This window comes from Streptomyces sp. NPDC006516 (assembly GCF_040611875.1).
GTDB lineage: Bacteria > Actinomycetota > Actinomycetes > Streptomycetales > Streptomycetaceae > Streptomyces.
In genome coordinates, this window is record NZ_JBEXPD010000014.1 from 112834 (window position 1) to 158840 (window position 46007).

General features: G+C 69.9%; 42 protein-coding genes, 2 tRNA genes and 4 pseudogenes (1 of these 48 running past the window's edge). 33 read left to right on the forward strand and 15 right to left on the reverse strand.

The features are described 5' to 3' along the window. Together aceB and ABZY45_RS29505 are read right to left on the reverse strand one after the other, a co-directional pair. A protein-coding gene (gene aceB / locus ABZY45_RS29500) for a malate synthase A (RefSeq protein WP_356744767.1) crosses the window boundary here: on the reverse strand, positions 1 to 1178 show its 5' portion. The gene continues 442 nt to the left of window position 1, outside the view; the window shows 1178 of its 1620 coding nt (coding positions 1-1178); it begins with the start codon at positions 1176 to 1178; the stop codon falls past the left edge of the window. Between the two features lie 253 nt (positions 1179 to 1431). Further along, positions 1432 to 2037: a nucleotidyltransferase family protein gene (locus tag ABZY45_RS29505; RefSeq protein WP_356744769.1), complete on the reverse strand. Its 606-nt coding sequence runs from the start codon at positions 2035 to 2037 to the stop codon at positions 1432 to 1434. Between the two features lie 201 nt (positions 2038 to 2238). Here ABZY45_RS29505 and ABZY45_RS29510 point away from each other — a divergent pair, with 201 nt between their 5' ends. Next, a complete protein-coding gene (locus tag ABZY45_RS29510; RefSeq protein WP_356744901.1) occupies positions 2239 to 2541 on the forward strand; it encodes a DUF5955 family protein in 303 nt (100 codons plus the stop codon). A 120-nt stretch (positions 2542 to 2661) separates the two neighbouring features. Here the strand turns inward: ABZY45_RS29510 and ABZY45_RS29515 are convergent, their stop codons facing one another. Then, positions 2662 to 3465 carry an IclR family transcriptional regulator gene (locus tag ABZY45_RS29515; protein WP_356744771.1) on the reverse strand — a complete coding sequence of 268 codons (804 nt, stop codon included), beginning with the start codon at positions 3463 to 3465 and terminating at the stop codon, positions 2662 to 2664. A 335-nt stretch (positions 3466 to 3800) separates the two neighbouring features. On the opposite strand from ABZY45_RS29515, the gene allB reads away from it, so the two are divergent. The 3 genes from allB to ABZY45_RS29530 all read left to right on the forward strand — a co-directional run bounded on the left by allB (position 3801) and on the right by ABZY45_RS29530 (position 6693). Beyond that, positions 3801 to 5144: an allantoinase AllB gene (gene allB, locus ABZY45_RS29520; protein ID WP_356744773.1), complete on the forward strand. Its 1344-nt coding sequence runs from the start codon at positions 3801 to 3803 to the stop codon at positions 5142 to 5144. Positions 5145 to 5146: 2 nt separating this feature from the next. Then, entirely contained in the window at positions 5147 to 6262 is a 1116-nt protein-coding gene (alc, locus tag ABZY45_RS29525) for an allantoicase (RefSeq protein ID WP_356744775.1), read from the forward strand. Between the two features lie 101 nt (positions 6263 to 6363). Further along, positions 6364 to 6693, forward strand: coding sequence for a putative quinol monooxygenase (locus tag ABZY45_RS29530; protein ID WP_356744777.1), 330 nt, complete (start codon positions 6364 to 6366; stop codon positions 6691 to 6693). Positions 6694 to 6811: 118 nt separating this feature from the next. Here the strand turns inward: ABZY45_RS29530 and ABZY45_RS29535 are convergent, their stop codons facing one another. Then, entirely contained in the window at positions 6812 to 7648 is an 837-nt protein-coding gene (locus tag ABZY45_RS29535; protein WP_356744779.1) for an aldo/keto reductase, read from the reverse strand. Between the two features lie 327 nt (positions 7649 to 7975). Further along, positions 7976 to 8620: a TetR/AcrR family transcriptional regulator gene (locus tag ABZY45_RS29540; RefSeq protein ID WP_356744781.1), complete on the reverse strand. Its 645-nt coding sequence runs from the start codon at positions 8618 to 8620 to the stop codon at positions 7976 to 7978. A gap of 222 nt (positions 8621 to 8842) precedes the next feature. Here ABZY45_RS29540 and ABZY45_RS29545 point away from each other — a divergent pair, with 222 nt between their 5' ends. From ABZY45_RS29545 to ABZY45_RS29565, 5 genes and pseudogenes are all read left to right on the forward strand, one after another. Continuing rightward, positions 8843 to 9763 carry a DMT family transporter gene (locus ABZY45_RS29545; protein ID WP_356744783.1) on the forward strand — a complete coding sequence of 307 codons (921 nt, stop codon included), beginning with the start codon at positions 8843 to 8845 and terminating at the stop codon, positions 9761 to 9763. Between the two features lie 121 nt (positions 9764 to 9884). Continuing rightward, positions 9885 to 10025, forward strand: a pseudogene (locus ABZY45_RS29550) (DNA-binding response regulator); the annotation flags it as partial. A 36-nt stretch (positions 10026 to 10061) separates the two neighbouring features. Next, positions 10062 to 11234 (forward strand): cytochrome P450, encoded by a 1173-nt coding sequence (locus ABZY45_RS29555; protein WP_356744785.1) that lies wholly within the window; start codon positions 10062 to 10064, stop codon positions 11232 to 11234. A gap of 15 nt (positions 11235 to 11249) precedes the next feature. Next, positions 11250 to 11669, forward strand: coding sequence for a PaaI family thioesterase (locus ABZY45_RS29560; RefSeq protein ID WP_356744787.1), 420 nt, complete (start codon positions 11250 to 11252; stop codon positions 11667 to 11669). An 11-nt stretch (positions 11670 to 11680) separates the two neighbouring features. Continuing rightward, entirely contained in the window at positions 11681 to 12877 is a 1197-nt protein-coding gene (locus tag ABZY45_RS29565) for a cytochrome P450 (protein WP_356744789.1), read from the forward strand. A 6-nt stretch (positions 12878 to 12883) separates the two neighbouring features. Here the strand turns inward: ABZY45_RS29565 and ABZY45_RS29570 are convergent, their stop codons facing one another. Beyond that, positions 12884 to 13888: a Gfo/Idh/MocA family oxidoreductase gene (locus ABZY45_RS29570; protein ID WP_356744791.1), complete on the reverse strand. Its 1005-nt coding sequence runs from the start codon at positions 13886 to 13888 to the stop codon at positions 12884 to 12886. A 93-nt stretch (positions 13889 to 13981) separates the two neighbouring features. Here ABZY45_RS29570 and ABZY45_RS29575 point away from each other — a divergent pair, with 93 nt between their 5' ends. The 8 genes and pseudogenes from ABZY45_RS29575 to ABZY45_RS29610 form a co-directional block, all read left to right on the forward strand. Then, on the forward strand, positions 13982 to 14743 hold the full coding sequence (locus tag ABZY45_RS29575; RefSeq protein WP_356744793.1) for a GntR family transcriptional regulator: 762 nt from the start codon (positions 13982 to 13984) through the stop codon (positions 14741 to 14743). Positions 14744 to 15015: 272 nt separating this feature from the next. Then, the gene (locus tag ABZY45_RS29580) at positions 15016 to 15996 is read left to right on the forward strand and encodes a substrate-binding domain-containing protein (protein WP_356744903.1); all 981 of its coding nucleotides are present in this window, start codon (positions 15016 to 15018) and stop codon (positions 15994 to 15996) included. After that, complete coding sequence (locus ABZY45_RS29585) at positions 15993 to 17042, forward strand: ABC transporter permease (protein ID WP_356744795.1); 1050 nt, start codon at positions 15993 to 15995, stop codon at positions 17040 to 17042. The genes ABZY45_RS29580 and ABZY45_RS29585 overlap by 4 nt, the downstream gene beginning before the upstream one ends. Further along, positions 17039 to 17899 (forward strand): ATP-binding cassette domain-containing protein, encoded by an 861-nt coding sequence (locus tag ABZY45_RS29590; RefSeq protein WP_356744797.1) that lies wholly within the window; start codon positions 17039 to 17041, stop codon positions 17897 to 17899. The genes ABZY45_RS29585 and ABZY45_RS29590 overlap by 4 nt, the downstream gene beginning before the upstream one ends. 132 nt (positions 17900 to 18031) lie before the next feature. Next, positions 18032 to 19198 carry an ROK family glucokinase gene (locus ABZY45_RS29595; RefSeq protein WP_356744799.1) on the forward strand — a complete coding sequence of 389 codons (1167 nt, stop codon included), beginning with the start codon at positions 18032 to 18034 and terminating at the stop codon, positions 19196 to 19198. A gap of 66 nt (positions 19199 to 19264) precedes the next feature. Then, positions 19265 to 19909, forward strand: coding sequence for a hypothetical protein (locus ABZY45_RS29600; RefSeq protein WP_356744801.1), 645 nt, complete (start codon positions 19265 to 19267; stop codon positions 19907 to 19909). 862 nt (positions 19910 to 20771) lie between these two features. Next, positions 20772 to 21110 carry a hypothetical protein gene (locus ABZY45_RS29605; RefSeq protein WP_356744803.1) on the forward strand — a complete coding sequence of 113 codons (339 nt, stop codon included), beginning with the start codon at positions 20772 to 20774 and terminating at the stop codon, positions 21108 to 21110. 346 nt (positions 21111 to 21456) lie between these two features. Further along, positions 21457 to 21822: pseudogene (locus tag ABZY45_RS29610) on the forward strand (transposase); the annotation flags it as partial. A gap of 51 nt (positions 21823 to 21873) precedes the next feature. Here the strand turns inward: ABZY45_RS29610 and ABZY45_RS29615 are convergent. Continuing rightward, positions 21874 to 22509 (reverse strand): ScbR family autoregulator-binding transcription factor, encoded by a 636-nt coding sequence (locus ABZY45_RS29615; RefSeq protein ID WP_356744805.1) that lies wholly within the window; start codon positions 22507 to 22509, stop codon positions 21874 to 21876. 567 nt (positions 22510 to 23076) lie between these two features. On the opposite strand from ABZY45_RS29615, the gene ABZY45_RS29620 reads away from it, so the two are divergent. Next, on the forward strand, positions 23077 to 23757 hold the full coding sequence (locus ABZY45_RS29620) for an HAD family phosphatase (RefSeq protein ID WP_356744807.1): 681 nt from the start codon (positions 23077 to 23079) through the stop codon (positions 23755 to 23757). A gap of 31 nt (positions 23758 to 23788) precedes the next feature. Here ABZY45_RS29620 and dhaL read toward each other — a convergent pair whose 3' ends face one another. Both dhaL and ABZY45_RS29630 read right to left on the reverse strand, forming a co-directional pair. Continuing rightward, entirely contained in the window at positions 23789 to 24457 is a 669-nt protein-coding gene (gene dhaL / locus ABZY45_RS29625; RefSeq protein ID WP_356744809.1) for a dihydroxyacetone kinase subunit DhaL, read from the reverse strand. A gap of 54 nt (positions 24458 to 24511) precedes the next feature. Continuing rightward, positions 24512 to 25510 carry a dihydroxyacetone kinase subunit DhaK gene (locus ABZY45_RS29630; protein ID WP_356744811.1) on the reverse strand — a complete coding sequence of 333 codons (999 nt, stop codon included), beginning with the start codon at positions 25508 to 25510 and terminating at the stop codon, positions 24512 to 24514. A gap of 2079 nt (positions 25511 to 27589) precedes the next feature. On the opposite strand from ABZY45_RS29630, the pseudogene ABZY45_RS29635 reads away from it, so the two are divergent. From ABZY45_RS29635 to ABZY45_RS29645, 3 genes and pseudogenes are all read left to right on the forward strand, one after another. Continuing rightward, positions 27590 to 27832, forward strand: a pseudogene (locus ABZY45_RS29635) (IS110 family transposase); the annotation flags it as partial. Positions 27833 to 28206: 374 nt separating this feature from the next. Beyond that, on the forward strand, positions 28207 to 29226 hold the full coding sequence (locus ABZY45_RS29640) for a hypothetical protein (protein WP_356744813.1): 1020 nt from the start codon (positions 28207 to 28209) through the stop codon (positions 29224 to 29226). Positions 29227 to 29239: 13 nt separating this feature from the next. Further along, a complete protein-coding gene (locus ABZY45_RS29645; RefSeq protein WP_356744815.1) occupies positions 29240 to 30325 on the forward strand; it encodes a hypothetical protein in 1086 nt (361 codons plus the stop codon). A 382-nt stretch (positions 30326 to 30707) separates the two neighbouring features. Here ABZY45_RS29645 and ABZY45_RS29650 read toward each other — a convergent pair. Beyond that, positions 30708 to 30815 (reverse strand): annotated as a pseudogene (locus tag ABZY45_RS29650) (IS5/IS1182 family transposase); the annotation flags it as partial. A gap of 366 nt (positions 30816 to 31181) precedes the next feature. On the opposite strand from ABZY45_RS29650, the gene ABZY45_RS29655 reads away from it, so the two are divergent. The 5 genes from ABZY45_RS29655 (at position 31182) to ABZY45_RS29675 (ending at position 34867) form a co-directional block, all read left to right on the forward strand. Beyond that, positions 31182 to 32468, forward strand: coding sequence for an alpha/beta fold hydrolase (locus ABZY45_RS29655; protein ID WP_356744817.1), 1287 nt, complete (start codon positions 31182 to 31184; stop codon positions 32466 to 32468). A 12-nt stretch (positions 32469 to 32480) separates the two neighbouring features. Further along, entirely contained in the window at positions 32481 to 33128 is a 648-nt protein-coding gene (locus ABZY45_RS29660; protein WP_356744819.1) for an MBL fold metallo-hydrolase, read from the forward strand. A gap of 34 nt (positions 33129 to 33162) precedes the next feature. Then, positions 33163 to 33942, forward strand: coding sequence for an exodeoxyribonuclease III (locus ABZY45_RS29665; protein ID WP_356744821.1), 780 nt, complete (start codon positions 33163 to 33165; stop codon positions 33940 to 33942). Between the two features lie 90 nt (positions 33943 to 34032). Beyond that, a complete protein-coding gene (locus tag ABZY45_RS29670; RefSeq protein WP_356744823.1) occupies positions 34033 to 34782 on the forward strand; it encodes a Clp protease N-terminal domain-containing protein in 750 nt (249 codons plus the stop codon). Continuing rightward, positions 34766 to 34867 (forward strand) — tRNA-Ser (locus tag ABZY45_RS29675). The genes ABZY45_RS29670 and ABZY45_RS29675 overlap by 17 nt, the downstream gene beginning before the upstream one ends. Positions 34868 to 34979: 112 nt before the next feature. Here the strand turns inward: ABZY45_RS29675 and ABZY45_RS29680 are convergent. Next, entirely contained in the window at positions 34980 to 35759 is a 780-nt protein-coding gene (locus ABZY45_RS29680; protein WP_356744825.1) for an SDR family oxidoreductase, read from the reverse strand. A gap of 103 nt (positions 35760 to 35862) precedes the next feature. Here ABZY45_RS29680 and ABZY45_RS29685 point away from each other — a divergent pair, with 103 nt between their 5' ends. The 5 genes from ABZY45_RS29685 to ABZY45_RS29705 all read left to right on the forward strand — a co-directional run bounded on the left by ABZY45_RS29685 (position 35863) and on the right by ABZY45_RS29705 (position 39628). Continuing rightward, positions 35863 to 36324, forward strand: a complete 462-nt coding sequence (locus ABZY45_RS29685; protein ID WP_356744827.1) for a DUF6278 family protein — start codon at positions 35863 to 35865, stop codon at positions 36322 to 36324. Between the two features lie 102 nt (positions 36325 to 36426). Further along, positions 36427 to 37170: an amino acid ABC transporter ATP-binding protein gene (locus ABZY45_RS29690; RefSeq protein WP_356744829.1), complete on the forward strand. Its 744-nt coding sequence runs from the start codon at positions 36427 to 36429 to the stop codon at positions 37168 to 37170. 10 nt (positions 37171 to 37180) lie between these two features. Next, on the forward strand, positions 37181 to 38095 hold the full coding sequence (locus tag ABZY45_RS29695; protein WP_356744831.1) for a glutamate ABC transporter substrate-binding protein: 915 nt from the start codon (positions 37181 to 37183) through the stop codon (positions 38093 to 38095). A 16-nt stretch (positions 38096 to 38111) separates the two neighbouring features. Then, entirely contained in the window at positions 38112 to 38756 is a 645-nt protein-coding gene (locus ABZY45_RS29700; protein ID WP_356744833.1) for an amino acid ABC transporter permease, read from the forward strand. Then, positions 38753 to 39628 carry an amino acid ABC transporter permease gene (locus tag ABZY45_RS29705; protein ID WP_356744835.1) on the forward strand — a complete coding sequence of 292 codons (876 nt, stop codon included), beginning with the start codon at positions 38753 to 38755 and terminating at the stop codon, positions 39626 to 39628. Before ABZY45_RS29700 ends, ABZY45_RS29705 begins: the two co-directional genes overlap by 4 nt. Before the next feature lie 226 nt (positions 39629 to 39854). Here the strand turns inward: ABZY45_RS29705 and ABZY45_RS29710 are convergent, their stop codons facing one another. The 4 genes from ABZY45_RS29710 to ABZY45_RS29725 all read right to left on the reverse strand — a co-directional run bounded on the left by ABZY45_RS29710 (position 39855) and on the right by ABZY45_RS29725 (position 44371). Continuing rightward, on the reverse strand, positions 39855 to 40490 hold the full coding sequence (locus tag ABZY45_RS29710; protein ID WP_356744837.1) for a response regulator transcription factor: 636 nt from the start codon (positions 40488 to 40490) through the stop codon (positions 39855 to 39857). Between the two features lie 30 nt (positions 40491 to 40520). Continuing rightward, positions 40521 to 41768, reverse strand: coding sequence for a histidine kinase (locus ABZY45_RS29715; protein ID WP_356744839.1), 1248 nt, complete (start codon positions 41766 to 41768; stop codon positions 40521 to 40523). Positions 41769 to 41882: 114 nt separating this feature from the next. Continuing rightward, positions 41883 to 44102, reverse strand: coding sequence for a TOMM precursor leader peptide-binding protein (locus ABZY45_RS29720; protein WP_356744905.1), 2220 nt, complete (start codon positions 44100 to 44102; stop codon positions 41883 to 41885). 80 nt (positions 44103 to 44182) lie between these two features. Next, positions 44183 to 44371, reverse strand: coding sequence for a hypothetical protein (locus tag ABZY45_RS29725; RefSeq protein WP_356744841.1), 189 nt, complete (start codon positions 44369 to 44371; stop codon positions 44183 to 44185). 503 nt (positions 44372 to 44874) lie between these two features. Between ABZY45_RS29725 and ABZY45_RS29730 the strand changes: the two genes are divergently transcribed. Further along, positions 44875 to 45690 carry an AfsR/SARP family transcriptional regulator gene (locus ABZY45_RS29730; protein ID WP_356744843.1) on the forward strand — a complete coding sequence of 272 codons (816 nt, stop codon included), beginning with the start codon at positions 44875 to 44877 and terminating at the stop codon, positions 45688 to 45690. Positions 45691 to 45914: 224 nt separating this feature from the next. Further along, positions 45915 to 46005 (forward strand) — tRNA-Gln (locus ABZY45_RS29735). Positions 46006 to 46007: the final 2 nt, after the last annotated feature.

Genomic DNA, 46007 nt, shown 5'->3' on the forward strand with positions numbered 1-46007 from the left:
TTCGGCTTGTCGCCGAGGACCGCGTCGAAGGAGGCCATCGCGATCGGGACCAGGTCCGGGTGGGCCACCCAGGAGCCGTCGAAGCCGTCGCCGGCCTCGCGGTCCTTGTCGGCCTTGACCTTCTCGAAGGCGACCTTGTTGACCTCGGCGTCGCGCCGCGAGGGGATGAAGGCCGCCATGCCGCCGATCGCGTGGGCGCCGCGCTTGTGGCAGGTGCGGACCAGGAGTTCGGTGTACGCCCGCATGAACGGGGCGGTCATGGTGACCAGGTTGCGGTCGGGCAGGACGAACTTCGAGCCGCCGTCACGGAAGTTCTTGACGATGGAGAAGAGGTAGTCCCAGCGCCCCGCGTTCAGCCCGGAGGCGTGGTCGCGGAGTTCGTAGAGGATCTCTTCCATCTCGTACGCGGCGGTGATCGTCTCGATCAGGACGGTGGCGCGGACCGTTCCCTGCGGGATGCCTACGTAGTCCTGGGCGAAGACGAAGATCTCGTTCCAGAGGCGGGCCTCCAGGTGCGACTCCGTCTTCGGCAGGTAGAAGTACGGGCCCTTGCCGAGGTCGATCAGGCGCTGCGCGTTGTGGAAGAAGTAGAGGCCGAAGTCGACCAGCGCGCCGGGCACCGGGGTGCCGTCGAGCTGGAGGTGGCGCTCGTCCAGGTGCCAGCCGCGCGGGCGCGTGACGACGGTCGCGAGCTCCTCGGCGGGCTTGAGGGCGTACGACTTGCCCGACTTCGGGTCGGTGAAGTCGATGTTCCGGGTGTAGGCGTCGATCAGGTTGAGCTGGCCGGTGATCACGTTCTCCCACGTGGGGGCGGACGCGTCCTCGAAGTCGGCGAGCCAGACCTTCGCGCCCGAGTTCAGGGCGTTGATGGTCATCTTGCGGTCGGTCGGGCCGGTGATCTCCACCCGGCGGTCGTCCAGCGCGGCCGGGGCCGGGGCGACCTTCCAGGTGTCGTCCACGCGGACCGCCTCCGTCTCCGGCAGGAAGTCCAGCGTGGAGGTACGGGCGATCTCGGCGCGGCGCTCACCGCGGCGGGCGAGCAGCTCGTCACGCCGGGGCGTGAACCGCCGGTGCAGCTCGGCCACGAACGCGAGGGCCGCATCGGTCAGGACCTCGTCCTGCCTCGGCAGGGGCTCGGCATCGACGATGGCCAGCGGGGACGGCGCTGGTGCGGACATGAGCTGTCACTCCTTCAGCGGGTGGTGCGGCGGTATCCACGGCCGCCGGGTCGCCCGCGACGGCACGGGGTGCCAGGGCTCCGAGATACGGCCATGGATGCTGCCGAGGACCGGAAGCGGAACCATGAGCTTCTGATCAGTGGATATTAGTTTCCTCATGGTGGAAGTTCAATGGTTTGTTGATATCGAGATTCTCCGGGTCGACAGACGTCCCGCCGTGGTGGCGCGGCGTGCCAGGTCCGGCACCGTCCGTTCACTCCAGGTGCGCCAGATCCTCCGTCGTGTCGATGTCGTACGCCTGGGCCACGTCGGAACACTCGACGAGGGTGATCGCGTCGCGATGTGTCCTCAGATATGCCCGGGCCCCCTGGTCGCCCACCGCGCCCGCGGCGATGTCCTCCCATCGGTCGGCTCCGAACAGCACGGGGTGACCACGCTCCCCTCCGTAGGAGGCCGCCGCCAGGGCCGTGCGCGAGTGGTCCGCCGAAGCGACCCGCGCCACCGCCTCCGCCCCGATGCCCGGCTGGTCGACCAGGAGGACGAGCGCCGCGTCCGCATCCGTCCCTGCGAGAGCCTCCAGCCCGGCCCGGAGGGAGGAACCCATCCCGTCCTCCCAGAGCGGGTTCACGGTCACCAGGCACCCGGCGAGGTCCGCCCGCGCCCGCACCTCGTCGGCCGAGGCGCCGAGGACGACGTGGACGGGGCCGCACTCGCCGTCGCGCAGGGTCCGCACCGCGTGTTCGACCAGGGGGCGGCCGCGATGCTCCAGCAGGGCCTTCGGCCGCCCGCCGAGGCGACGGCCGCCGCCGGCGGCCAGCAGCACCCCTGCGATCACGGGGGCCGGTCGTGTGTGAGTCATAGGCCCTGGATACCACTGAGCCGTGCGTAACGGCGGACGTGATGTCACCCCTCGGGGGTACTCTCGTCCTGTGTCCGCACAGTGGCGCACGCCACCTTTCATGGCGTCGACTGACGGACGGCTGGGGGCATTTGACCACCGCCCGAGGTCGTTTCACACACCGGGCGAAGGCGTGCGAGGGGGAGTGCTTTGTTGCGAAGCGTGGGGCAGGAGCGGTTGACCGGCAGCGGTGAGGACCCGAGGGTGGCGGAGCTGCGTACGGCGGTCTCCCGGCTCCGCCGCGAACTGGCAGGTCACCCGGCCGAGTTCCCGGACCGGGGCATCGCCGAGGAGGAGCTGGCGGCGCTGGACGCCATGGCGGCCGGGGGCAGACCCGAGATTCCACGGCTCCGCCGCTCGCTGCTGCTGGTCGCGGGGGCGATCGGCTCGGTCAGCGCGCTGGCTCCGGGCCTCCGCGAGGTCCGGATCGCGATCGAGCTCTTCGGGGAGCCCCCACGCGGCTGAGGTCCGCCGCGCGGAGGGGGAGGGGCGCGCGAGGGCGGTAGCGCGTCGGCGGGCCGTGCCCGAGCGCGTTGGTGACGCGCTCGGCCGGGAGCGGACGCGCGCGGAAGCGTACCGCTGGTGTCAGCCCGTCGAACCGCCGCTGCTCGCGAGCGCCTCGGAGAGTTCCTTCGCGATCTGCTGCAGGATCGGCACGATCCGCTCCGTCGCCGTCTCCGTCACCCGGCCCGCGGGCCCGGAGATGGAGATGGCGGCCGAGGTGGGGGAGTCCGGCACCGATACCGCGAGGCAGCGGACCCCGATCTCCTGCTCGTTGTCGTCCACCGCGTAACCCGCCCTGCGCACCTGCTCCAGCGCGTCCAGGAAGCCGTCCGGGGTGGTGATCGTCTTCTCGGTGGCCGCCGGCATGCCCGTGCGGGCCAGCAGGGCCCGCACCTCGTCGGCGGGGGTGTGGGCGAGGAGGGCCTTGCCGACTCCGGTGGAGTGGGGGAGCACCCGCCGGCCCACCTCGGTGAACATCCGCATCGAGTGCTTCGACGGCACCTGGGCGACGTACACGATCTCGTCCCCGTCGAGCAGGGCCATGTTCGCCGTCTCGCCGGTCTCCTCGACCAGCCGCTGGAGATAGGGCCGTGCCCACGTGCCCAGGAGACGGGACGCGGACTCGCCGAGGCGGATCAGGCGCGGGCCCAGCGCGTAACGCCGGTTGGGCTGCTGGCGCACATAGCCGCACACGACCAGCGTGCGCATCAGCCGGTGGATGGTCGGCAGCGGGAGGCCGCTGCTCGCGGAGAGTTCGCTGAGACCGACCTCGCCCCCGGCATCGGCCATGCGCTCCAGCAGATCGAAGGCACGCTCCAGGGACTGGACGCCGCCGCTGGGACCGGCGGGCTTGGAGTCGGAAGTGCTGGCGTGGGACGGCGGCACGTCAACGGTCCTTTCGAAGCGGAGGCAAGGCAGCAGCCTACCGGGCTCTTCCCGATCGGCCCACTGCTCCCGGTGCGGCGTCCTTGCCGGTCAGCACCTGTTTTGTCCTGGTGTCGACGGTCCGGCCCCTCTTCGGTCCTCGCTCCGGCGATGCCGCTCCTGGCCCATTCTACGTTCCGTCCTGCGAAAAGGAACTTTTACTTCGTGGAAACGTCCAACCGTTGTCATTCATGATCCTCCGGGCGTTCCATGGGGAGGGTGAGGTCTTGACGGAGCCGCTTCCCCGAGTGAAGACTCCTTCAACAGTTCGTTGAAATCAGCCCTGAGGAGCAGAGGTGCCCGGTGTGGACGTGAAGCTGGTACTGCGCTCGACGCGCGTCGTCACCCCCGAGGGGACCCGCCCTGCCGCGGTCCTCGTCGCAGGCGGAGCGATCGAGGCGGTCCTGCCCTACGACGCCGAGGTGCCCGCCGGTGCCCGGCTGGAGGATGTCGGCGACCTCGCGGTCCTGCCGGGCCTCGTCGACACCCATGTCCATGTGAACGACCCCGGCCGCACCGAGTGGGAGGGCTTCTGGACCGCGACCCGGGCGGCCGCGGCCGGCGGGGTCACGACCCTGCTCGACATGCCGCTGAACTCGTTGCCGCCGACCACCACGGTCGAGCACCTGCGGATCAAGCAGGAGGTCGCCCGGGCCAAGGCGCACATCGACGTGGGCTTCTGGGGCGGCGCGCTGCCGGACAACGTCAAGGACCTGCGCCCGCTGCACGACGCCGGGGTCTTCGGCTTCAAGTGCTTCCTCTCGCCCTCCGGCGTGGACGAGTTCCCCGAGCTGGACCAGGAGCAACTGGCCCGCTCCCTGGCGGAGATCACAGGCTTCGGCGGCCTGATGATCGTGCACGCCGAGGACCCGCACGAGCTGGCCTCCGCGCCGCAGCGCAGCGGTGGGAAGTACGCCGACTTCCTCGCGTCCCGGCCGCGCGACGCCGAGAACCACGCGATCGAGAACCTGATCGCGCAGGCCAAGCGGCTGAACGCCCGTGTCCACGTGCTGCACCTGTCCTCCAGTGACGCGCTCGGGCTGATCGCCGCGGCCAGGCGTGAGGGCGTACGGATCACCGTGGAGTCCTGCCCCCACTTCCTCACCCTGACCGCCGAGGAAGTCCCGGACGGGGCAACGGAGTTCAAGTGCTGCCCGCCGATCCGGGAGGCCGCCAACCAGGACGCGCTGTGGGCCGGTCTCGCCGACGGGACGATCGACTGCATCGTCTCCGACCACTCGCCCTCCACCGCCGACCTCAAGACCCCCGACTTCGCCTCCGCGTGGGGCGGCATCTCCTCGCTCCAGCTCGGCCTGCCGGCCATCTGGACCGAGGCGCGCCGGCGCGGGCACACCCTCGACGACGTCGTCCGCTGGATGTCCGCCGGTCCCGCGCGGCTCGCGGGCCTGGAGCGGAAGGGTGCCATCGAGGCGGGACGGGACGCCGACTTCGCGGTGCTCGACCCGGAGGCCGTCTTCACCGTCGACCCCGCCGAGCTGGAGCACCGTAACCGCGTCACCGCCTACGCCGGGAAGACCCTGCACGGGGTCGTCAGGTCCACCTGGCTGCGCGGTACGCGCATCGCGTCCGCCGGCGTACTCGCCGAACCCACCGGCCGTCTCCTGGAGAGGAACCACTGACCATGACGGCGACACCGCACTTCACCGGCGACGCGAGCCCGTACGGGGGCGGCGATCCGTACGCCGACTACCGCACCGCCGACTTCCCCTTCACCCACCTCGTGGATCTGGCCGACCGACGGCTCGGCGCCGGGGTGGTCGCCGCCAACGACGAGTTCTTCGCCGAGCGCGAGAACCTGCTGAAGCCGGAGCCCGCGGAGTTCGACCCCGAGCGCTTCGGGCACAAGGGCAAGATCATGGACGGCTGGGAGACCCGCCGCAGGCGCGGTACGAGCGCCGCCGAGCCGCACCCCGCCGACGAGGACCACGACTGGGCCCTCGTACGCCTCGGGGCTCCCGGTGTGGTGCGCGGACTGGTCGTCGACACCGCCCACTTCCGTGGCAACTACCCGCAGTCGGTCTCGGTGGAGGGGACCTCGCTGCCTGGTTCCCCGTCCCCGGAGGACCTCCTCGCGCCCGAGGTGAAGTGGACAACCCTCGTGCCCCGTACGGCCGTCGGTGGACACGCGGCCAACGGCTTCGCGGTGGACGCCGAACAGCGCTTCACCCATCTGCGGGTCAACCAGCACCCCGACGGCGGCATAGCCCGCCTGCGCGTCCACGGCGAGGTGGTCCCCGACCCCGCATGGCTGGCAGCCCTCGGCACCTTCGATCTCGTGGCCCTGGAGAACGGTGGCGAGGTCGAGGACGCCTCCGACCGCTTCTACTCCCCGGCCACGAACACCATCGCACCGGGCCGCTCCCGCAAGATGGACGACGGCTGGGAGACGCGGCGACGCCGCGACAAGGGCAACGACTGGATCCGCTACCGGCTGGTCGAGCAGTCGGAGATCCGTGCCGTGGAGATCGACACCGCCTACCTCAAGGGCAACGCGGCGGGCTGGGCGCAGATCTCGGTGACTGACGGAGAGGGCGGCGAACGGACCGAACTTCTGCCCCGCACCCGGCTCCAGCCCGACACGAACCACCGCTTCGTCCTGCCGGAGCCCGTCCGGGGCACCCACGTGCGGATCGACATCTTCCCCGACGGGGGGATCTCCCGGCTGCGGCTCTTCGGTTCCCTGACCGAGCAGGGCGCGGCACGGCTGACCGCCCGTCACGTGGAGCTCGGCGGGTAGGGGTACGCACGCCCGCCCGGGGGCGGGTGTGCCGCTTCCTGTCCGGCCTGTGGGCATATGGGACCCTGGTCCGGACGTTTTCGTCCCGACCAGGAGGCTCCATGATCTTCATCGCCGTCAAGTTCACCGTGCGTGCCGCCGAACGCGACAACTGGCTCCCGGCCGTCGAGGACTTCACCCTCGCCACCCGTCAGGAGCCGGGCAACCTCTTCTTCGACTGGTCCTACAGCGTCGAGAACCCGGACCAGTTCGTCCTGCTCGAAGCCTTCGCCTCGCGGGAGGCCGGCGAGGCGCACGTGAACTCCGAGCACTTCAAGGCGGCGATCGAGACGATGTCCGAACTCGTCAGTGAGGTGCCGGAGATCATCAACGTCGAGACGCCCGGGGACGACTGGTCCCGGATGTCGGAGGTCACGCCGCGCAACCGGTGAGCCCTGCCGCGCCGCGCGACCGGTGAAAAGCCGCCACGCCGCGCGACCGATGGGACCCGCCATGCCGCGCGACCGGTGACGGCCTGCGCGGCGCGCGGTGGGGGCCCGAGGGCCGCCGTCAGAACTCCTCGTGCGTCTCGGGGTCGCCGCCGAAGCGGTGCGGCGGCCGTGCGCCGATCCGGTCCAGCTCCTGCTGCGTCAGCTGGAAGCCGAACAGGTCGAGATTCTCGCGCTGCCGCCCGGGGTCGGCCGACTTCGGGATTGGCACGGCCCCCAGCTGGGTGTGCCAGCGCAGGACGACCTGGCCGGGTGACACGCCGCGGGCCTCGGCCGCGGCGACCACCTCGGGGGTCTCCAGCACCTGGCGCCCCCGGGCCAGCGGGCTCCAGCTCTCCGTGACGATGCCCTTCGCCGCGTGCACCGCCCGCAGTTCCTCCTGCGGGAGCAGCGGATGCATCTCGATCTGGTTCACCACGGGCACTGCACCCGTCTCCCGCTCCAGCCTCTCCAGGTGCTCCGCCGTGAAGTTGGAGACGCCGATGGAGCGGACGAGGCCGTCCTCACGCAGTTTGATCATCGCCTTCCAGGTGTCGACGTACTTGCCGACCCCGGGCAGCGGCCAGTGGATGAGGTAGAGGTCCACGTAGTCCAGACCGAGGTTGCTCCGGGACTCCTCGAAGGACGCCAGCGTCTCCTCGTACCCGTGGTGGCGGCCCGGCACCTTCGTCGTGACGAAGATGTCCTCCCGGGGAACTCCGGAGCGGGCGATGCCGCGGCCCGTGCCGGTCTCGTTCCGGTAGTTCAGCGCGGTGTCCACGAGTCGGTAGCCGAGCTCCAGCGCCCCGGCGACGGCCTTCTCCGCGGCCTCGTCGTCGAGCGGCCAGGTGCCGAGGCCCACCGCGGGGATCGTGCTGCCGTCGTGCAGGTTGCGGACCGGGGTCGGTGTCTCGCTCATGGTCTCCCATTTCGTTCGCGTACCGTCCCCGCCAGCGTAGGGCGGGCCGCCGGGCGAGGCGCGCGACGCGGCCCGCCCGACGTCTCGCGGCCCGGCCCCTCCACCGGGCGCGGCGACGATTTCCGTCCGAGAGTGGGGTCTGTACGGGTGGAGGCATCCCGTCCGCGGGGCCACGGGAGCGCGAAGGCGGTACGGCGGCGCGGATGCGCTGCGGCAGTGCGACACGAAGGAGCGGGACCGTGGCGAAGCTGACTCTCACCACGTTCGTGTCCCTCGACGGCGTGATGCAGGCCCCCGGGGGGCCGAGGAGGACAGAGGCGCCGGGGGTCAGGGGGCCGGAGGCAGGGTCGAACGGTCCGTGGCCGCGGCCCGCAGCCGCCCGAGGATGGCCCGCGCCGCCTTGGTGTAGCCGGGGTTGTTGTTGTGCAGCACCGACTCCGCGTTGGCCAGCTCCATGAACGCGATGAGCTCGAAGGCCAGCTGGGAGACGTCGGTGTCCGCGGCCAGTTCGCCCCGCACCCTGGCCTCCTCGATCGTCTCCTCGACGAAGGTGACCCAACCGGTCTGCGTGGAGGCCAGCGCGTCGTGCACCTTGCCCTCCCGGGAGTCGAACTCGGCGATGGTCGCGTAGAAGAAGCAGCCGCCGCTGAACACCCGGCGCTGGGAGTAGGAGAGCCAGCTCTCACACATCCGCCAGACGCGGCCGAGGCCCGGCGCCGCCGCCCGTGTGGGTGTCAGTACGTGCTCCACGAAGACGTTCACGGCAGCGCGCACGGTGGCGAGCTGCAGTTCCTCCTTGGAGCCGAACAGGGCGAACACTCCGCTCTTGCTCAGCTTCAGTTCCGTCGCCAGCCGGCCGAGCGACAGTCCTTCGAGCCCTTCGGCCGAGGCGACCTGGACCGCGCGCCCCAGTACCAGTTGCCTGGTCTGGTTCCCCCGCTCGATCCGTCCGTCCAGCCGCGCTCCACCCATGTGCCAACTCCGTGTTTCCGAGCGTCCCAAGGCCGACATTCTAGGAGGAGCCGACACCCCCGTAGGACCGCTTTCGGCCCGTTACGCCCCCTGGGGGCGGATGGCCGGGCCGCCCTGCGGACAGAGGTTCCCGAGGGGGGTGTCCGTTCGGTACGGTGATCGCTCCCGTGCGAGCCGGCGAGGTCTCCACATCGTTCCCGTCGTGGAGAACCAGGAGCGCCGATGTCCGCTGCCGCCGTGCCCGCTCTCGCCGGCCCCCGCCGCGCGTGGGTCACCGATCTGCCGTTGCTGCTCGTCGCCGCCGTCTGGGGCGCCAGCTATCTCGCGGCCAAGGGCATCACCACCCCGCACACCGTGATCGCCGTGCTCGTGCTCCGCTTCGCGCTCGTGCTGCCCGCCCTGGCCGTCGCCGGGTGGCGCGGGCTCCGTGCGCTGAGCCGGGCGCAGTGGCGGGGCGCGGGGCTCCTGGGTCTCGTACTCAGCGGGATCTTCCTGCTGGAGACGTACGGCGTCGTGCACACCTCGGCGACCAACGCCGGTCTCATCATCAGCCTCACGATGATCTTCACCCCGCTGGCCGAGGCCGCCGTGACCCGGGTCCGGCCGTCCGGGGCGTTTCTCGCCGCGGCCGGGCTCTCCGTCGCCGGGGTGGTGCTGCTGACCCAGGGCGGCGGATTCACCAGCCCTTCCGGGGGCGACCTCCTGATGCTGCTCGCGGCCCTGGCCCGCACGGTCCACGTCCTGGCGATGGCCCGCATCAAGGCGGTCCAGGGCGCGGACTCGCTGTCGCTGACCACTGTGCAGCTCGGCAGCGCCGTCGCCGTCTTCGCCGTACTCGCCACCGTCCCCGGCACCGGCCCGGCCCCCTGGACGGTGGCCGCGGACTTCGGCGCGGGGGAATGGGCCGGGCTGATCTTCCTGTCCGCGTTCTGCACGCTGTTCGCCTTCTTCGTGCAGATGTGGTCCGTACGCCGCACCTCGCCCTCCCGGGTCAGCCTGCTCCTCGGCACGGAACCGCTCTGGGCCGCGGCCGTCGGCATCGCGATCGGGGGCGAGCGCCTCGGCCTCCTGGGAGTGGCCGGCGCGGTCCTCGTCCTCGCGGGCACGGCGTGGGGGCGCCGCAGCGCCGACGTCACACCTTGATCGAGTCCGCCGTGACCATCAGTGCGGCGCCCGTCACGACCAGCACGATGTTGACGAACAGCCCGTGTTCGTCGAGGAAGTCGAGCTTCGCCACCACGGCCCGCAGCCGGAACCAGCCCGTGTGGCCACCGTGAAGACGCACGTCTCCCGGATCCTCGCCAGGTTCGGGCTCGACAACCGTGTGGGGATCGCCCTGCTGGTGCATGACGCCGGTCTCCTCCATGAGGACGAGGACGGCGCACGGGGAGGCGGCCTAGGCTGAACGGGCAGGGAGCGGACCGGACGAGGGGGCGGGACGATGTCGGTGGTCGATCTGCGCGGGGCGCGGGACTTCAGCGCGAATCCGTATCCGTACTACGCGAAGCTGCGCGCCGAGGGACCGGCCCACCCGGTCCGCACCGACGACTTCGAGCGCGTCTGGATGATCGTCGGATACGAGGAGGCCCGCGCGGCCCTCGCCGACCAGCGGTTCAGCAAGAACTGGCGCACGACGGAACGCTGGTCGGCGACCGGCAACCCGATCAACGCCAACATGCTGGAGATGGACGCTCCGCACCACACCCGGCTGCGCGGCCTCGTCTCACGCGAGTTCACCGCCCGGCGGATCGAGGCGCTCCGCCCGCGCGTCGAGGAGATCACCGCGGGCCTGCTCGACGCGATGGTGCCGAAGGGGAGCGCCGACCTCGTCGACGACTTCGCCTTCCCGCTGCCGATGACGGTGATCTGCGAACTCCTCGGCGTACCCGACATCGACCGGGACGCCTTCCGGCTGCTGTCCAACGCCATCGTCGCCCCCGTCTCCGCGGAGGCGGAGGGGGAGGCCGTCCGGTCGATGGGCGCCTACCTCGAGGAGCTGGTCGAGGACAAGCGCTGCGCCCCCGGTGACGACCTGATGAGCGCGCTGATCCGGGCGCGTCAGGACGACGGGGACCGGCTCTCGCGCGACGAGCTCATCGGCATGGCCTTCCTGCTCCTGGTGGCCGGCCACGAGACCACCGTGAACCTCGTCGCCAACGGCGTACGCGCCCTGCTGGACCACCCCGGGCAACTGGCCCTGCTGCGCGCCCGGCCGGAGCTGTTGGACGGCGCGGTCGAGGAGATGCTCCGCTACGACGGCCCCGTCGAGACGGCGACCTTCCGCTTCACGCGGGAACCGGTCGCGGTCGGGCAGGCCGTCATCCCGCGGGGCGAGGCCGTACTGATCGCCCTGGGGGCCGGAGACCGCGACCCCGCCCGCTATCCGGACCCGGACACCTTCGACATCCGGCGCGAGGCCAGGGGTCATCTGGCATTCGGCCACGGCATCCACTTCTGCCTCGGCGCGCCCCTGGCGCGCATGGAGGGCAGGATCGCGATCCGCGCGCTGCTCGACCGGTGCCCCGGCCTCGAACGGGATCCGGACGGCGGCGAGCCCGACTGGCTGCCCGGACTGCTGCTCCGGGGCGTCCGGCGTCTGCCGGTGCGCTGGTGACATGGAACGGGAACGATGACTGAGCTCTCCTTCGAAGCGGCGCAACAGGTACTCGACAGCCAGCCGTTCAGCGGTCTCGTCGGTGCGCGGATCACGGAGTTCGGGGACGGCGGGGCAGTCCTGGAAGTGGACGTGCGCGAGGAACTGACCCAGCAGAACGGCTTCCTCCACGGCGGGGTGCTGTCCTACGCCGCCGACAACGCGCTCACCTTCGCCGCCGGGACGACGCTCGGTCCCGCCGTCCTGACCGGCGGCTTCTCCATCCAGTACGTCCGCCCCGCGAGCGGTCGCACCCTGCTCGCCCGCGCCTCGGTGGTCCACACCGGCCGGAGGCAGGCAGTCGTGCGCTGTGACCTGTACACCGTGGACGACGAGGGCGCCGAGATGCTGTGCGCGGTGGCGCAGGGGACCGTCCTGTCCGTCCGTCCGGCCTGAAGGGACATGTGGTGACCACTGAGGACCTGATCGACCTGGGAGCGCTCGGCGACGACTTCATCCGCGACCCGTATCCGGTCTACGCGCGCCTGCGCGCCATGGGGCCGGTGCACCGCGTCCGCATCCCGGAGGGGGCGTGGGCCTGGCTCGTGGTCGGTCACGAGGCGGGGCGAGCCCTCCTCGCCGACCAGCGGCTCTCCAAGGACTGGCGCCGGGCATCGCCCTCCCTGGGGGTCGGCAAGGTGTCCGCCGGTACGTCCATGCTGAGCTCGGACGCCCCGGCCCACACCCGGTTGCGCAGACTCGTGGCCCGGGAGTTCACCCCGCGTCGGATGGAACGGCTCACCCCGCGCGTCCAGGAGATGACGGACGAGCTCCTCGACTCCATGACCGCGGGGCCGGCCCGGAGCGCCGACCTGGTCGGCGCGCTGTCGTTCCCCCTGCCGATGGCCGTCATCTGCGAGCTGCTGGGTGTGCCGTCCCTGGACCGGCAGGCGTTCCGGGAATGGTCCGACACCGCTGTGTCGTCCCTCGACGCCGACGCGCGGGGGCGTGCCAGCGCCGCCATGAACGACTACCTGACCGGCCTGATCGCGGAGAAGCGCGCGGGTCACGGAGACGACCTGCTGAGCGCCCTGATCCACACCTCGGACGAGGACGGCGACCAGCTCTCCGCCGACGAGCTCCTGGGCATGGCCTGGCTGCTGCTCGTCGCCGGCCACGAGACCACGGTCAACCTCATCTCCAACGGCGTGCTGAGCCTGCTCACCCACCCGGACCAACTGGCGGCACTTCAGGCCGATTTCGGGCTCATGGACAACGCGGTCGAGGAGATTCTCCGTTACGAGGGGCCCGTGGAGACGCCGACGTACCGCTTCACCACGGAGCCGCTCGATGTCTTCGGTACGGTGATCCCTGGCGGCGGCGAACTCGTCCTGATCGCGATGGCCGACTGCGACCGCGACCCCGCGCGCTTCGCGGACCCCGGGCGGTTCGACATCACCCGGGACGCCCGCGGGCATGTGGCCTTCGGGCACGGCATCCACTACTGCCTCGGCGCCCCGCTCGCCCGCATCGAGGCCCGCGTGGCCATCCGCTCGCTCGTGGAGCGCTGTCCGGGCCTGCGGCTCGACGCGGATCCGGCCCGGCTGGCCTGGCGTACCGGCATGCTGATCAGGGGGCCGGTGAGCCTGCCGGTGGCCTGGTAGCGCGGCTCAGTCCTCCGCGATCTCCGTCATGCGCACGGGACGGCGCTCCGCCCGCGACAGCTCACACGCCTCGGCGATGCGCAGCGCGTGCAGCGCCTCCCTGCCGTCGCACGGGTTCGCCCGCTCCCCGCGTACGACGCCGAGGAAGGCGTCCAGTTCCGCCTCGTACGCCGGGGCGAAGCGCTCCAGGAAGCCGGGCCACGGCTTGGCCGGAGCGGGCGGGCCCTGCGGCTCGGCGGAGGTGAGAGGCGCGCGGTCGTCGAGGCCCACGGTGATCTGGTCCCGCTCGCCCGCCAGTTCCATGCGCACGTCGTAACCCGCCCCGTTGCAGCGGGTCGCGGTGGCCGTGGCCAGTGTGCCGTCGTCCAGGGTCAGCAGCGCCGCGGCCGTGTCCACGTCGCCGGCGGCGCGGAAGATCGCGGGACCCGCGTCCGAACCGGTGGCGTACACCTCCACCACCTCACGGCCCGTCACCCAGCGCAGCATGTCGAAGTCGTGCACCAGACAGTCCCTGAACAGGCCACCGGACAGGGGCAGATACGCGGCGGGCGGGGGCGCGGGATCCGACGTCGTCGCCCGTACGGTGTGCAGCCGGCCCAGTGCCCCGCCGCGCACCGCGGCCCGCGCCGCCGTGTATCCCGCGTCGAAGCGGCGCATGAAGCCGAGCTGGAGGACGCTGCCCGCCCGTTCCACCTCGCGCAGCGCGCCCAGGGTCCCCGTCAGGTCCAGTGCGACCGGCTTCTCGCAGAGGGCGGGCAGACCGGCCCGGGCCGCCCTGCCGATGAGTTCCGCGTGGGCCGAGGTCGCCGAAGCGATCACCACCGCGTCCACCCCCGCGCCGATGACCTCGTCCATGGAGGCGACCGCGACGGCTCCGGTGCGCGCCGCGACCCCCGAGGCCCGGGCGGCGTCGGGATCCGTCACCAGCAGGGAATCGACCTCGGGATGGCGTGCCAGGGCGCTCGCGTGGAAGGAACCGATGCGGCCCGTGCCGATGAGTCCGATGCGCATGGACCCAACGTGCCGCCCTCCAGGCGCACTGTCAACTATATGTCCTGACAAAGTGCGGGGTGCGGCGCGGCCTCAGGGGGTACGCTCCGTGCCGTGCCCAAACCCGCCGCCGACTCCGCCGCCCTGGGGCTGGGCGTGGACCGCACCAGCCCCGTTCCGCTCTACCACCAGCTGGCCCAGCAGCTGGAGGCGGCCGTCGAGCAGGGACGGCTCGCCCCCGGCAGCCTCCTCGGCAACGAACTGGAGCTCGCCGCGCGGCTCGGACTGTCACGGCCCACCGTCCGTCAGGCCATCCAGTCGCTCGTGGACAAGGGGCTGATGGTGCGCCGCCGTGGCATCGGCACCCAGGTCGTGCACAGCCGCATCAGGAGGCCGCTCGAACTGAGCAGCCTCTACGACGACCTGGAGACCGCGGGAAGGCACCCGTCGACCCGGGTCCTGCGCAACACGCTCGAACCGGCCACGCCCGAGGTCGCCGCCGCACTCGGCGTGGAGGAGGGCGGCGACGTGCACGTCGTCGAGCGGGTGCGTCACGCCCACGACGAGCCCATGGCCCTGCTGCGCAACCATCTGCCGCTCCGGCTGCTCGACCTCGCCACCGAGCGGCTGGAGTCGACCGGGCTGTACCGGATGATGCGCGCCTCGGGGATCACCCTGCACAGCGCCCGCCAGTCCGTGGGCGCCCGTGCGGCCACCGCCGAGGAGGCCGAACTGCTCGCCGAGCCCGAAGGGGCCCCGCTGCTGACGATGGAGCGGATCACCTTCGACGACGGCGGCCGGGCGGTCGAGTTCGGCTCGCACGTCTACCGGGCCTCCCGGTACACCTTCGAGTTCCAGCTGCTCGTCCGGTCCTGAGCCCTTCACAGGACAGCGCGCAGGGCCGGAGAGCCTCCGCCCGGCGGGCTCCGGTCCGTATGTTCGGACAAAGATATTGACGCGCTCATGCTAGGTCGCTAGAACGGCGGGAGGGCGCGGCCCGCGCCCCTGCCGGGCACGGCCGGCCCGGGCTCGGGGATACTTGGCCCGCCGGGCGGCGAGTCCGCTCCCGCCGGCACCACCAGGCAGCACAGCGAGCAGCACTAGAAGGGCACGGCGTCGTGGCAAGGGTTCGGACAGGGGTACGCGCGATGGGCGCCGTGCTGGCAGCGGTACTGGCGGCCTCCCTCGCGGGATGCAGCAGCACCGGCGGCAAGCGGGCGGAGGAACGCGCCCAGGAGGCCGCCGAGGGCCGGTCCGCGGTGAGCACGCCACGCTGGACGTTCGCCATGGTCACCCACTCGGGTGATGGCGACACCTTCTGGGACATCGTCCAGAAGGGCGCCAAGCAGGCGGCCGTCAAGGACAACATCAACTTCCTGTACTCGCACAACGACGAGGGGCAGCAGCAGGCCGAACTCGTCCAGACCGCGATCGACAAGAAGGTCGACGGCCTGATCGTCTCGCTGGCCAAGCCCGACTCGATGAAGGCCGTCGTGGCCAAGGCGGTCAAGGCCGGCATCCCGGTCATCACGGTGAACTCGGGGTCCGCCGAGTCCAAGGCTTTCGGGGCGCTCACCCACATCGGCCAGGACGAGTCCATCGCGGGCGAGGCCGTCGGCGACGAGCTGAACACGAGGAATCGCAAGAAGGTGCTCTGCGTCCTGCACGAGCAGGGCAACGTCGGCCACGAGCAGCGCTGCGCCGGTGCGAAGAAGACCTTCGACGGGACCATGCAGAACCTCTACGTCGACGGCACCAACATGCCCGACGTACAGGCGTCCATCGAGGCCAAGCTCGACTCGGACAAGAGCATCGACGCGGTCGTCACCCTCGGCGCGCCCTTCGCCGCCGCGGCGGTCAAGGCCAAGCAGACGGCCGGCAGCAAGGCCGAGATCGACACCTTCGACCTCAACGCGAGCGTCGCCACCGGACTGCAGAACGACACGCTCGGCTTCGCCGTCGACCAGCAGCCCTACCTCCAGGGGTACGAGGCCGTCGACCTGCTCTGGCTCTACCGCTACAACCGCAACGTCCTCGGTGGCGGCCTGCCCGTGCTGACCGGCCCGCAGGTCATCACCGCCGACGACGCCGACGCGCTCGCCGAGTACACGAAGCGGGGTACGCGATGACGGCGACCGGGCAACCGGTGGCGCCCCGCACCGACGAACGCCTGCTGCGCACCTCACCGCTGCGCAAGCTGCTCGGCCGGCCCGAGCTCGGCTCCGTCGTCGGGGCCGTGGCCGTCTTCCTCTTCTTCGCGATCTTCGCCGACAGCTTCCTCCAGGCATCCAGCCTGGGCACGGTCCTCTACGCGGCCTCCACCATCGGGATCATGGCGGCTCCGGTGGCGCTGCTGATGATCGGCGGAGAGTTCGACCTCTCCGCCGGCGTGATGGTGACCAGCTCCGCGCTGATCTCGTCGATGTTCAGCTACCAGATGACCGCCAACGTCTGGGTCGGTGTCTTCGTCTCGCTGCTGGTGACGCTGGGCTTCGGCGCGTTCAACGGCTTCATGCTGACCCGCACCAAGCTGCCCAGCTTCATCATCACGCTCGGCACCTTCCTGATGCTGACCGGCCTGAACCTCGGCCTCACGAAGCTGATCAGCGGCACGGTCTCCACCAAGGCCATCGGCGACATGGAGGGCTTCGAGTCGGCGCGCAAGGTCTTCGCCTCCTACCTCACCATCGGTGAGGTCGAGCTGAAGGTCACCATCCTGTGGTGGGCGGCACTCGTCGCGATCGCCACCTGGATCCTGATCCGCACCCGCTTCGGCAACTGGATCTTCGCCGTCGGCGGCGAGGCCGACGCGGCGCGCGCGGTCGGCGTCCCGGTGATCCGTACGCGCATCGGGCTCTACCTCGGTGTGGCCTTCGCCGCCTGGGTCTCCGGGCAGCACCTGCTCTTCTCGTACGACGTGGTGCAGTCGGGCGAGGGCGTCGGCAACGAGCTGATCTACATCATCGCGGCCGTCATCGGCGGCTGCCTGATCACCGGTGGCTACGGCTCGGCGATCGGCGCCGCGGTCGGCGCGATCATCTTCGGCATGACCAGCAAGGGCATCGTGTACGCGGAGTGGAACCCCGACTGGTTCAAGTTCTTCCTCGGGGCGATGCTGCTCCTGGCCACCCTGCTCAACGCATGGGTACGCAAGCGCGCGGAGGCGACGAAATGACGGCCACCCAGGCTCCGGCCCCCCGCGACCCGGCCGGTGCGGCGCTCGTCGAGCTCGACGGCGTGAGCAAGTACTACGGGAACATCAAGGCCCTGGAAGACGTCTCGCTGGAGGTCCACGCGGGGGAGATCTCCTGCGTCCTCGGCGACAACGGCGCCGGCAAGTCCACGCTCATCAAGATCATCGCCGGGCTGCACCGGCACGACGCCGGGACGTTCCTGATCGAAGGCGAGGAGACCACCCTCGCCAACCCGCGCGACGCCCTGGACCGTGGCATCGCCACCGTCTACCAGGACCTGGCCGTGGTCCCGCTCATGCCGGTCTGGCGCAACTTCTTCCTCGGCTCGGAGCCGACGAAGGGCTCGGGGCCGTTCAAACGGCTCGACGTGCGGCAGATGCGGGAGACCACCCGTGCCGAGCTGCTCAGGATGGGCATCGACCTGCGTGACGTCGACCAGCCCATCGGCACCCTGTCCGGCGGCGAACGCCAGTGCGTGGCCATCGCGCGCGCCGTGTACTTCGGGGCCAAGGTCCTCGTCCTGGACGAGCCGACCGCGGCGCTCGGCGTCAAGCAGTCCGGGGTGGTGCTCAAGTACGTCGCCGCCGCCAGGGACGCCGGGCTCGGCGTGGTCCTCATCACGCACAACCCGCATCACGCCTATCTCGTGGGCGACCGGTTCGTGCTCCTCAAGCGCGGCGCGATGTCCGGGAGCCACACCAAGGACGACGTCACACTGGACGAACTGACCCGTCAGATGGCCGGTGGGAGCGAGCTGGAGGAGCTCAGCCACGAGCTCGAACGGGCCCCGGCGCCCGATCACCTCGGTGGCCGTCCGGCCGGGGACGACACCCCGTAAGCCGTGCCCCTGACCCCGCGCCCCCGGCCGGTGGACCGGTTCCGGGGGCGCGGGAATGGCAGAATCGTGCACGGCGGGCGCCGTCCGCCGCCGGACGGATCACCGACCGGCCCTCCGACCTGCGCAGGGACGATGAGCACGTACCGCGACTTCACACACCGCGGCTCCGCCCGCGCCACCGTCCTGCGGACCGTCGGCACGAGGGAGCGCCGCTCGCACCTCACGGCGCCGCGGGTACCCACCGTCGGTATCGACATCGGCGGCACGAAGGTCATGGCCGGGGTCGTCGACGCCGACGGCAACATCCTGGAGACCCTGCGCACGGAGACGCCCGACAAGTCCAAGAGCCCCAAGGTCGTCGAGGACACCATCGTCGAGCTGGTCCTGGACCTCTCCGACCGGCACGACGTGCACGCCGTCGGCATCGGAGCGGCGGGCTGGGTCGACGCCGACCGCTCCAAGGTGCTGTTCGCCCCGCACCTCGCCTGGCGCGACGAACCCCTGCGCGACGCGATCGCCTCCCGGCTCGTGGTGCCCGTGATGGTCGACAACGACGCCAACACGGCCGCCTGGGCCGAATGGCGCTTCGGCGCCGGACGTGGCGAGGACCACCTGGTCATGATCACGCTGGGCACGGGCATCGGCGGCGCGATCCTGGAGGACGGGCACGTCAAGCGCGGCAAGTACGGCGTGGCGGGGGAGTTCGGGCACATGCAGGTAGTGCCCGGCGGGCACCGCTGCCCGTGCGGCAACCGCGGCTGCTGGGAGCAGTACAGCTCGGGCAACGCGCTGGTGCGCGAGGCCCGGGAGCTGGCCGCCGCGGACTCCCCGGTGGCCCACGGCATCATCGAGCGCGTCAAGGGCAACATCCCCGACATCACCGGTCCGCTGATCACGGAGCTGGCCCGCGAGGGCGACGCGATGTGCGTCGAGCTCCTCCAGGACATCGGCCAGTGGCTCGGGGTCGGCATCGCCAACCTCGCCGCCGCCCTGGACCCCTCCTGCTTCGTCATCGGCGGCGGTGTCAGCGCGGCCGACGACCTGCTGATCGGTCCGGCCAGGGACGCGTTCAAGCGCCACCTCACGGGCCGCGGCTACCGCCCCGAGGCCCGCATCGCGAAGGCGCAGCTCGGACCGGAGGCAGGCATGGTCGGCGCCGCCGACCTGGCACGTCTGGTCGCCCGGAGGTTCCGGCGCACCAACCGGCGCCGGGTCGAGCGTTACGAGCGGTACGCCCAGTTCTACGACCAGGCGGCGAGCACCATCCGTAACACGCGCAGTACCCGCACCGACGACTGACCCGCGGCCGCGCACGCGGCACCCGGCCACCCGCACTCCGCACCGCAGCATCGAGGGACCACCGACATGACCGCAGCCGAGCACCACATCGTGCCGCGACAGCCCCCGTCCGGCTCTCCGGAGCCGTCCGGCCCTTCCGGTCCGGGCTCCACCGGTGCGTCCGGTGACGGAGACGGGACGCCTCCGCAGGACCGGCGCAAGGTGATCCGCAGGCGTCTGATCACGCTGACCATCATCGTGCTGCTCATCGGGATCCCGGCCGGCTACCTCGTCATCTCCGCCGGGCAGAGCAGGCGCTCCGGCAAGGACAAGGAGGCCGAAGCGGCCGCCCAGGGGCTGCGGGAGGACTGGCCCTCCGGGATGCAGCGCCGGATCTTCGAACTGCCCATCCCGGGCAACGCGACCGGGGTCCAGTACTACGAGACGAACAACTGGAAAGCCAGCCGGATGTACGTGAAGTTCCGTACGACCTCCGCCGGGCTGGACCGCTTCCTGAGCGGTATGGGCACCGGGCGCGCCGCACTGGAGACCGGCAAGGTCACCATCAGTGACCGGGACATCAAGATCACCGGATGGTACTTCGGACCCGGCGTCGACTGGGCGGGCACGGTGCACAAGAACAAGGATCCGCGCCCGACCCAGAACATCACCGTCAACATGACCGATCCGGCGGCTCCGGTCGTCTACGCGGTCTCCGCGGCGACCCCCTGACGGGGAGCGGACGGGCCGCTCATCACCCTGGAGCAAGTGAGTGAAGTGAGCGAGACCGCCCCCCAGTCCGCCATGCACCCGCGGACGGCCCACTAGAGCCCCTGCAGGGCGAGGTGATCCGACAGCTGCCCCGACCCCCCATCCCGTAGCCGGGCAGCCGTGGTCCCCGGGGACCACCTGGCATGTCGTAGAAACCGTCTCAGGGCGTCCGGCTGGTCCAGGACAGTCCTATAAGCCCAGGTCAGGCGCCTTCCAGTCTGCGGGGTCCGCTTGGTCTGTGACGCCGATGTGATTTGGGCGTGACATGCGCGAACCCCCATCGGCGTGCTCCGGCGGGGGTTCGTGCGCGCGGGTTGTGAGGGTGCGCAGGGTCAGGTGCCGGCACTATGCCAACGGCCGGCCGACTGCCCGAGGAAGATCCCGAGGACGGACAGGCTTGCTTGACTGCTACTAGAGAGAACGTGCGCCCCTCACCGCGGGCGGAGTGCGCCCCTCCGAACGGGGCATGGTGGTCGGCCCTGCCCACGAGCACCATATGGCGCAGAGGGCTCTCTTTCCGGCTCTCCCCCTGTGCTGTCACCGCGCACATCCGAGAGGAACGCTCATGCCGAGATCACCCGTACCCGTCTCGTACCTAGGGCTTCGCCGCTGGCCGCACCGCTTAGTGGTAACGGCCCTGCTCGCGTGTGTCGTTCTCCTGGCGCCCTCGGGCACCACTCCGGCTCACGCGGCGCTGAACCTCGCCACGTGCACGGGTAACAATGCGACGACGTACACACCAGGGCTCACCACGGTGCCGCAGAGTGTGACCGTCGATGGGACAATCACACTGGACTGCGCGAATGTTGCCTCCGGTGTTCCCTTGTTGCTGCACGGGGTCATCCAGGGAGGCGGAACAGGAACCCTGAACTGCACCGTGCTGCAGAACCCGTCCTCGGGCACCTCCACCATCAACTGGACCAGCCCCCTGGACCCGCTCTACTCCGCAGCCAGCACCTACACCTACACCACGTCCATCAGCCCCGGCGTGCAGGGAACCACCGTCCTGACCCTTACCGGCACCGTGACCGGCGGCCTCTACACCGGCAGCACCGTGGTCATCGCCACCGTGTACGCGAACGCGGCGCTCCTGGCCTGCAATTCGCCTGGAGGCCTTACCAGCCGCTCAGGTCCCGTCTCGGCGACCGTCGTCGGCCTCTGACCCAGGGCCAGCCGCACGGTTGCCTCTCCACGGAAAGCGCCGGAGCGCGGCCCACCCCGAACCCGCCACCGAAATCAACCGGTTCGCCATGAGCACCACGGCCCACCCGCCGCTCTCACGGCCTGAGACCTGTCATACATCGGCACCGACCTCGTCGAAGCCGTCACCTTCGTCGGCGTACCGCCCTTCTGGCGCGACGTGGCGAAGGACCTCGCGGTCAGCGAGGTCGGACCCGACCTCCGAGCCGGGCACCCGGGCCAAGCGGTGGCGGGACGGCCGCAACGCGCCCGGCAAGAACAGGACGGCACCGCCGGCCCGTAGGCCGGCGGCGCCGTTGACGGCCCTGGGCGACAACAGCGAACGCATGCGGGGCGAGGCGTCATTCGCGGCGCTGTGCGGGGCACGCCCGGTTGAATACTCCTCGGGCAGCCGACAGCACCGCCGGCTCAACCGCGGCGGTCACCGGCAGGCGAATGCGGCTCTCCACCGCATTGTGCTGTCCAGGTTGCGCTGGGACCCGCGTACCCAGGCGTACTGCGAGTGACGTGTGGCTGAGGGCAAGACCCGGCGCGAGATCATCCGCTGTTTGAAGCGGTACGTCGCCCGCGAGATCTACCGGTTGATCACCACATGCCGTCGCGAGACCTCGAACCGGCCCAGCTGTGGGCCCCCGATATCCATACGGGGCGCGATCACCGAGAGCTGGTTTTGAGGGCGTGTGCCCCGTCCACCACCAGTTGATGGTTCTGGCACACGAACCTTCCTACGGCTGTACGGGGATCCGTGCCCGGGCACGGGCGAGCAGACCGGCCGGGTCTGGTTTCGCCTGTATGGACTTGAGCGTCAGCAGCCACCACAGGTCGAGCTGCTCACCCCGGGTCCGCCCGCCCGGCAGGTCGTCGGTCAGCGTGCAGAGCCCGAAGAACGCGCACACGAGCGTCACAGCCGCGGCCGACGGCTTCACGCCGGCCGCGAGCTCACCCCGGGTGCGGGCCTGGGCGAGAAGCCGGGTGACAGCCTGGGTCCAGGCACCGAATGGTGTCGGCACGGCCGCCTCGATGCCCCGGCGCTCCGCCCACAACCGGGCTCCGGCGCGCGCCACGACGTCCTCGCTGAGAGAGCGCGCGACACTGAGGCTGAGGACGACCAGCTTCTCCAGCGGGGGGATTCCGGGCGCGGCGTAAGGGGAAGCGAGCTGCGGCCAGGTGGCGAACTGCTCCCGGGCCACCGCCAGCGCCAGCTTCTCCTTGCTCGAGTAATGGAAGTAGATCGCGCCGCTGGTTTTTCCGGAGTGATCGCTTATGTCATTGATGCTCGTGCCCGCATATCCCCGTTCAAAAAATAGATGTGCGGCTGATTCCAGCAATGCTTTGCGGGTTTCTCGGGCCCTGTCCTGCATGTACGTTCCACCTTCGCTCGAATGTTCTATCGCTGTGGCGAGAGACTGCCACCCCTTTTCAAGGGGGCGCAGTCGCATCGCGCGAAGATCTTATTATTCTTCGGTCGTGGGTGAGCGCATGTTCACGCAATCTGCCGCCCGGTCAGGGGAAACGTTTCGCGCGAGTCTCCGGCTACGCTCCGCCCGACATGGCGGGCCGCCGGAAGAGCCTCTCACCAGGCCCGTTGACAGCACCTCGGTGCGGCGCCATCTATCTCTGCCCTGTTCCTGCGCCCCGGCAGCTGGCGGCCGGGGATATTTCCATGCACTCGAATTGGTGATTGCGGAACGCAGAGAGAGCGAAATAACGTAACGGCTACGATGTTTTCGGCTCACACCGAAAGCGACGATTCACGTCCGCCATGACGCGCTCACCAAAGTGCCCGCGGTCGCCGCGGCGCGTGCCGGTCTGTGCGGCTCTCTCACTGCCGCACGTTCCTCATCCGCACCCCGGTATCTGTCTGCCACCCGTGCACCGTGCACCCGTGAACCGAAACGGTCGGCGCAGTCTTCGAGAAGGGCAGTTGCATGACAGCTCGTAATATTCTTGCCTGGTCCCCGTCAGCCATCGTCTTCGATTGCGACGGGACCCTGATGGACACGGAACGACATTGGCAGGAGGCCAGGAACGTCACCTTCGGTGTCTTCGGCCTCAAGCCCCCTGCCGGTTTCGCCGACCGTGCCAAAGGCGTGCACTACACCGAATGCGGAGCGCTCATGGCCGAGGAGACCGGGAAGCCGGATCTCGCGGAGGACCTGGCGGCCACACTCCTTACCACCTTCACGGCGCTGGTCGACGAGGATCCCGTCACCATGCCGGGAGCTGCCGCGCTGGTCCGGCTGGCCGCTCGGCACCTCCCCCTCGCGGTGGCGAGCAACTGTCCTCGGGAAACAGTGGAAGCCTGCCTCGAACGGGCCGGACTCCTTGCCTCCTTCAGCCACGTCGTCGTCGCCGGCGAGGGAGTACGGCCGAAGCCGGAGCCCGATGTCTACAGCGTGGCCGTCCGTCTGTGCGGCGTACCACCTGAGAAGGCTCTGGCCGTGGAGGACTCGCTCACGGGCATGGAATCCGCCCGCCGGGCGGGACTCCGCGTCATCGGCCTCGGGCCTTGCCCGCCGGGTCCCGAGGCGGAGCAGGCCGATCTGTGGATCGAGAGCCTCGCCGACCGAGAGCTGGTGGGCTGGGCCCGCAGCCGAATCGGGGAGTAGAGCGTCCCGGCGCCACTCGGAGCGGGTACGGTCAGCCGGTGGGGCGCAGATGAGACCCCAGGGCGGGCACGACGCCGGCCGCGGAGGCGAAGAGCAGGGCGACGCCCACCGCTCCGGGATCGGGTACGCCCGTCGCCCGTTCACCGAGATAGCTGGCCCTGCCCATGCGCGCCGTCAGGGACGCGGTGTCCCGTACGCCCCGCCAGGCGCCGTCCGACGCCGTGACCAGGGCGGTCGCAGGGGGCGCGGTCATTGTCGCCCGCAGTGCGGCCGCGGCCGGATCCAGCGCGTCGATCAGCGTCTTGTCGCCGGGAGACGCATCGCCCACACGGCGGATGGCAGCGAGGCCCCGGGCGGTGCCCTCGGCGAGCGCGGCCGTTGTCAGATGCGGACCGGAGTCCGCGGCTGCCCTGCTCAGTGCCTGAAAAAGCAGACCGAACAGGGGGCCGCTGGTCCCCCCGATCTCATCGAGGAAGGCGGTGCCCATGGCGCTGAAGACCTCTGCGGGGCCGGCCGACTCGTCCGTACGGTCGAGCCGTAGCCCGGCGGCCCAGACCCCGGTCGCGAGGTTGGTCCCGAAGTCGCCGTCCCCCGCCCGCTGGTCGAGCACGGTCAGCTCGGCCTCGGTGGCGTACACCGAGTCGGCGAAGCGACGCATCCATTCACGAGTCTGTTTCCCGTCGAAAGCGGCAGTCGTCATGGGTTGTCCTCCTGCTCCTGTCACGGGCCGCCTGAGCGACAGCCTGCGGGCTGCCTACCAGCGCAACGCCGGGGTGTGGACCGGCGCATCGTAGAAGCCCAGCGTGTCGCGGTCGGCGACCATGAGGGTCAGGGAGAAGCCCCGCATGTCGAGCGCGGTCACGTAGTCGCCGACGAGCTGCCGGGCGAGCCGCACATGCCGGGCGTCGAGGACCCGGCCCAGTTCACCGAAGATGCCGTACAACTCGAGCGAGGTGACCGACCCCAGACCGTTGACCAGGGCTACGACCGGATCGTCGGGCCCGGGGCGCAGAGCATCCAACAAGGCGCCGGCCATCTCCTCCACCAGCTGACCCATGCTGCGCTGTGTTCTGGTTCGGTCGGCCCGCTCGCCGTGGATCCCGACGCCGTACTCCAGTTCCCCGGGCAGAAGCCCGAACGCCGGTTCACCGGTGGTCGGTGAGTGATGGGCGGCGGAGGCGGCGGCGAGCGTCCGGCACCGGCCCGCGAGGGACGAGCCGAGTTCCACCAGACCTTCGAGGCCCATCCCGGTGTCCGCGGCGCCGCCCAGCACCTTCTCGACCAGCATCGTGGCACCCGTGCCACGGCGCCCTGCGGCAATCTCCACGGAGTCGGAGGCCAGGTCGTCGTCGATGAGGACCCGTGCGCAGTTGATGCCCGCGTCGGCGAGCCGTTCGGCCGCGATACCGAAATTGATCCGGTCGCCGGTGTAGTTCTTGACGATGTGCAGCACGCCCTCCGGCCCCGCCACGGCGAGAGACGCCCGGAATATCTGCCGGTTGTGCGGAGAGGCGAAGACCCTCCCGGGGCAGGCGCCGTCGAGCATGCCCGTGCCGACGTATCCGACGTGCAGGGGTTCGTGCCCCGAGCCGCCGCCCGACAAGAGCCCCACCCGGCGGGCCGGTGAGGCGTGCCGGGCGGTAAGGAACCCGTCACGGGGGTCGTAAGCCACGAGGTCCGCGTGTGCGCGGGCGAAGCCGGACAGTGCATCGGGGACGAGTTCGCTGGATTCGTTCTCGAAGTACCTGGCCATATGCCGAACCCTTCTGTCCGCGGCCGACCAGACGGACTGGCATCCGGACGAGACCTCCATGGTGAGGGTGACCGAGCGCGTACGGCAACTCGCGGAACGTATCGGCTTCTGTCATGTGGATTGCCAGGTTGCCGGTCAAGCACAGCTTGATCCGGAGGGTCCGAGGGCAGGGCTGGTGCAAGGTTCGACGCGATCTGCGGGGGCGCTGAGCGGGAGGATCGTGACTGTGGAGCGACGGACCGACGGGATGGTGGTCGAACGGGCGACATCAACTCTTGCGAACAAGGTCCTCCTCCCCGGACCTCGGTCCGGCGATCCCGCGACGTCTTGTCCTCACTCCTGAGCTCTGCCGCCTCGCATGAGCTCTCGCCTCAGCCGTGCGGTCGGCCGACGCGACCCCCAAGGGGAAGCGCGTGCAGACGTTCCGGAACTCCAGGAGAGCGAGAAGCACGCGAGCCTTCAAGGCAGCGTCGGGCTGACGAGGCGGCCTCTGGAATCGGTGATGCGCCGTCCCGCAGGCGACCGACCGCCAGCGGGCCTGCTGGACGCTCTGAGCCGTGTAAAGGCGTCGGAGCAAGGACATGTCTTGGTGAAGTGCGCTCATGGTTCTCCGGTACGTCTCGGCCCAGGACGTACGGATGAGATCCGATGGGATACGCGGAAGTTCGTCGGAGGACCGGTTCACCCGAGCGTGGAGGAATTCAGGGCCGAATCCTCTACGGGGAGCGGTGGTCAGACCGCAGTCGCATTTTAGGGCACGGGGCGGCGTTGCCTTCTGAAAGAGGGCGAGCTTCACTCGTTTGGCGGTGGGCAGGCGTGAATGGGCTACGGAGGTTCGTTCGGATCAATCGGTTGTCGGTCTGGGTGTTGGCGCCGCGGTTGCCGGTCCGTTGACCTCTGCCTTCCCGGAAATGGTGGGAAACGCTGAGACCAGAGTCTTCCACCGCCGACAACTACCTGCCCGTCGGCGTCACCTACGACCCGCGCTGCACCGCATGACTGCACTTTGACGCCGTTTGACGGCGACGTCCCGCTCCTCGCCCTCGTATACGCCGTCGGAACCCGGCCCATTGGGAAAGCGTGTGGCCGATCACCGAGGGGGACCAGGAGGAGGCAGGGCGGGCCATCGTCCGGCAACTGGCGGCGACCTGACTTATTCTGGCCTGAAGCTCGCAGCCCCACACCATTGCCCGCCTGATGGGCGGCTGGGACCGTGGTCGCATGGTCGATACTCACTCACGCCGGTACCTGCTAGCCGCACGTTGGATGGTTTGGTGCGGCATCCTGCTTCTCGCGCTCGGTTTGGCCGGTATCGCCAGTTCGCAGCGCGACGGGGCCATGTCATGGGAGTGCGAACCGACTTGCCGCCGCGTGGGGAACAGCCTGTGGACCACCGTTGAACTGGCTGGCGCACTGGGTGCCGGGGCGGGGGCGGTGCTGCTGGTCGCAGCGTTTCTGATGGTCATGCTTCGTCGGCCTCGCCCCAAAGCCGAGAATGATGGCTAACCCGGCACGAGCTCGGTAGCCGCCGCGGTAGCCCGAGGAAGTGGTGTCACGACACTGCTTCGGGGACCGCAGATGGCTGCGCCGCAGCGGGGCGGCACAGCGTGCCTCCACTCTCTCGCCTCGGACGGGCTTGGTGGGCTGCCGCGCCGGGTGTCATTGATGATCACGAGATTTGTGCTGGCTGGACCTGTAGCGAGCGCGACCAGGCCCCGGTTCTGCGGAGTCGTTGGCCGTAGTTCGCGCGGGGCGCGTTGAAATGCGCTGAGGGGGACTCTGCGGCGCGCAGCGGCTGGGGCGCTTCCATGATCTTCAGGTCGGCAGACTGCATCTGTGTGAGGTCGGGTGGTGTCGGGAAGCCTGCCAACGACCACTGCCACAGTGCCGCGGACTGGCTCATGACATCTCTGACCGACGTGTCTCAACCATCCTGTGTCGGCGCGGGGCGGGAGTGGGATCAGACGCCGGGCCGGGAGAGCGTGTCTGGGGCACTGGGATGCGAGCGTTTCTGCACCGTGTCACTTGGTGACCGCTTCTCCGGGCCGGCGGTGGTTGTTGGCTGGCCTCTGAAGAGGGATGGACAAACGAGTCGTCGGTGCTTACCGAGTCGTGGACCTTGCTGTGAACGCGGATGAGGTGATTCTCGGGGTCGACACGCATCGCGATGTGCACGTCGCGGCTGTGATCTCGATGACGGGACAGGTTATGGCTGTCGAGCGCTTTCCGACCACCGCGGGTGGCTATCGGCAACTTGCCGAGTGGGCCGGTCGGTGGGGTGCTGTTCGGCGTGCGGGAGTAGAGCGCTCCGGCAACTACGGTGCGGCGCTGTACCTCGACGCGGACGCGTGGGTAGGACCCGATTCACCTGAGAAGTGCCTCCGGCGGTGGCAGTCCCAAGGACCTCGACAATCTTCGTTCTTGCTGGTCAGAGGCATTTCTCGCTTACCTGCCCACCCGTCGGAGAGGCTAGCGTGGTGCACGCGCCAGTTACATGCAACGGAATGCACAGAAGCGTGTGAAGTGGCAATTGCCGGCGCCCGGACAGGGGTCACCGGGCGCAGGACTGGGGGCCTCGGCTACCGGACAGGGGCGCCTTTCGCGCCGTCTCAGTCGGCGGCCGGGAACAGGGGTGGCGTGGGCAGCCCCTCCGGCGTGTGTCACGATCTCCCCCAACCTGTGGGGGGTGTTGCTCAATGGCGCAGGACATTGCGCTACGGCCGGTGGTGGATCCGGCCCTCGAGGACTCGGAGCGCGCGCTGCTGGAGAAGTCCGCCGACGGACTCTTCCCAGCCACGCTGCCGCTGCCCGAGGAGCCAGGGCTGGGCGGCCGTACCAGGGCGGAGATCTGGACGGCCCTGGCGGTCTCCGCGGTGTGCGCGCTACTGCCGGTGACGATCCTGTGGGCGCTGATCGGCGTGTGGCCCGGCCTGGCCGTCGGGCTCGCGGCGCAGGCGGGGCTGATCTGGGTCGGGGTCCAGTTCGGGTTCGAGGCGTTCATCCTGACCGTCGTGGGCGTGCACCTGCTGGCCTGGCTGCTGATCGTTCTCCTCGGCTGCGGGACCGACGAGCGGCAGCGGGTGGCCCGGCTGCGCCACGGCCGGTACTACCTGGCCGAGGACTTCGGCGACGACTCCCTGCGCGAGCTGCTGGGCCACTCGCCGCTGCGCCGGATGGAGCGCGCCCAGGCCGCCGTGACGGCGGTACTCCAGTCGCAGGTCGACCGGGACGGGCTGCTGGACGACATCGCCAACGACGTGACGCTGCCGGCCCAACAGTACGAGATCGCCCAGCGCCTGGCCGAGCTGACCCGGCTGGCGCGGAAGGTGCGCACCGCTGCCGGGGACGCCTCCGGCTCGCGGGTGGAGGAGATGCTGCGGACTCAGCGGCAGGCGCTGCGGCTGTCGTCGAGCGCGCTGGAGGAGCGGGTGGAGGCACTGGAGCGGTACGCCGAGAACACCCGCGCGGCGGACGCGGCGTACCGCGAGTGGGAGGCCGTACGAGAGCTGGAGCAACTCGGGGAGGACATGCACGAGCTGGTGGTGAACACGGTGCGGGACGAGCTGGCCGTCGCCGAGATCGAGGGGCTCGCCGACCGGTCCCGGCTCCAGGACCTGCACCGGATGCTGGACGAGGCGCGGGAGGCGGGGCTGCTGGTCACGCGGTTCGCCGACGAGCCGGCCGACCGCCGGTCCGGCGGCAGCGGCCGGGCGTGAGGGGGAGGACGACATGACGCAGACATCCCAGCCGAGACGCGAGTTCCACTCCGGCCGCGGCAAGAAGACCTTCGACCGGATCCCGGGCGGGTTCTACCTGGTCGGCGCCCTGGTGATCCTCTTCGAGGTGGTCACGCTCGGCGCGGTGGGCCTGACCCTGGCCGTCGGCGACCCGAGCGACGGCGGGGCATCCCCGGACAAGGAATCCCGGCGGGTCGAGGTCACCTACATCGCGACGGGCGACCACCCCTCGGTGAACCTCACCGTCGGGGAGGCGAACGGCAACCACGAGCCCCACGGGGTCGTCATCCTGCCGTACCGCAAGACCGTCGAGCTGGCGGCGGGCGCCGACTTCTATCTGGACGTCAGCAGCCGCGAGGACCAGGAAGGGGGCACTCTCACGTGCACCGTGCTGGTCGGCGGCAAGGTGGTCCAGCAGGCGCACAGCACACCGGACTCCTCGTCCGCCACCTGCGCGGGCAGCACCGCGGACGCCCCGCAGCGGGGCATCCCCGTGCCCACTCTCACCCCCGGCGCCTCCCCGCTGCCCGGGGAGCGGCGGCTCGCCGGGACCGTCAAGGTGCCGGACTACCCGGGCGAGGGCTCGCCGGTCATCGGCACCGTCACGGACTCCTCCCTGGAGTACGCGGAGCTGGGCGGCACGTGGGACCGGAGCAAGACGCTGGATCCGGTCTTCGATGGCTTCACCCGCAAGCAGGAGGGGCGCCAGCGCGCACTCGTGAAGTCCACGCAGGTCGACGAGGACATCATGGCCGCGGCCGGCGGCACCGGGGAGCTGCGGGGCGTGGCGGGCGCGGTGATGGACGAGCGGCGGCGCTACGAGTACCCCCGCGACCAGGCGATCCTGGTTGACGTCGCCTCGCAGCCGCTGAAGGTCGACGGACATGACGCCTGGCTGCTGGTCAGCGAGATCCACTTCCACAAACGCGGGGTGCCGTCCACGATGGACATGAACGCGGTCCTCGTGGTCGACACCGGGCGGGTCCGCCCCTCGGTGCTGTGGGTCGTACTACCGGAGACGAACAAGAAGCTCTGGCCGGACCTGAACACTCTGGTCGCATCCGTCCAGGTCCGCTGACCTGCACCGATACGGTCCGGGCCCGGGCGCGCGACGCGTCCCGGGCCCGTCCGGTAGAGCGCGACGCCGGCCGGGCACGGCATCGAGTCGGCGGCGACCAGGTGGACGAGCGTGCCCGACGCACGGGTGCGGTGCCAGACGATCGTGCAGTAGCGCGAGCGGAGCCACTGCTCCACGTGCTCGTACGCGGTGGCTGGCCGTCCGTAGAGGCGTGCGACGTTCAGGCGCAGCACCTCGCGGTCGGGCTGGGCGGGACTGCCTCGCGGATGTCGGGACGCTGCGTGCCGAGCCGGACGTGGGGGGTCTCCGCGCGAGCGGGAGGTGAACCTGCGAGGGTGTTTCGTCCCGTTGTTTCATCCCGAATTGCTGTGGTGTGCACAGTTCATGCGTTGCGCCATGTCGGGGTGGACTCGGCGGTGAGTCTGCGGGTCATGAGGTTGATCATCGCAAGGTGGATCATGGCTTCGGACCGGTGTGAGTGGGCTTCGTGGGGCGGCATGTACGAGGCTGCGGACGAGGGGCGAACGTGAGCCACGCGGTTCACCTGTCGAGCGACTCGTCGAGCCGAATGGCCAGCAAGGTTGAGGCGGATTCGGAGTCCGGCTGTCGGTTGTGGACGGCAGGAGTCCGGGAGGGCTCATCCGGCTACGGTCAAGCGTTCTACGTGGGGAAGGCGCGCAACCCGAGCCACTTGGGAAGGGCACGCCAGGATGGCCCCGGCACGAGGGCATGCCGGGAGAGCCATACATGGTCTCTTGCAGGTCCCAGCACCGGAGCTGGCATCGTGAGAGAGCCGAGACTGGCTAGGTTCACCCCGGCGATGTGACATCTCGTGACAGATGAGAGGGTTTTCCGGGTGACCGAGACACCACCGAACACCCTGCAATACCGCTTTGACGGGCCAGAAGACGCCCCGGTCCTGGTGATCGGGCCGTCCCTGGGGACCACCTGGCACATGTGGGACCGCCAGATACCCGAGCTCTCCAAGCACTGGCGGATCTTCCGCTACGACCTGCCGGGACACGGAGGGGCCCCCGCCCATCCCGCCGCCGCGGTCACCGACCTCGCGGACCGGCTCCTCGCCACGCTCGACAGTGTCGGCGTCCAGCGCTTCGGTTACGCGGGCTGCGCCATAGGCGGAGCCGTCGGTGCCGATCTCGCCCTGCGCCATCCGCACCGGGTCGCCGCTCTGGCGCTCGTCGCCGCCTCGCCGCGCTTCGGCAGTGCCGACGAGTTCCGTCAGCGCGGGGTTATCGTCCGCAGCAACGGCCTGGAGCCGATCGCGCGGACCTCCCCGGAGCGCTGGTTCACCCCCGGCTTCGCCGCCGCGCAGCCCGCGATCGTGGAGTGGGCCGTCCAGATGGTCCGCACCACCGACCCCGGCTGTTACATCGCCTCCTGCGAGGCCCTGGCCGCGTTCGACATCCGTGCGGAACTCTCCCGCATCGGCGTGCCGACCCTCGTCCTGGTCGGCGCCGAGGACAAGGTCACCGGCCCCGCCGAGGCCCGGACGCTGGTCGCGGGCATCCCCGACGCCCGGCTCGCCCTCGTGCCGGGAGCCAGTCACCTGGCCCCGGTGGAGCAGCCGGCCGCCGTCACCGACCTGCTGCTCATGCACTTCTCGACGTCGTGGCAGGACACCCAGGCGTCGATCCCGGTGCCGCCGTCCCCCGGTTTCGCCGCGCCGTTCGGCCCGGTCGTGCCCGTGGCCGAGATCACCGCCGCGGTCGAGGTGCCCGAGGCCTCCGCGGCGGCGGGACGCAGCGACCTGTACGACCGGGGGATGAAGGTCCGGCGCGAAGTGATGGGCGATGCTCACGTGGACGCCGAGACGGCGGCGTCCGACGGTTTCAGCGAGGACTTCCAGGAGCTCCTCACCCGCTACGCCTGGGGTGAGATCTGGACCCGTGAGGGCCTCGACCGCAGGTCACGCAGTTGCGTGACCCTGACGGCCGTCGTCGCCTCCGGGCACCTGGGAGGTCTCGGCCAGCACGTCAGGGCGGCCCTGCGCAACGGACTCACTCCCGTCGAGATCAAGGAGGTGCTGCTGCAGACGGCCGTCTACTGCGGCATCCCGGCGGCGGGCGCGGCCTTCGAGATCGCGCAGTCCGTGATCGAGGAGGAAACCACCCCGCCCGCGTAGCAGGATGGTGGCATGAACGCTTCGTCTCTCACGCTGACCAAGAAGACCCACTCCTGCGTCCGCCTGGAGCGCGGCGGGCAGTCGCTCGTCATCGATCCCGGTGGATTCTCCGAGGCGGACGCCACCGCCGGTGCCGATGCCTTCCTGGTGACGCACGAGCACCCGGACCACTTCGACGAGGAGCGGCTGCGCGCCGGTCTGGAGTCCAACCCGGCCGCGCAGCTGTGGACCCTGCGCAGTGTGGCGGAGCAGCTGTCCGCCGCGTTCCCGGGGCGCGTGCACACGGTCGGCCACGGCGACACGTTCACCGCCGCCGGGTTCGAGGTCCAGGTGCACGGCGAACTGCACGCGGTGATCCACCCGGACATTCCGAGAATCACCAACATCGGCTTCCTCGTGGACGGTTCCGTCTTCCACCCCGGTGACGCCCTGACGGTGCCCGATCACCCGGTGGACACGCTGATGCTGCCGGTCATGGCGCCCTGGAACAAGATCGCGGAGGTCATCGACTACGTACGCGAGGTGAAGCCGCGCCGGGCCATCGACATCCACGACGCCCTGCTCACTGACCTCGCCCGCCCCATCTACGACAAGCAGATCGGCGCACTCGGCGGGACGGACCACGGCCGCCTCACCCCGGGCGACGCGACCCGTCTCTGACCCGGCTGTCAGTGGGAGCGGTTAGGTTTACTGCATGCGCATCGCCACCTGGAACGTCAATTCGATCACCGCCCGGCTCCCGAGGCTGCTGGCCTGGCTGGAGAGCAGCGGCACGGACGTGCTGTGCCTCCAGGAGACCAAATGCACGCTCGAGCAGTTCCCGGCCGAAGCGCTGCGCGAGCTGGGCTACGAGTCCGCGGTCAACGCCACGGGCCGGTGGAACGGCGTGGCACTGCTCTCCCGTGTCGGTCTCGCGGACGTCGTGACGGGCCTGCCCGAGGGCCCTGGATACGAGGACGTGCAGGAGCCGAGGGCGGTCTCGGCGACCTGCGGGCCCGTCCGCGTCTGGTCGGTCTACGTCCCCAACGGCCGCGAGATCGCGCACGATCACTACGCCTACAAGCTGCGCTGGCTGGAGGCCCTGCAGAAGGCCGTCGCGCCGGACGCCGCGGGCTCGCTGCCGTTCGCGATCCTCGGTGACTTCAACATCGCGCCCACGGACGAGGACGTCTGGGACCCGGCGGTCTTCGAGGGTGCCACGCACGTGACCCCCGCAGAGCGCGCCGCGCTGGCCGCGCTGCGTGAGGAAGGGCTGTCGGACGTGGTGCCGCGTCCTCTCAAGTACGACCACCCGTACACCTACTGGGACTACCGCCAGCTCTCCTTCCCGAAGAACAAGGGCATGCGCATCGACCTGGTCTACGGGAACGCCCCCTTCGTGGCAGCGGTCAAGGACAGTTACGTCGACCGCGAGGAGCGCAAGGGCAAGGGTGCGTCGGACCACGCCCCGGTGGTGGTGGACCTCGACGTCTGACGGCGCAGGCGTGGTGGGGGTCAGCGGGCGACGCCTGCCAGGTGTCAACTTCGGGTTGACGCACCAGGGGTGTCAACCTAGGGTTGCCCCATGGCGAATCCGTTGCAGCCCAGCCCACCCATCCGCCTCGACGACCTGATCGCGGGCATCAAGAAGACCCATACCGATGCCCTGGAACAGCTGACCGGTGCCGTGGTGGCGGCCGATCACCTCGGCGAACTCGCCGACCACCTCATCGGTCACTTCGTGGACCAGGCACGCCGCTCCGGCGCGTCATGGACGGACATCGGCAGAAGCATGGGGGTCACCCGGCAGGCCGCCCAGAAGAGGTTCGTGCCCAAGAAGCCCGACGAGGCCTCGGACCTGGACATGAGCCAGGGCTTCAGCCGGTTCGACGAGCAGGCCAGGAACGCCGTCGTGGGCGCGAGCAACGCCGCCCACGCGTCGGGCAACGACGAGATCCGCCCCGAGCATCTCGTCCTGGGCCTCCTGGCCGTGCCGGACTGCCTCGCCGTCCGGGCGATGGCCGACCAGGGTGTGTCCCCGGACGCGGTCCGCGAAGCGGCGACCCTCGCCCTGCCTGCCCCGGCGGACGAGTTGCCCGCGCTGATCCCCTTCGACGCGGGGGCTCGCAAGGTCCTGGAGCTGACCTTCCGGGAAGCGCTGCGCCTCGGCCACGAAATGGTCGGATCGGGCCATGTGCTGCTGGCCCTCCTGGAGTTCGAGGGCGGCAGCGGTGTCCTGTCCGGACTGGGCGTCGACAAGGAAGCGGCCTCGGCCGCCGTCGTCGCCTCCGTGGCCGCCGAAATCGAGGAGCCGTCCCCGGGCGCCGGCAGCTAGAGTTGCCGCCGAGCGCCCGGTGCGCAGGCGACGGATACTTCTTTCTGCAAAAAAGAGGACCCAGGTTCGAATCCTGGCGGCCCGGCTCCGGCCGGACCGTGGTGCAGCGGCCCAGCATCTTGTCTCCGTCGCCGCCTTCGATCTCGGGCGCTCACGGACCGACCGATGCCGCTCCCTCCCGGGGCGGCATCGCGCGTTCAGTGCACGGAGAACCCGCCGTCGACGAAGATCGACTGGCCTGTCACATATGCCGAAGCGGCACTGGCCAGGAACACCGCGGCGCCCTCGAAGTCCTCGGCCAGCCCGTTGCGCCCCACCATCGTGCGGGCCGCCAGCGCCGCCACCCGCTCCGGGTCCGACGAGAGCCGCGTGTTCAGCGGCGTCATCACGAAGCCGGGGACCAGGGTGTTGCAGGTGACGCCGTACGGTGACCATGCCTCGGCCTGGGAGCGGGCCAGCGATTCCAGCGCTCCCTTGGAGACGCCGTACGCCCCGCTCTGCACGAAGGCGCGGTGCGCCTGCTGCGAGGTGATGTGGATGATCCGGCCGAAGCCGCGCTCGGCCATACCGGGTCCGAACCGGCGGCCCAGCAGATAGGGCGCCTTCAGGTTCACCGTCATCGTGGTGTCCCACACGTCCTCGTCGAGCTCGCTCATCGGAGGCCGCAGGTTGATGCCCGCGCAGTTGACCAGGATGTCGGGCTCGCCGAACGCCTCCGCCGCCTGCTCGCCGGCCGTGCGCACACCCTCACCGGTCGCGAGGTCGGCGCTCACCCAGGCCGCCCGCAGGCCGTCGGCGGTGAGTTCACCGACCGTCCGGGTCAGCTCCGCCTCCCTGCGGGCCACCACCACGACGCTCGCGCCCGCCTTCGCCAGTGCTCCCGTGATGGCCCGGCCGATGCCGGAGCTGCCGCCCGTGACCACGGCGACGCGGCCTTCAAGCGAGAAGAGTTCGGAGAGGTAGTTCTGCGAGGTCATCCCCACACACTAGACAGCGAGGTCCCGTTCTCCCCGGCCAGGGTCCCCGAAGAGTCGCGTGGCCTGCGGTGCGGAAGGCGCGCGGAGTGGGATCCTGGGTGGTATGAACATCCCTTTCCTGGACAACTGGCGTAAGCGTCAAGGCGGTACGCGCGCGGTGTCACTCGCCGCCGCCGTCGAGACCGATCCCGACGGCGTGACCGAGCTGTTCGCGGAATGCGAGCTGCTCCGTGCGCGCGCGGCCCAGGGCGGGCTCGAACTCGACGACACCCCGGCCTCGTTGTCCGCGCTCGACCAGTTGCCGCCGGTCTGGCGCGACGATCCGGAGGAGTTGCCCTGGGTGGGCAACGACGCGGGGCTCTACCTCGGCACCGTACTCGTGCGTACGGTCCCGGGCGCCGCCTGGGACATCCTGGCGGGCGGACAGCCCGTGGTCCGGCTGGCCTCGGGGCGCGAGATCGACGTCGTCGCCGCAGGTCTGGACTGGGCGATGTCCGGGAGCCCGGAGCTCTCCGAGATGTACGCGGAATCAGCGGAGAGTGGCCCCGAGGCCAAAACGCGATAAACAGCCTTATGCGCTGTTGGTGCGTGTCGGCCCCTGCCCGTGTGTCCTCCCTGGATAGTTTGCGCTGACCTCGACACAAGCGATAAGTGGGTAGGGCAACGTATGGCCGTCGATCCGTTGATCGAGCTGCGGGACGTCAACAAGCACTTCGGGAAGTTGCACGTACTGCAGAACATCAATCTCACCGTCGGCCGCGGGGAGGTGGTCGTGGTCATCGGCCCCTCCGGATCTGGCAAGTCGACGCTCTGCCGGACCATCAACAGACTCGAGACCATCGAGTCGGGCCGCATCGCCATCGACGGGAAGCCGCTCCCCGAGGAGGGGAAGGGACTTGCCCAGCTGCGCGCCGAAGTGGGCATGGTCTTCCAGTCGTTCAACCTCTTCGCCCACATGACCGTGCTGGCGAACGTCTCGCTCGCCCAGCTGAAGGTCCGCAAGCGCAAGAAGGAGGAGGCGGACCGGCGCTCCAGGGAACTGCTGGAGAGGGTCGGGCTCGCCTCGCAGGCGGACAAGTTCCCCGCGCAGCTCTCAGGGGGGCAGCAACAGCGCGTCGCGATCGCGCGCGCCCTCGCCATGGATCCCAAGGCGCTGCTGTTCGACGAGCCGACCTCCGCGCTCGACCCGGAGATGATCAACGAGGTGCTGGAGGTCATGCAGCAGCTCGCACGCGAGGGCATGACGATGGTGGTCGTCACCCACGAGATGGGCTTCGCCCGGTCCGCCGCCAACCGCGTCGTCTTCATGTCCGACGGCCGAGTCGTCGAGGACCGCACCCCCGAGGACTTCTTCACCGCCCCGGAGAGTGACCGCGCCAAGGACTTCCTGTCCAAGATCCTCAAGCACTGACGGGGGCCCAGTGTTGCGTACGAGAAACATCGCGGCCGTGCTGGCCTGCCTCCTGACCGCCGCGCTCGCCGCCGGGTGCGGCAGGGAGGGCAGCCCGCCGGTCAAGGGCCCGAAGGCGGAGGCGCTTCCCCAGTACACGGTCGACACCGGCTTCGAACTGCCGGAGTCGAAGACCTGGAAGAAGGCGAAGCGCCGTGGACACCTCGTCGTGGGGGCCAAGGAGGACCAGCCGTACCTGGGGGAGAAGGACCCGGCCACCGGTGTCTACTCCGGCTTCGACATCGAGATCGCCCGCATGATGGCGGCCTCCCTCGGCTTCGAGCCGGACACGATCCGCTTCCGGACCATCGCCTCCGCCAACCGCGAGACGGCACTCCAGAACGGGCAGATCGACTACTACGTCGGCACCTACACGATCAACGACATGCGCAAGAAGCTGGTCGGCTTCGCCGGCCCGTACTACATGGCGGGCCAGGGACTGCTGGTGCGCACCGACGAGAACGACATCAACGGCCCCGAGGACCTGGCGGGCAAGACCGTCTGTTCGGCCGCGGGTTCCACCCCGTACCAGCGCATCGCCGCCGACTATCCCGAGGCGGACCTCGTCGCCTACGACACCTACTCGATCTGCGTCGACAACCTGCTGACCTTCCAGGTCGACGCCGTCACCACGGACGACGCCATCCTGCTGGGCTTCGCGGCCAAGGCGCCCGACGAGATGAAGGTCGTCGGCAAGCCCTTCTCCGAGGAGCCCTACGGCATCGGTGTCCCGCGCAGCGACAACGCGCTGCGCTTCGCGCTCGACGACGCGCTGGAGGAGAACGAGAAGAACGGCAACTGGAAGAAGGCGTTCGAAGCGACGCTGGGCCTGTCCGGGGTACCCGCGCCGACGCCGCCGCCCATCGACCGCTACCCGGCGAACTGAGGGGCGGGCCACCGACATGGACGTACTGACAGAGAACTGGTCGCTCTACGGCAAGGGCTTCCTCGGAACCGTCGAACTCACCGTGTACGCCTCGATCCTGGCGCTCGTGCTCGGCTTCGTCATGGCGTCGTTCCGGGTCGCTCCCGTCGGCTCGCTCCGGGCGATCGGAACCGTCTGGGTGGCGGTCCTCCGCAACACCCCGCTGACGCTGCTGTTCTTCGCCGTACTGCTCGGTCTGCCGCGCTTCGGCCTGGTCCTGCCCTTCCAGGTCTTCGCGGTGCTCGCCCTCGGCTGCTACACCTCGGCCTTCATCTGCGAGGCCCTGCGCTCCGGCATCAACACCGTGCCGACGGGGCAGGGCGAGGCGGCGCGCAGCCTCGGGATGTCCTTCAAGCAGACGCTCGGCAACGTCGTGCTCCCGCAGGCCTTCCGCTCGGTGATCCCGCCGGTGGGCTCGACGCTCATCGCGCTGGCCAAGAACTCGGCGATCGCCGGGGCCTTCAGCGTCACGGAGCTGCTGGGGACGTACAAGACGCTCAATGAACTCGGCTACAGCATCATCTGGTCCTTCGTCTGGATCGCCGTCGGATACCTGATCATCACCCTCGCCATCAGCGCGATCTTCAACGTGTTGGAGAAGCGCTGGGGAGTCGCCCGATGACCCACACCACCGCTCACGCATCCGCGCTCTACGACATTCCCGGGCCCGTCACGCGCAGACGCCACTTCACCTACGGGCTCATCTCGACGGCCGTGATCCTCGCCCTGTTCGGCTGGGTCCTCTATCTGCTCTTCGACACCGACCAGTTCACCAGCGCGAAGTGGACGCCCTTCACCTACCAGGGCATCCAGGAACTGCTGCTCCGTGGGCTGGGCAACACCCTCAAGGCCTTCGCCTACGCGGCGGTCCTCTCGCTCCTGCTCGGGGCCGTGCTCGCCGTGGGACGGCTCTCCGAGCACAGACCGGTGCGCTGGGTGTCGACGCTGCTGGTCGAGTTCTTCCGGGCCATGCCCGTGCTGGTGATGATCTTCTTCATCTTCGTCGCCCTCAAGGTCCAGCCGCTGCCCGCCCTCGTGGCCGGGCTGACCCTCTACAACGGCTCCGTGCTCGCCGAGGTCTTCCGTACGGGTATCCACTCCGTGGAGCGGGGACAGCGGGAGGCGGCGTACGCCCTGGGCATGCGCAAGACGCAGGTCACGACCTTCGTCCTGGCCCCCCAGGCCGTCCGTGCGATGCTGCCCACGATCATCAGCCAGCTGGTGGTGGCGCTCAAGGACACCTCGCTGGGCTATCTGATCACCTACGAGGAGTTCCTCCACGCGGGCAAACTGATCGCGTCGAACCTCGACTACGACCTCCCGTTCATCCCCGTGGTCATGGTGATCTCACCCATCTACATCGGAATGTGCATGCTGCTCTCCTGGTTCGCGACCTGGGTGGCCAGACGGGAACAGCGCAACCCCAAGACGGAAGGGACGGGCGTGGCGTCCGCCGAGCCAGGAACGGTGCTGCCGGGCAGAGGCCCGCGATAGCCGTCGGTCGGTCCGTCCGGCAGCAGTCGGTGATCACTCCTCGGGCCGCGGGCAGCGGTCCGGCCCGGTTTCCACGCCGGCGAGGAGAAGGTCAGCTGTGAGCCGGTCCGGTCGTGCCGACGTGACGAGGACGACCCAGTCTCTTCCTCACCGCTGATCGCAGGCGGACCTGTCGGGTGGTCCGCTCCATGGTGTGCGCCGTGGAGCGGACCACCCCTTGCGTGTCTCAGACCAGCCAGCCCGACTCCCGGGCGATGCGTACCGCATCCACCCGGTTACGCGCGTTGAGTTTGGAGACGATGGTGGTCAGGTAGTTGCGCACCGTGCCCTTGGAGAGATAGAGCCGGGTGGCGATCTCCGAAGCCTCCGACCCCTCGGCGGCCAGCTGGAGCACCTCCGACTCCCGGGCGGTGAGCGGGCTCTCACCCACGCCCCAGGCGGCCATGGCCAGTTGCGGGTCGACGACCCTGCTGCCGCTTGCCACCCGGCGTACGGCTTCGGCCAGTTGGTCGGGCGGGGCGTCCTTGGCGAGGAAGCCGTACACATGGCCCGACATCGCCCGGCGCAGTGTGCCCGGGGCGCTCAGGCTGGTGAGGATCAGGACCCGGCACTCGGGGACCTGCTCGTGCAGCAGTGCGCCCGCCGTCAGGCCGTCAAGCCCCGGCAGGTCGATGTCGAGGATGGCCACGTCGGGCCGGTGCTCCCGTGCGGCCTGCACGATCTGGTCGCCGCGTTCGACGTCCGCGACGACCGAGATGCCCTCCTCCAGGTTGAGGAGGGCGACCAGAGCCCCTCTGACCATGTTCAGATCTTCGGCGAGCAGTACGCGTATCACCAGGGCCCCCGCGGTCGATGTACACATGAAAATGAACGTTTGTTCGATGATAAGAACTCAGGGTCGCGCTGACTCCACGGCCGAGGGCGACGGATCGATGTCACCGCAGCGGCTGGAGGGCACGTCGTCGACGCGCAGCGGAGCTGTGGCGACCAGCCGGAAGTACCGGCCGGAGCCGTCCGGTCCCGGCCCGCGTTCCACGGTGAGCCTGCCGTTCACCGCGTGGAGTCGCCGTTCGAGGTTGCTCAGCCCTGACCCGCCGTGCTGTGACGGTGCGGACGGCGTCGGCGGGACCCCGTCGTTCGTGATGGTGAGCACCGCCCTCCCGTCCTGGACCCGGGCGCCGATCGTGCAGTGGGCGGCCTTGCTGTGCCGGAGGAGATTGGTCACGCCTTCCCGGAGTACGGTCGCGAAGACCGTGCCGGTCTGCGGGCTGATCCGGTTGACCTCGGCGTCGGCCTCCACCCGCACGTCGATGTGGGCCGCGGTGAGCACGCCCCGTGCGGACGCCATCTCCGCGACGAGCGACATCTGACGGTAACCGCTGGCCACCCGGCGGACGTCCGCGAGCGCCTGCCGGGAGATGGCGAGGACCTCCTCGACCTCTTCTCGCGCGCGTTCAGGTTGCGTGCGGATCAGGCGGTGGATCAGCTCGCTCTTCAGCGTGACGGCGGACAGGCTGAAGCCCAGGAGGTCGTGCAGGTCCCGTGCGAAGCGCAGACGCTCGGTGGCCACCGCCATGTTCGCCAGTTCGGTCCGGGTGCGGTGCAGTTCGACGATGAGCACGGACAGGCGCGACAACCCGTAGACGACGAGACCCGTGAGCGCGGTGGTCTGGCACATGTACACGATGTCGATGACGGAGCGGTGCTCCATGATTCCCGGAGCGATGAGGACGAGGCTGGCCGTTCCGTAGAGCGGCCACGACCATCGGGCCGGAAGGAGCAGCAGCAGGGATCCCGCCAGGAAGCCGGCCATCGAACCCCACAGCACACCGATCCACTGGAGCGGCCCGTAGGTGAGGAGGGCCTGGACGGAGAGGGTGAGGAGCCGGCGCCGGAGGGGTGCGCCGCGTGCGCCGGCGGCGGAGTGATGGAGCTGGAGCAGGAAGATGAGGGGGAGGGTCACCGCCGCCGAGGCGACGGCCGGTCCGCCCGGGTGCTGGCTCACCAGGTTGAGCATGGTGATGGTCAGATAGCTGAGCAGCGCCGCGGTGAGGATGAACTGGGCGAGGCGGGCGGGCGGCACCGTGGTGCCCGGGTGAGGGAGCGGTGCCTCCGGATGTCTTCCGTCCGGGGAAGCCATGTCCACTCGATCCCTTTCACCAGCCGGTGCGCGTCCTCGCAGGAGTCTATGGCCGTGGAGAAGCGAGGACACGTGGGCAGGTGGTGAGTGACACTCGGTGGGATCGTGATCTGGTCACACGAACAAAGGTGTGGGATTCAGGTCCTCGTACGCCGTCGGCTGTGCCACCCGCCCCAGATCGACGGGGACGTCGTAAAGGCGACCAGGTGCGAACCTCGCCCAGAAATGTCGCATCCCGGGCACGATGACCTTGAAAACGGGAAGTCCGACGTCGGGGCGGGTCTGGTCGAGGACCAACAGCTCCATGCCTTTCGAGGCGACCGTGTCGGTGATGGCGGAGATGTCGTCGCGCAGGTCAGGTCGGGGAACGTACTCCCAGGCGTCCGGTGGGCGCGCCGCCTTGCTTTCGTCCGGGCGCAAGTATGGCTGATTTGTGACAGTGGCACCGAGCCACCAATTCCGGGGTTCGAGATCCGCGACGCCGTAACCGGAGCCGTCGGCCTGTACTTCGGCTACAGCGGGCAGCATCTGTCCCAGTTCGGTCACTGCCCGGCGCAGGGCGAGACGCGGATCGAAATGAGCCCCGAAGCCGAAGATGATGTCCTCGGCGGGCACGTCCGTACGCCGGGAAAGGGCGGCCATGACGGGAATCCCGAAGTCCGAGGTGAGGTCGAGCACCCATACCTCCCGCCGCAGGCTCCGGTAGCCGTCGAGCAGCGTGGTGAGGTAGGGAGCGCCGAAGGCGCGCAGATCGACAGCCGGTTGCCGCGTGCGGTTGTACCACCAGAGCGCCACCGCGTCCCGTTCCACGAGCTCGAGGAAGCCCTGGACCACCGCGTCCTCCGGACTGCCGCCGGCCGCGTTGCCGTTGGAGTCGGCGCGTGGCTCGTGCGGTGAGGCCGGGCCGGAGGGGAAGTACGCCATGGACGTGGGCAGCAGGCGGTGGGTGCGCCCGGTCAGGGACCACGCCGGGGTCCAGTCCATGGGCCGGTTCTCGTCGAAGCGCTCGGGGACGTACTGGAAGGGGGAGCCGGTCGCGTTCCAGTGCGAGCGTTCCTCGAACTGCCGGTCGTGGTAGAGCTGGCAGGAGTTGGGCAGGACGGCGTCGGCCGCCAGCTCGCGGTAGCTGCCGCGCACGGTGGGCTCGTCCCCGTGCCGGGTGCCGCTGTACCTCTCCACCGCTTCGCACAGTGCGCTGACGCGTGCCTCGGCCGGGGTCAGCCCCTTGCCCCCGCTGAGGGCACGCAGCCCTGCCCGCAGGCCGGACAGGCTATGGGCGCCGACCGCGAGGTTGTGGCCCGACAGATAGGTCTCGGTGAAGCCGGGGGCCCGTGGGGCGCGGCGGACGCCCTTGACGATTCCGGTCACCGGTTCGACGAGATGCCCGTAGCGCTCCAGCATCTGCTCGGGCGTCAGGGCGCGGTGACCGTTGCCGCCCTGCCCGGTCTTGCGCCGGGACACGGGGACGAAGGGGGCGCGCACCTGTTTCGCCACGAGCTCCGGATCGCCGCAGACGGCGCACTGGGGGAGCTTGGGCACCGGATGGGAACGGGATGCCAGGGTGAGCGTGTCCAGTACGTGGATCGAGGACTGCCCCGGGTAGCGCAGGCCGGCGAGCCATTTGGCGGCCTCCAGCACGGCGGTGTGCACCGCGAGCGCCCGCCCGGCCGGGAGCGAGACCGGGGGAGCGGCGGGCGGCCGGTCCAGGCCGAGCGTGTGCTGGACGGCCCGTTCCGCGCGGCGGTGCAGGCGCAGCCTGGTCGCCAGACAGGACCAGCAGGCCCCGTCGCCGGTGCCGAAGAAGGGGCCGACCCAGGGCTCCGTACCGCAGAGCAGCACGGGCAGCCAGGCCGCTCCGGCGGAGCGGTGCGCCCGGTCCACCTCGGCGAGTTCGGGGGAGAGATAGTCGTCGCAGAGGACGAGTGTGAAGCCGGCGGAGTCGTCCGGACGGATGCCGGACGCCAGGCACGCCTCCCGTACCGGCTCCGCGTCGGTGCCGGCCAGGGGCAGGATACGGACCGAGGCCTCGGCGAGCGTCCGTGTGGCACGCACGCCGTCGAGCCCGGCCAGATCCCAGTAGGCCTCCGCGGCCCGGTCGGACGAAGGGTCCGTCCGGCCGGGTCGCGGGCTGTACCGGACGAGTCCGGCATCGCTGAGCCGGCGCAGTGCGTCACGAGCCTCGTCCGCCGTGAGGGCGGGTGAGGCCTCGCGCAGTACTGCCGCGGGGGAGCGGGTGCCGTCGAGGAGGGGCACCAGTACTTCGGCCGGCGTTCCGCGCAGCGCGGTGACCCCGCGCCGCGACATCAGGTAGACGGCCTCCCCACGGACGACCATCGGCTTCAGATGACTCTTGAAACCCACGAGTACCGAGGTGTCCTCGGCCGTGGCGGGATGGTCGTCCCGGCTCAGATCGGTCACTGCCGGCGCTGCCCGGCCTGAGCGTTGCGACAGGTGTCCTCGGCGTCGTCCTGCAGGATGCAGTACGTGAAGGCGACAGCCGAGTCGTCCATGGCCGAGTCGAGGCTCTCCACCGTCAACTGGGCCGGTGCGGGACGCGGGGCCGTGGTGTTCCTGGGGGCGGCGAGCATGGTGGTACTGAGCATGGGTGTCATTACCTTCCGTTCGTTGACCAGGGATGAGCGCTGTCGGCGTGCATTCTTCGGACGTACAGAAGTGGTAGACAGTGTGCGAATCATGGTTATGAGGTGAAGCTTTCATCTCGCGGGTGTGGGGATGGCCCGCGAGGGCTCCGGCCCGGGGAAAGCGCGCCGTAGTCTTCTGTGCGGGCCTGCGGGTGACGGGTGCGCGGGCGTCTCGGAGCCCGGCCTGCGCAGGGGCTCTTCCCTGCCGCCGTGATCCCCTCCGTGTGCGCGGCGCCGGTGGCGTTCTCCGGTCGGCCTACGACGATCGGGGGAGGGAGTGCCTACGTGCTCCGCCGGTGCGGGGCGCCTGCCGCTTTCACTTAAGTGAGTCAGTCGACCGATTGTGGTCGATTCACGGTTACCTATTGAGCAATTCCCATGCCTCGTGTGATCAGATACCTCGCTGGCCGGATGTTTCCTATGCGAACCTTGCGCGGTATTCGGTCACTTGAGGAGATGATCCTGTGAAGATCGAGTTGCTGGGCTCTCTCGCCGCGGAGAAGTGTGGGAAGTCGTTCGTGCCCAGTGCGGCGAAGCCACGCCAGGTCCTGGCACTGCTCGCGATGCGGGCGGGGCAACTGGTCCCGACCTCCACACTCATGGAGGAACTCTGGGGGGAGAGACCTCCGCGCAGCGCTTCCACGACCTTGCAGACCTACATACTTCAGGTCAGGCGCCACCTTTCCTGGGCCATCAGCGGCTCGGGCCTATGCCCGAAGGACATCCTGGTCACCGCGCACGGGGGGTATCTGCTCGCGGTCCGGCCAGGGGCAGTGGACGCCCATCAGTTCATGGAACTCGTCCGTGCGGGCGACGCGGCGCTGGGCGCTCGCGACGACCACGCCGCCTCCGAGATCCTGGGGCACGCCCTGCGCCTGTGGCAGGGGCCGGCTCTGGTGGACGTCAAGGCCGGGCAGGTGCTGGAGATCGACGTCATGCGACTGGAGGAGGCCAGGCTCGGGGTGCTGGAGAAGAGGATCGGGGCCGACCTGCGGCTGGGCCGGCACAACGACCTCATCTGCGAACTGACCACCCTGACCGCCCAGCATCCGATGCACGAGGGGCTGCACGCGCAGCTGATGGTCGCCCAGTACAGGGCCGGCCGCGCCTGGCAGGCTCTGGAGACCTACCGGCGGCTGCGGGACACGCTCGACGAGGGGCTGGGTATCGAGCCTTCCGGCCTGGTCAAGCGGCTCTACCACCTGGTGCTGACGGCGGATCCGCAGCTGAGAGGCAGTCAGGAACAGGCCCACGCGGGTATGGAGCGGCTGGTGGGGTGAGAAGCCGGTGCTGCCCGCCGGGGTGTGACGCGTCGCCCCGGCGCCGGGCAGCCCCAGGGCCTCTCGGCCGGATCATGCCGGGCTCGCGTGCCCTGGCACGCACCGCTCGCCGATCCGGAGGAAAGGCTTTGGCTGCCGATCCGGTCAACCGGACGTCAGCAGCCCGTCAGAGGGAGCTGCCATAGTAATTCTTGTGAACGGCACGGGAGACCGGCCGGGAACGAGGAGAGGTGCCCGGAGTGGTTTATCGGGGGCCTGGATTTTGGTCCGGGTCGGGTTTTACCGCCTTCGCAGGTTCGAATCCTGCCCTCTCCGCT

What these genes read in the sequence shown, in the direction of transcription:
- ABZY45_RS29505 (WP_356744769.1), bottom strand. Translation starts at nt 2,037, where the DNA reads ATGACTCACACACGACCGGCCCCCGTGATCGCAGGGGTGCTGCTGGCC.
- alc (WP_356744775.1), top strand. Translation starts at nt 5,147, where the DNA reads ATGACGGCGACACCGCACTTCACCGGCGACGCGAGCCCGTACGGGGGC.
- ABZY45_RS29530 (WP_356744777.1), top strand. Translation starts at nt 6,364, where the DNA reads ATGATCTTCATCGCCGTCAAGTTCACCGTGCGTGCCGCCGAACGCGAC.
- ABZY45_RS29535 (WP_356744779.1), bottom strand. Translation starts at nt 7,648, where the DNA reads ATGAGCGAGACACCGACCCCGGTCCGCAACCTGCACGACGGCAGCACG.
- ABZY45_RS29540 (WP_356744781.1), bottom strand. Translation starts at nt 8,620, where the DNA reads ATGGGTGGAGCGCGGCTGGACGGACGGATCGAGCGGGGGAACCAGACC.
- ABZY45_RS29545 (WP_356744783.1), top strand. Translation starts at nt 8,843, where the DNA reads ATGTCCGCTGCCGCCGTGCCCGCTCTCGCCGGCCCCCGCCGCGCGTGG.
- ABZY45_RS29555 (WP_356744785.1), top strand. Translation starts at nt 10,062, where the DNA reads ATGTCGGTGGTCGATCTGCGCGGGGCGCGGGACTTCAGCGCGAATCCG.
- ABZY45_RS29560 (WP_356744787.1), top strand. Translation starts at nt 11,250, where the DNA reads ATGACTGAGCTCTCCTTCGAAGCGGCGCAACAGGTACTCGACAGCCAG.
- ABZY45_RS29570 (WP_356744791.1), bottom strand. Translation starts at nt 13,888, where the DNA reads ATGCGCATCGGACTCATCGGCACGGGCCGCATCGGTTCCTTCCACGCG.
- ABZY45_RS29580 (WP_356744903.1), top strand. Translation starts at nt 15,016, where the DNA reads ATGGGCGCCGTGCTGGCAGCGGTACTGGCGGCCTCCCTCGCGGGATGC.
- ABZY45_RS29585 (WP_356744795.1), top strand. Translation starts at nt 15,993, where the DNA reads ATGACGGCGACCGGGCAACCGGTGGCGCCCCGCACCGACGAACGCCTG.
- ABZY45_RS29590 (WP_356744797.1), top strand. Translation starts at nt 17,039, where the DNA reads ATGACGGCCACCCAGGCTCCGGCCCCCCGCGACCCGGCCGGTGCGGCG.
- ABZY45_RS29595 (WP_356744799.1), top strand. Translation starts at nt 18,032, where the DNA reads ATGAGCACGTACCGCGACTTCACACACCGCGGCTCCGCCCGCGCCACC.
- ABZY45_RS29600 (WP_356744801.1), top strand. Translation starts at nt 19,265, where the DNA reads ATGACCGCAGCCGAGCACCACATCGTGCCGCGACAGCCCCCGTCCGGC.
- ABZY45_RS29615 (WP_356744805.1), bottom strand. Translation starts at nt 22,509, where the DNA reads ATGCAGGACAGGGCCCGAGAAACCCGCAAAGCATTGCTGGAATCAGCC.
- ABZY45_RS29620 (WP_356744807.1), top strand. Translation starts at nt 23,077, where the DNA reads ATGACAGCTCGTAATATTCTTGCCTGGTCCCCGTCAGCCATCGTCTTC.
- dhaL (WP_356744809.1), bottom strand. Translation starts at nt 24,457, where the DNA reads ATGACGACTGCCGCTTTCGACGGGAAACAGACTCGTGAATGGATGCGT.
- ABZY45_RS29630 (WP_356744811.1), bottom strand. Translation starts at nt 25,510, where the DNA reads ATGGCCAGGTACTTCGAGAACGAATCCAGCGAACTCGTCCCCGATGCA.
- ABZY45_RS29640 (WP_356744813.1), top strand. Translation starts at nt 28,207, where the DNA reads ATGGCGCAGGACATTGCGCTACGGCCGGTGGTGGATCCGGCCCTCGAG.
- ABZY45_RS29645 (WP_356744815.1), top strand. Translation starts at nt 29,240, where the DNA reads ATGACGCAGACATCCCAGCCGAGACGCGAGTTCCACTCCGGCCGCGGC.
- ABZY45_RS29660 (WP_356744819.1), top strand. Translation starts at nt 32,481, where the DNA reads ATGAACGCTTCGTCTCTCACGCTGACCAAGAAGACCCACTCCTGCGTC.
- ABZY45_RS29665 (WP_356744821.1), top strand. Translation starts at nt 33,163, where the DNA reads ATGCGCATCGCCACCTGGAACGTCAATTCGATCACCGCCCGGCTCCCG.
- ABZY45_RS29670 (WP_356744823.1), top strand. Translation starts at nt 34,033, where the DNA reads ATGGCGAATCCGTTGCAGCCCAGCCCACCCATCCGCCTCGACGACCTG.
- ABZY45_RS29680 (WP_356744825.1), bottom strand. Translation starts at nt 35,759, where the DNA reads ATGACCTCGCAGAACTACCTCTCCGAACTCTTCTCGCTTGAAGGCCGC.
- ABZY45_RS29685 (WP_356744827.1), top strand. Translation starts at nt 35,863, where the DNA reads ATGAACATCCCTTTCCTGGACAACTGGCGTAAGCGTCAAGGCGGTACG.
- ABZY45_RS29690 (WP_356744829.1), top strand. Translation starts at nt 36,427, where the DNA reads ATGGCCGTCGATCCGTTGATCGAGCTGCGGGACGTCAACAAGCACTTC.
- ABZY45_RS29700 (WP_356744833.1), top strand. Translation starts at nt 38,112, where the DNA reads ATGGACGTACTGACAGAGAACTGGTCGCTCTACGGCAAGGGCTTCCTC.
- ABZY45_RS29705 (WP_356744835.1), top strand. Translation starts at nt 38,753, where the DNA reads ATGACCCACACCACCGCTCACGCATCCGCGCTCTACGACATTCCCGGG.
- ABZY45_RS29710 (WP_356744837.1), bottom strand. Translation starts at nt 40,490, where the DNA reads ATGTGTACATCGACCGCGGGGGCCCTGGTGATACGCGTACTGCTCGCC.
- ABZY45_RS29715 (WP_356744839.1), bottom strand. Translation starts at nt 41,768, where the DNA reads ATGGCTTCCCCGGACGGAAGACATCCGGAGGCACCGCTCCCTCACCCG.
- ABZY45_RS29720 (WP_356744905.1), bottom strand. Translation starts at nt 44,102, where the DNA reads ATGGTCGTCCGTGGGGAGGCCGTCTACCTGATGTCGCGGCGCGGGGTC.
- ABZY45_RS29725 (WP_356744841.1), bottom strand. Translation starts at nt 44,371, where the DNA reads ATGCTCAGTACCACCATGCTCGCCGCCCCCAGGAACACCACGGCCCCG.